51 protein-coding genes and 1 pseudogene (1 of these 52 running past the window's edge) are annotated in these 56783 nt (G+C 72.8%); 34 read left to right on the forward strand and 18 right to left on the reverse strand.

All coding sequences use genetic code 11. From position 1 onward, the window contains the following. Positions 1 to 156 precede the first annotated feature (156 nt). Positions 157 to 966 carry an IclR family transcriptional regulator gene (locus ACGF1Z_RS33310; protein WP_393009998.1) on the reverse strand — a complete coding sequence of 270 codons (810 nt, stop codon included), beginning with the start codon at positions 964 to 966 and terminating at the stop codon, positions 157 to 159. Positions 967 to 1312: 346 nt separating this feature from the next. On the opposite strand from ACGF1Z_RS33310, the gene allB reads away from it, so the two are divergent. Further along, the gene (allB, locus tag ACGF1Z_RS33315; protein WP_393009999.1) at positions 1313 to 2647 is read left to right on the forward strand and encodes an allantoinase AllB; all 1335 of its coding nucleotides are present in this window, start codon (positions 1313 to 1315) and stop codon (positions 2645 to 2647) included. 3 nt (positions 2648 to 2650) lie between these two features. Continuing rightward, positions 2651 to 3766 (forward strand): allantoicase, encoded by a 1116-nt coding sequence (gene alc / locus ACGF1Z_RS33320; RefSeq protein WP_393010001.1) that lies wholly within the window; start codon positions 2651 to 2653, stop codon positions 3764 to 3766. A 391-nt stretch (positions 3767 to 4157) separates the two neighbouring features. Here the strand turns inward: alc and ACGF1Z_RS33325 are convergent, their stop codons facing one another. Then, positions 4158 to 4898, reverse strand: coding sequence for an SDR family oxidoreductase (locus ACGF1Z_RS33325; protein WP_393010003.1), 741 nt, complete (start codon positions 4896 to 4898; stop codon positions 4158 to 4160). A gap of 263 nt (positions 4899 to 5161) precedes the next feature. Here ACGF1Z_RS33325 and ACGF1Z_RS33330 point away from each other — a divergent pair, with 263 nt between their 5' ends. Beyond that, on the forward strand, positions 5162 to 6094 hold the full coding sequence (locus ACGF1Z_RS33330) for a DMT family transporter (protein ID WP_393010004.1): 933 nt from the start codon (positions 5162 to 5164) through the stop codon (positions 6092 to 6094). Positions 6095 to 6284: 190 nt separating this feature from the next. Here the strand turns inward: ACGF1Z_RS33330 and ACGF1Z_RS33335 are convergent, their stop codons facing one another. Further along, on the reverse strand, positions 6285 to 6503 hold the full coding sequence (locus tag ACGF1Z_RS33335; protein WP_393010006.1) for a hypothetical protein: 219 nt from the start codon (positions 6501 to 6503) through the stop codon (positions 6285 to 6287). Between the two features lie 155 nt (positions 6504 to 6658). Between ACGF1Z_RS33335 and ACGF1Z_RS33340 the strand changes: the two genes are divergently transcribed. The 3 genes from ACGF1Z_RS33340 to ACGF1Z_RS33350 are packed head-to-tail and all read left to right on the forward strand — an operon-like array spanning position 6659 to position 9786. Next, positions 6659 to 7888 (forward strand): sensor histidine kinase, encoded by a 1230-nt coding sequence (locus ACGF1Z_RS33340; RefSeq protein WP_393010008.1) that lies wholly within the window; start codon positions 6659 to 6661, stop codon positions 7886 to 7888. Next, positions 7885 to 8595: a response regulator gene (locus ACGF1Z_RS33345; protein ID WP_393010010.1), complete on the forward strand. Its 711-nt coding sequence runs from the start codon at positions 7885 to 7887 to the stop codon at positions 8593 to 8595. The genes ACGF1Z_RS33340 and ACGF1Z_RS33345 overlap by 4 nt, the downstream gene beginning before the upstream one ends. A 9-nt stretch (positions 8596 to 8604) precedes the next feature. Then, positions 8605 to 9786, forward strand: coding sequence for a cytochrome P450 (locus tag ACGF1Z_RS33350; RefSeq protein WP_393010012.1), 1182 nt, complete (start codon positions 8605 to 8607; stop codon positions 9784 to 9786). Positions 9787 to 9826: 40 nt separating this feature from the next. Here ACGF1Z_RS33350 and ACGF1Z_RS33355 read toward each other — a convergent pair whose 3' ends face one another. Next, positions 9827 to 10831, reverse strand: a complete 1005-nt coding sequence (locus ACGF1Z_RS33355) for a Gfo/Idh/MocA family oxidoreductase (RefSeq protein ID WP_393010014.1) — start codon at positions 10829 to 10831, stop codon at positions 9827 to 9829. A gap of 101 nt (positions 10832 to 10932) precedes the next feature. Here ACGF1Z_RS33355 and ACGF1Z_RS33360 point away from each other — a divergent pair, with 101 nt between their 5' ends. The 10 genes from ACGF1Z_RS33360 to ACGF1Z_RS33405 all read left to right on the forward strand — a co-directional run bounded on the left by ACGF1Z_RS33360 (position 10933) and on the right by ACGF1Z_RS33405 (position 19980). After that, on the forward strand, positions 10933 to 11700 hold the full coding sequence (locus ACGF1Z_RS33360; RefSeq protein ID WP_393010016.1) for a GntR family transcriptional regulator: 768 nt from the start codon (positions 10933 to 10935) through the stop codon (positions 11698 to 11700). A gap of 88 nt (positions 11701 to 11788) precedes the next feature. After that, complete coding sequence (locus ACGF1Z_RS33365; RefSeq protein ID WP_393010018.1) at positions 11789 to 12808, forward strand: sugar ABC transporter substrate-binding protein; 1020 nt, start codon at positions 11789 to 11791, stop codon at positions 12806 to 12808. Continuing rightward, positions 12805 to 13860 carry an ABC transporter permease gene (locus ACGF1Z_RS33370; protein WP_393010020.1) on the forward strand — a complete coding sequence of 352 codons (1056 nt, stop codon included), beginning with the start codon at positions 12805 to 12807 and terminating at the stop codon, positions 13858 to 13860. Before ACGF1Z_RS33365 ends, ACGF1Z_RS33370 begins: the two co-directional genes overlap by 4 nt. Next, complete coding sequence (locus ACGF1Z_RS33375; RefSeq protein ID WP_393010022.1) at positions 13857 to 14660, forward strand: ATP-binding cassette domain-containing protein; 804 nt, start codon at positions 13857 to 13859, stop codon at positions 14658 to 14660. The genes ACGF1Z_RS33370 and ACGF1Z_RS33375 overlap by 4 nt, the downstream gene beginning before the upstream one ends. Positions 14661 to 14708: 48 nt before the next feature. Next, on the forward strand, positions 14709 to 15917 hold the full coding sequence (locus ACGF1Z_RS33380) for an ROK family glucokinase (protein ID WP_393010024.1): 1209 nt from the start codon (positions 14709 to 14711) through the stop codon (positions 15915 to 15917). Continuing rightward, positions 15914 to 16510 (forward strand): hypothetical protein, encoded by a 597-nt coding sequence (locus tag ACGF1Z_RS33385; protein ID WP_393010026.1) that lies wholly within the window; start codon positions 15914 to 15916, stop codon positions 16508 to 16510. Before ACGF1Z_RS33380 ends, ACGF1Z_RS33385 begins: the two co-directional genes overlap by 4 nt. A gap of 186 nt (positions 16511 to 16696) precedes the next feature. Then, positions 16697 to 17962 carry an alpha/beta fold hydrolase gene (locus ACGF1Z_RS33390; protein ID WP_393010028.1) on the forward strand — a complete coding sequence of 422 codons (1266 nt, stop codon included), beginning with the start codon at positions 16697 to 16699 and terminating at the stop codon, positions 17960 to 17962. A 9-nt stretch (positions 17963 to 17971) separates the two neighbouring features. Then, positions 17972 to 18604 (forward strand): MBL fold metallo-hydrolase, encoded by a 633-nt coding sequence (locus tag ACGF1Z_RS33395; protein ID WP_393010030.1) that lies wholly within the window; start codon positions 17972 to 17974, stop codon positions 18602 to 18604. 81 nt (positions 18605 to 18685) lie between these two features. Further along, entirely contained in the window at positions 18686 to 19465 is a 780-nt protein-coding gene (locus tag ACGF1Z_RS33400; RefSeq protein WP_393010032.1) for an exodeoxyribonuclease III, read from the forward strand. A gap of 77 nt (positions 19466 to 19542) precedes the next feature. Next, complete coding sequence (locus ACGF1Z_RS33405; protein ID WP_393010034.1) at positions 19543 to 19980, forward strand: DUF6278 family protein; 438 nt, start codon at positions 19543 to 19545, stop codon at positions 19978 to 19980. 783 nt (positions 19981 to 20763) lie between these two features. On the opposite strand, the gene ACGF1Z_RS33410 is transcribed toward ACGF1Z_RS33405, so the two are convergent. The 3 genes from ACGF1Z_RS33410 to ACGF1Z_RS33420 form a co-directional block, all read right to left on the reverse strand. Then, positions 20764 to 22329 (reverse strand): alpha/beta fold hydrolase, encoded by a 1566-nt coding sequence (locus ACGF1Z_RS33410; protein ID WP_393010036.1) that lies wholly within the window; start codon positions 22327 to 22329, stop codon positions 20764 to 20766. Positions 22330 to 22454: 125 nt separating this feature from the next. After that, positions 22455 to 23627, reverse strand: coding sequence for an Ig-like domain-containing protein (locus tag ACGF1Z_RS33415; RefSeq protein ID WP_393010038.1), 1173 nt, complete (start codon positions 23625 to 23627; stop codon positions 22455 to 22457). A gap of 110 nt (positions 23628 to 23737) precedes the next feature. Further along, a complete protein-coding gene (locus ACGF1Z_RS33420; protein WP_393010040.1) occupies positions 23738 to 24970 on the reverse strand; it encodes a hypothetical protein in 1233 nt (410 codons plus the stop codon). A gap of 121 nt (positions 24971 to 25091) precedes the next feature. Here ACGF1Z_RS33420 and ACGF1Z_RS33425 point away from each other — a divergent pair, with 121 nt between their 5' ends. Next, complete coding sequence (locus tag ACGF1Z_RS33425) at positions 25092 to 26378, forward strand: cytochrome P450 (protein WP_393010042.1); 1287 nt, start codon at positions 25092 to 25094, stop codon at positions 26376 to 26378. Here ACGF1Z_RS33425 and ACGF1Z_RS33430 read toward each other — a convergent pair. Next, the gene (locus ACGF1Z_RS33430) at positions 26341 to 27087 is read right to left on the reverse strand and encodes a hypothetical protein (protein ID WP_393010044.1); all 747 of its coding nucleotides are present in this window, start codon (positions 27085 to 27087) and stop codon (positions 26341 to 26343) included. The two genes, ACGF1Z_RS33425 and ACGF1Z_RS33430, sit on opposite strands and share 38 nt — an antisense overlap. Before the next feature lie 117 nt (positions 27088 to 27204). Here ACGF1Z_RS33430 and ggt point away from each other — a divergent pair, with 117 nt between their 5' ends. Continuing rightward, positions 27205 to 29013 (forward strand): gamma-glutamyltransferase, encoded by a 1809-nt coding sequence (ggt, locus tag ACGF1Z_RS33435; protein WP_393010117.1) that lies wholly within the window; start codon positions 27205 to 27207, stop codon positions 29011 to 29013. Positions 29014 to 29091: 78 nt separating this feature from the next. Here ggt and map read toward each other — a convergent pair whose 3' ends face one another. Then, a complete protein-coding gene (gene map, locus ACGF1Z_RS33440) occupies positions 29092 to 29859 on the reverse strand; it encodes a type I methionyl aminopeptidase (protein WP_393010046.1) in 768 nt (255 codons plus the stop codon). 33 nt (positions 29860 to 29892) lie between these two features. Here map and ACGF1Z_RS33445 point away from each other — a divergent pair, with 33 nt between their 5' ends. The 11 genes and pseudogenes from ACGF1Z_RS33445 to ACGF1Z_RS33495 all read left to right on the forward strand — a co-directional run bounded on the left by ACGF1Z_RS33445 (position 29893) and on the right by ACGF1Z_RS33495 (position 41222). Continuing rightward, complete coding sequence (locus ACGF1Z_RS33445; RefSeq protein ID WP_393010048.1) at positions 29893 to 30165, forward strand: helix-turn-helix domain-containing protein; 273 nt, start codon at positions 29893 to 29895, stop codon at positions 30163 to 30165. Positions 30166 to 30309: 144 nt separating this feature from the next. Further along, complete coding sequence (locus tag ACGF1Z_RS33450; protein ID WP_393010050.1) at positions 30310 to 30699, forward strand: PPOX class F420-dependent oxidoreductase; 390 nt, start codon at positions 30310 to 30312, stop codon at positions 30697 to 30699. A 70-nt stretch (positions 30700 to 30769) separates the two neighbouring features. Continuing rightward, positions 30770 to 32053, forward strand: a complete 1284-nt coding sequence (locus tag ACGF1Z_RS33455) for a UL36 very large tegument protein (protein ID WP_393010052.1) — start codon at positions 30770 to 30772, stop codon at positions 32051 to 32053. Positions 32054 to 32580: 527 nt separating this feature from the next. Next, positions 32581 to 33423, forward strand: a complete 843-nt coding sequence (locus ACGF1Z_RS33460) for a nitrilase-related carbon-nitrogen hydrolase (RefSeq protein WP_393010054.1) — start codon at positions 32581 to 32583, stop codon at positions 33421 to 33423. Beyond that, positions 33420 to 34700, forward strand: a complete 1281-nt coding sequence (locus tag ACGF1Z_RS33465; RefSeq protein ID WP_393010056.1) for an aspartate aminotransferase family protein — start codon at positions 33420 to 33422, stop codon at positions 34698 to 34700. The genes ACGF1Z_RS33460 and ACGF1Z_RS33465 overlap by 4 nt, the downstream gene beginning before the upstream one ends. Positions 34701 to 34918: 218 nt before the next feature. After that, positions 34919 to 35395: pseudogene (locus tag ACGF1Z_RS33470) on the forward strand (amidohydrolase family protein); the annotation flags it as partial. Between the two features lie 145 nt (positions 35396 to 35540). Continuing rightward, complete coding sequence (hydA, locus tag ACGF1Z_RS33475) at positions 35541 to 36932, forward strand: dihydropyrimidinase (RefSeq protein WP_393010058.1); 1392 nt, start codon at positions 35541 to 35543, stop codon at positions 36930 to 36932. 45 nt (positions 36933 to 36977) lie between these two features. Next, positions 36978 to 37991, forward strand: coding sequence for a TIGR03842 family LLM class F420-dependent oxidoreductase (locus tag ACGF1Z_RS33480; RefSeq protein WP_393010060.1), 1014 nt, complete (start codon positions 36978 to 36980; stop codon positions 37989 to 37991). Between the two features lie 476 nt (positions 37992 to 38467). Continuing rightward, positions 38468 to 39304 (forward strand): alpha/beta fold hydrolase, encoded by an 837-nt coding sequence (locus tag ACGF1Z_RS33485; protein ID WP_393010062.1) that lies wholly within the window; start codon positions 38468 to 38470, stop codon positions 39302 to 39304. Positions 39305 to 39525: 221 nt separating this feature from the next. Further along, entirely contained in the window at positions 39526 to 40611 is a 1086-nt protein-coding gene (locus tag ACGF1Z_RS33490; protein WP_393010064.1) for an LLM class flavin-dependent oxidoreductase, read from the forward strand. Continuing rightward, positions 40608 to 41222: an FMN reductase gene (locus ACGF1Z_RS33495; protein ID WP_393010066.1), complete on the forward strand. Its 615-nt coding sequence runs from the start codon at positions 40608 to 40610 to the stop codon at positions 41220 to 41222. The genes ACGF1Z_RS33490 and ACGF1Z_RS33495 overlap by 4 nt, the downstream gene beginning before the upstream one ends. A 166-nt stretch (positions 41223 to 41388) precedes the next feature. On the opposite strand, the gene ACGF1Z_RS33500 is transcribed toward ACGF1Z_RS33495, so the two are convergent. Together ACGF1Z_RS33500 and ACGF1Z_RS33505 are read right to left on the reverse strand one after the other, a co-directional pair. Further along, entirely contained in the window at positions 41389 to 41790 is a 402-nt protein-coding gene (locus ACGF1Z_RS33500) for an SsgA family sporulation/cell division regulator (RefSeq protein WP_393010068.1), read from the reverse strand. 471 nt (positions 41791 to 42261) lie between these two features. Continuing rightward, positions 42262 to 42687: an SsgA family sporulation/cell division regulator gene (locus ACGF1Z_RS33505; RefSeq protein ID WP_393010070.1), complete on the reverse strand. Its 426-nt coding sequence runs from the start codon at positions 42685 to 42687 to the stop codon at positions 42262 to 42264. Between the two features lie 288 nt (positions 42688 to 42975). On the opposite strand from ACGF1Z_RS33505, the gene ACGF1Z_RS33510 reads away from it, so the two are divergent. From ACGF1Z_RS33510 to ACGF1Z_RS33530, 5 genes are all read left to right on the forward strand, one after another. Then, positions 42976 to 44028, forward strand: coding sequence for a helix-turn-helix domain-containing protein (locus ACGF1Z_RS33510; RefSeq protein WP_393010072.1), 1053 nt, complete (start codon positions 42976 to 42978; stop codon positions 44026 to 44028). Positions 44029 to 44152: 124 nt separating this feature from the next. After that, positions 44153 to 47005, forward strand: coding sequence for an AAA family ATPase (locus tag ACGF1Z_RS33515; RefSeq protein WP_393010074.1), 2853 nt, complete (start codon positions 44153 to 44155; stop codon positions 47003 to 47005). Between the two features lie 43 nt (positions 47006 to 47048). Beyond that, on the forward strand, positions 47049 to 48299 hold the full coding sequence (locus ACGF1Z_RS33520; RefSeq protein WP_393010076.1) for an extracellular solute-binding protein: 1251 nt from the start codon (positions 47049 to 47051) through the stop codon (positions 48297 to 48299). Then, complete coding sequence (locus ACGF1Z_RS33525; protein WP_393010077.1) at positions 48271 to 49215, forward strand: carbohydrate ABC transporter permease; 945 nt, start codon at positions 48271 to 48273, stop codon at positions 49213 to 49215. The genes ACGF1Z_RS33520 and ACGF1Z_RS33525 overlap by 29 nt, the downstream gene beginning before the upstream one ends. Positions 49216 to 49228: 13 nt before the next feature. After that, positions 49229 to 50050 (forward strand): carbohydrate ABC transporter permease, encoded by an 822-nt coding sequence (locus ACGF1Z_RS33530; protein WP_393010079.1) that lies wholly within the window; start codon positions 49229 to 49231, stop codon positions 50048 to 50050. A 19-nt stretch (positions 50051 to 50069) separates the two neighbouring features. Here the strand turns inward: ACGF1Z_RS33530 and ACGF1Z_RS33535 are convergent, their stop codons facing one another. The 7 genes from ACGF1Z_RS33535 to ACGF1Z_RS33565 all read right to left on the reverse strand — a co-directional run. Continuing rightward, complete coding sequence (locus ACGF1Z_RS33535; RefSeq protein ID WP_393010081.1) at positions 50070 to 50384, reverse strand: GNAT family N-acetyltransferase; 315 nt, start codon at positions 50382 to 50384, stop codon at positions 50070 to 50072. Between the two features lie 23 nt (positions 50385 to 50407). Further along, positions 50408 to 51049, reverse strand: coding sequence for a GPR1/FUN34/YaaH family transporter (locus ACGF1Z_RS33540; RefSeq protein WP_393010119.1), 642 nt, complete (start codon positions 51047 to 51049; stop codon positions 50408 to 50410). A 138-nt stretch (positions 51050 to 51187) separates the two neighbouring features. Continuing rightward, the gene (locus ACGF1Z_RS33545) at positions 51188 to 53056 is read right to left on the reverse strand and encodes an amidohydrolase (RefSeq protein WP_393010121.1); all 1869 of its coding nucleotides are present in this window, start codon (positions 53054 to 53056) and stop codon (positions 51188 to 51190) included. A gap of 17 nt (positions 53057 to 53073) precedes the next feature. Beyond that, positions 53074 to 54027: an alpha/beta hydrolase gene (locus ACGF1Z_RS33550; RefSeq protein ID WP_393010083.1), complete on the reverse strand. Its 954-nt coding sequence runs from the start codon at positions 54025 to 54027 to the stop codon at positions 53074 to 53076. A 43-nt stretch (positions 54028 to 54070) separates the two neighbouring features. Further along, the gene (locus ACGF1Z_RS33555; protein ID WP_393010085.1) at positions 54071 to 54892 is read right to left on the reverse strand and encodes an alpha/beta fold hydrolase; all 822 of its coding nucleotides are present in this window, start codon (positions 54890 to 54892) and stop codon (positions 54071 to 54073) included. Between the two features lie 29 nt (positions 54893 to 54921). Then, positions 54922 to 55752 (reverse strand): alpha/beta fold hydrolase, encoded by an 831-nt coding sequence (locus tag ACGF1Z_RS33560; protein WP_393010087.1) that lies wholly within the window; start codon positions 55750 to 55752, stop codon positions 54922 to 54924. A gap of 46 nt (positions 55753 to 55798) precedes the next feature. Further along, on the reverse strand, positions 55799 to 56783 hold the 3' portion of the coding sequence (locus ACGF1Z_RS33565; protein WP_393010089.1) for a dihydrolipoyl dehydrogenase family protein. It continues 449 nt past the right edge of the window; 985 of the gene's 1434 nt are visible here — the last part of the coding sequence; its start codon lies beyond the right edge, outside the window; it ends in the stop codon at positions 55799 to 55801.

Raw genomic sequence — 56783 nt, forward strand, 5'->3', positions numbered from 1 at the left:
CCGGCGGGGGGGGGGGGGGGGGGGGGGGGGGGGGGGGGGGGGGGGCCGCCCCCCCGGGGGCCGCGGGGGGGGGGGGGGCGCGGCGGGGGGGGCCACGGGGGGGGGGGGGGGGGGGCGCCCCCCCCCCCCCCCCCCCGACGCAGGTCGGTGGGGGTCTCAGCCCTGGCCGTTGCCCGCCGTGTTCGCGAGGGCCGCCGAGAGCTCCTCCGCGACCTGGTGGAGGATCGGGACGATCCGCTCGGTCGCCGCCTCGGTCACCCGTCCCGCCGGGCCGGAGATCGAGATCGCCGCGGCGGTGGGGGAGTTGGGGACGGGGACCGCGAGGCAGCGGACTCCTATCTCCTGCTCGTTGTCGTCGACGGCGTAACCCGTCTCGCGCACCGTCTCCAGCGCGTCCAGGAAGCCCTCGGGCGTGGTGATGGTCTTCTCGGTGGCGGCGGGCATGCCCGTACGGGCGAGCAGCGCGCGCACCTCCTCGGCCGGGGTGTCGGCGAGCAGGGCCTTGCCCACACCCGTGGAGTGCGGCAGCACCCGGCGGCCCACCTCGGTGAACATGCGCATCGAGTGCTTGGACGGCACCTGGGCGACGTAGACGATCTCGTCGCCGTCGAGCAGCGCCATGTTGGCCGTCTCGCCGGTCTCCTCGACGAGGCGGGCCAGGTAGGGCCGGGCCCAGGTGCCGAGCAGGCGGGAGGCGGACTCGCCGAGGCGGATCAGACGGGGGCCGAGCGCGTACCGGCGGTTGGGCTGCTGGCGGACGTAGCCGCAGGCCACCAGCGTGCGCATCAGGCGGTGGATGGTGGGCAGCGGCAGGCCGCTGCTGGCGGAGAGCTCGCTCAGCCCGACTTCGCCGCCCGCGTCGGCCATCCGCTCCAGGAGGTCGAAGGCACGCTCGAGGGACTGGACGCCACCGCTCGCGGCGGCGGGCTTGGCGGCGTCGGTGGTGCTGGCGCTGGACGTCGGCACGGCAACGGTCCTTTCGGGGCAGGCGGGCAATGCTGCAGCCTACCGGGCTGTGGGGCCGGGCACACGGCCACGGCCCCGGCGTCCGCGCCGGTCAGGGGGTGTTTGTCCGATGTCGGCGGCGGCCCGGAGCGGTCCTGGTCGGCCCCGCATGTGCGGAGCTACGTTCTACTGTACGAAATTCTCATTCCACTTCATGGAAACATCCAAGTAGCCCTCGCGCACGCGGGGTGCGTCGGGCGATCCTGAGGACGTGCCCTTGACGACATGTCGTCGCGGCCGCAGACTCCTTCAACAGTTCGTTGAATTTTTGATTCGCAGACGAAGTTCTGGAAGAGAAGGGGTACGGGTGGACGTCAACCTGGTCCTGCGCTCGACGCGCGTCATCACCCCCGAGGGCACCCGCGCGGCGTCCATCGCCGTCTCCGGCGGGACGATCGCGGCCGTGCTGCCGTACGACGCCGAGGTACCGGCCGGTGCCCGGCTGGAGGACGTCGGGGACGACGTCGTCCTGCCCGGACTCGTCGACACCCACGTGCACGTGAACGACCCCGGCCGCACCGAGTGGGAGGGCTTCTGGACCGCCACCCGCGCCGCGGCCGCCGGGGGCATCACGACCCTCCTCGACATGCCGCTCAACTCGCTGCCGCCCACCACGACGGTCGAGAACCTGCGCGTCAAGCAGGACGTCGCCCGCGCCAAGGCGCACATCGACACCGGCTTCTGGGGCGGCGCGCTCCCCGACAACGTCAAGGACCTGCGTCCGCTGCACGACGCCGGCGTCTTCGGCTTCAAGTGCTTCCTCTCGCCCTCCGGCGTCGACGAGTTCCCGCAGCTCGACCAGGACCAGCTGGCCGCCTCGCTCGCCGAGATCGCCGGCTTCGACGGTCTGATGATCGTCCACGCAGAGGACCCGCACGAGCTCGACGCCGCCCCGCAGCAGCCGGGCGCGAAGTACGCCGACTTCCTCGCCTCCCGGCCGCGGGTCGCGGAGAACACCGCGATCGAGAACCTGATCAACCAGGCCCGCCGGCTGAGCGCCCGCGTGCACGTCCTGCACCTGTCGTCCTCGGACGCGCTGCCGCTGATCGCCGCGGCCAAGGCGGAGGGCGTGAAGGTCACCGTCGAGACCTGTCCGCACTTCCTCACCCTCACCGCCGAGGAGGTACCGGACGGCGCGACCGAGTTCAAGTGCTGCCCGCCGATCCGTGAGGCCGCGAACCAGGACCTGCTCTGGCAGGGCCTCGCCGACGGCACCATCGACTGCATCGTGTCGGACCACTCGCCGTCCACCGCCGACCTCAAGACCCCGGACTTCGCGTCCGCCTGGGGCGGCATCTCCTCCCTCCAGCTCGGCCTGCCCGCCATCTGGACCGAGGCGCGCCGCCGCGGCCACGACCTCACGGACCTCGCCCGCTGGATGTCCGCGGGCCCCGCCCGCCTCGCGGGGCTCGACCGGAAGGGCGCCATCGAGGCCGGCCGCGACGCCGACTTCGCCGTCCTCGACCCCGACGCCACCTTCACCGTCGACCCGGCGGAACTCCAGCACCGCAACCGGGTCACCGCCTACGCGGGCCGGACCCTGTACGGCGTCGTCACCTCCACCTGGCTGCGCGGAGAGCGCATCGCCGACCGCGGCACCCTCGGCGAGCCCTCCGGCCGTCTCCTCGAAAGGAACAACTGACCCGTGACCGGAATACCCTCCTTCACCGGCGACGCCAGCCCCTTCGGCGGCGGTGACCCGTACGCCGACTACCGCACCGCGGACTTCCCCTTCACCCAGTACGCGGACCTCGCCGACCGGCGTCTGGGCGCGGGCGTCATCGCCGCCAACGACGAGTTCTTCGCCGAGCGCGAGAACCTCCTGAAGCCCGAGCCCGCCGAGTTCGACCCCGAGCACTTCGGCCACAAGGGCAAGATCATGGACGGCTGGGAGACCCGCCGCCGGCGCGGCGTCTCCGCCGCGGTGCCGCACCCCACCGAGGACGACCACGACTGGGCGCTCGTACGCCTCGGCGCCCCCGGTGTGATCCGCGGCATCGTCGTCGACACGGCCCACTTCCGCGGCAACTACCCGCAGGCCGTCTCCGTCGAGGCCACCTCCGTCGCCGGCTCGCCCTCGCCCGAGGAGCTGCTCGCCGACGACGTGAAGTGGACGACGCTCGTCCCGCGCACCGCCATCGGCGGGCACGCGGCGAACGGCTTCGCCGTCGACGTCGAGCAGCGCTTCACCCACCTCCGGGTCAACCAGCACCCCGACGGCGGCATCGCCCGCCTGCGCGTCCACGGCGAGGTCGCCCCGGACCCGCGGTGGCTCGGCGTGCTCGGCACCTTCGACCTCGCCGCCCTGGAGAACGGCGGCCAGGTCGAGGACGCCTCCGACCGCTTCTACTCGCCGGCCACCAACACCATCCAGCCCGGCCGCTCGCGCAAGATGGACGACGGCTGGGAGACCCGCCGCCGCCGCGACAAGGGCAACGACTGGATCCGCTACAGCCTCGCCGCCGAGTCCGAGATCCGCGCCGTCGAGATCGACACCGCGTACCTGAAGGGCAACAGCGCCGGCTGGGCCGCCCTCTCCGTGGCCGCCGAGGGCTCCGAGGACTGGACCGAGATCCTGCCCCGGACCCGCCTCCAGCCCGACACCAACCACCGCTTCGTCCTCGACGCGCCGGCGGTCGGCTCCCGGGTCCGGATCGACATCTACCCCGACGGCGGCATCTCCCGCCTCCGTCTCTTCGGCTCGCTCACCGAGGCGGGCACGGCGCGGCTGACCGCCCGCCACCAGGAGCTGGGCGGCTGACGCCACCCCTCACCGTCCGGGCGGGCACGACACCCCACCCGGCGACTCACGAGGGCGCACCGACCCGACAGCACCGGTGCGCCCTCGTCCTCTTCGCCTGCCACGGCCCTCGCCCCCTCCGTGGACGCGGCCTGGCCGCCGGCCGGGCCGGCCCGCCCCGACGCCGCCCGGGTCCCTCCGGCCCGGGCCCGCGCCGTCGCCGAGACCCTGAACCGTCGTCCACGGTGGGCCAGGGGCCGTCCTCTCGGATCAGGCCGGGCTCGCGGTGTCCGGCACCCGCCTGTGCCGCGTCGTCGGCGGGCGCCCTGGCTCCGCCCCGGCTCCCGCCTCCGCCCTGCGGCCGCACGCACCGGACACCGCCCCCGGTCCGGCCTGGTCCGGAAGACACGCCTCAGGCGGCGTGGCCGCCGTCCACCGCGAACTCGGCGCCCGTGACGTAGGCCGCGCCCGGGCCGGCCAGGAAGGCGACCATCGCGGCGACCTCGTCGGCGGTGCCGAACCGGCCGAGCGCCGTCATCTGCGCCTGGCCGTCCGCGTACGGGCCGTCGGCCGGGTTCATGTCGGTGTCCGTCGGACCCGGGTGGACGATGTTCGCGGTGATGCCGCGGCCGCCGAGCTCCCGGGCGAGGGCCTTGGTCAGGCCGATCAGCGCGGCCTTGCTCGTCGCGTACAGCGTGCCGCCCGGGCCCGGCACCCGCTGGGTCATGCAGCTGCCGATGGTGATGATCCGGCCGCCCGCCCCCATCCGCGCGGCCGCCGCCTGCGTGGCCAGGAAGGCCGAGCGGACGTTCACCGCGAGGACCCGGTCCACCTCGGCCAGGGGGAGGGAGTCCAGCGGACCGAGGACCCCGACGCCGACGTTGTTGACCAGCACGTCGAGCCGGCCGAGGGCGTCGGCCGCCCAGTCCACGGCGCCGGCCGCGTCGCCCGCCTGCCCGGCGTCGGCCCGCAGGGCGAGCGCCTTGCCGCCGGCCGCCTCGATCCGCGCGGCGACCTCACGGGCCCGCTCCTCCCCCTGGACGTAGGTGAAGGCCAGGTCCGCGCCCTCCTGGGCGAGCCGGACGGCCGTCGCCGCGCCCACGCCCCGGCTGCCGCCGGTGACCAGAACCGCCTTGCCGCTCATGGTGGACATCTCGTGACTCCTCGCGTCTCGGTTGTCGTTGCGAGTTCAATCAAACGCGTGGGGCGGCACGGCTGCTGGCGGGAATCGGACGCCGAGCCGATCACCGCCGCGGGCCCGGGCGGGTCCCGCCGGACGGCGCGGCGCGGCGGCGTCCGGGTCGCTCGCCACGGGGAAAGGTGTAGCCGCCACGGGAGGCCGTCGATAGGGTGATCCCCCCGTGTGAGAGCCGCCGAAGTCTCCACCCCGCCGCATGAGTCGGAGACCGCTCGCCGATGACGTCCGCTGCCGTACCCGTCCCCCTCGGCGCCCCGCGCCGCGCCTGGCTCACCGACCTGCCCGTCCTGGTCGTCGCGGTGGTCTGGGGCGCCAGCTACCTCGCCGCCAAGGGCATCACCACCGCCCACACCGTGCTCGCCGTCCTGGTGCTGCGGTTCGCCCTCGTCCTGCCGGTCCTCGTCGCCGCCGGATGGCGCCGGCTGCGCGCGCTGGACGCCGCGCAGTGGCGCGGGGCCGGGCTGCTCGGCCTGATCCTCGCCGGGATCTTCCTCCTGGAGACCTACGGCGTCGTCCAGACCTCCGCCACCAACGCGGGCCTGATCATCAGCCTGACGATGATCTTCACCCCGCTCGCGGAGGCCGCCGTCACCCGCGTCCGCCCCTCCCGTGCCTTCCTGGCCGCCGCCGCGCTCTCCGTGACGGGCGTGGTCCTGCTGACCCAGGGCGGCGGCTTCACCGCGCCGTCGTCCGGCGATCTGCTGATGCTGCTCGCGGCGCTCGCGCGGACCGTGCACGTCCTCGCGATGTCACGGATCAAGGCCGTCCGGAGCGCCGACTCGCTCTCCCTGACCACCGTCCAGCTCGGCTCCGCCGTCGCCGTCTTCGCCGTACTGGCCGCGGCCCCCGGCACCGGGGCCCCGCCCTGGGCCGTGGCGCTGGACTTCGGGCCGCGCGAGTGGGCCGGGCTCCTCTTCCTCTCCGTCTTCTGCACGCTCTTCGCCTTCTTCGTGCAGATGTGGGCCGTCCGCCGCAGCTCCGCGTCGCGGGTCAGCCTGCTGCTCGGCACCGAACCCCTCTGGGCGGCCGCCGCGGGCATCGCCCTGGCCGGCGACCGTCCCGGCGTCCTCGGCCTCGCGGGCGCGGCGCTCGTCCTGGCGGGCACCGGCTGGGGCCGCACGGCCGCGGACCGCGATGCGCGGGCCGCCTGAGCGTGTCCTGAACGCCAGGGCTTCGCCCGCCGGCCCGCCGGCGGGCGAACGCGGGGGTCGCCGCTTTCGACGGGCGCGATCGCCCCCGTCCCCGTCGCCGTCCGCTCCGCGCCGCCGTCCGATCACCCCCGTCCCCATCGCCGCCCGCTCGCGCCGACGCCCGCCCGCCGTCCGCGGCCCCTCGCCGCGGTCAGCTGCGCACCCGGTCCGACGCCACCATGAGCACCAGCCCGAGCGCCGCGATCACGATGTTCGCGAACAGCTCGCGGCCCTGGAGGAACGACACGTTCTCGGTCAGGAAGCGGGTCACCCCCATGAGCCCGAACCAGCCGTGGGTCAGCTCGCGGATCACTCCGCAGACGCCGAAGACCGTCACCAGGAAGCCCGTGACCTCAAGGAATCTCTTCATGGCCCGAGCATGATCCACCGGCCGCCCGGCCCGCGTCGGCCGCGGGTATCCCTCCGCCGCCGTCCGGTGCGACCAAAGTCGCATCCCGCGCGACTTTGGTATCGGGCGGCCGCTCCGGCGCCACGCCACCGCCCCCGTCTGCGTACATTTCCCGTATGACACGCACGGCCCGCCCGGAGCGGCACACCTGGCTGCTCCCCTCGCACCTCGCCGAGGCCGCCCGGGCCGGCCACGACCGGCCGGAGGGGCGGCCTCGGCGCACCGTCCGCGACTGGGTGGTCGACACCGTCGTGTTCCTGCTGGCCGCGTTCGTCGGCCTGGTCGCCGCCGAGACCAGCGCCAAGTACAACAGCGAGGCCGTGGCCCTCGTCGACCAGATCCTCGGCGGCCTCGCCGTCTGCTCCCTCTGGCTGCGCCGCCGCCGGCCCGCCGGGCTCGCCGTGGTCCTCTCCGTCATCAGCGTCGTCGCCCCCGCCGCGGGCGGCGCCCTCCTCGCCGCCCTCTTCAGCGTCGCCGTACGCCGCCCCTTCCGCGAGGTCGCCTGGATCGGCCTGCTCGCGATCGCCGCGTCCACCGTCCAGGTCTTCGTCCGCCCCGACCCCGAGACCGGCGTCCTCCTCGGCATCTCCGTCGGGGTCGTCCTGATCCTCCTCGTCACGACCTGGGGCATGCTCGTCCGTTCCCGCCGTCAGCTCGTCGAGGCGCTGCGCGAACGCGCCCTGCGCGCCGAGTCCGAGGCGGAGCTGCGCGCCGAACAGGCCCAGCGGCTCGCCCGCGAGGCCATCGCCCGGGAGATGCACGACGTCCTGGCCCACCGGCTCACCCTGCTCAGCGTGCACGCCGGCGCCCTGGAGTTCCGGCCCGACGCCCCGCCCGAGCAGATCGCCCGTGCCGCCGGTGTCATCCGCGACAGTGCCCACGAGGCGCTCCAGGACCTGCGCGAGATCATCGGCGTGCTGCGCTCCCCGGGCGAGGGCGCCGAGGACCGTCCCCAGCCCACCCTCGCGACCCTCGACACCCTGGTCGAGGAGGTCCGTGAGGCCGGCATGGAGGTCGTCCTCGACTCCACCGTCGCCGACCCGGACTCCGTCCCCGCCGCCACGGGCCGCACGGTCTACCGGATCGCCCAGGAAGCCCTCACCAACGCGCGCAAGCACGCCCCCGGCGCCGAGGTCACCGTCACGCTGCGCGGCCGGCGCGGCGAGGGGCTGACCGTCGACGTCCGCAATCCCGCCCCCGCCGGGCCCGTCCCGCCCGTGCCCGGATCCGGGCAGGGCCTCATCGGGCTCACCGAACGCGCCACGCTCGCCGGTGGCCGGATGGAGCACGGTCCCGCCCCCGACGGGGGCTTCGCCCTCCACGCCTGGCTACCGTGGCCCGCATGACCATCCGGCTGATCGTCGTCGACGACGACCCCCTGGTCCGCGCGGGCCTCTCCTTCATGCTCGGCGGTGCCGAGGACATCGAGATCGTCGGCGAGGGCGCCGACGGCGGCGAGGTCCCCGAACTCGTCGACCGACTCGCCCCCGACGTGGTCCTCATGGACATCCGCATGCCGACGGTCGACGGCCTCACCGCCACCGAGCGGCTGCGCGCCCGGCCCGGCGCCCCCGAGGTCGTCGTCCTCACCACCTTCCACGTCGACGAACAGGTCCTGCGCGCCCTGCGGGCCGGGGCCGCCGGCTTCGTCCTCAAGGACACCCCGCCCGCCGAGATCGTCGCCGCCGTGCGCCGGGTCGCCGCCGGCGACCCCGTGCTCTCCCCGGCCGTCACCCGTCAGCTCATGACCCACGTCGCCGGACAGGAGGACCGCGCCGGCCGGTCCGCGGCCCCGCGGCAGCAGCCCCGGCGCGCCGCCGCGGACGCCCGGCTGGCCCGACTCGCCGAAAGGGAGAGGGAGGTGGCCCTCGCCGTCGGCCAGGGCCGGTCCAACGCCGAGATCGCCGCCGCTCTCTATCTGAGCGTCCCGACCGTCAAGACCCACGTCTCGCGGATTCTGGCCAAACTGGGCCTCAACAACCGTGTCCAGATCGCGCTCCTCGTCCACGACGCGGGCCTGCTCGACCTCCCCGAGGGCGAGAACGGCACGTAGCCTGGGCCGATGTCCGTCATCGATCTGGGGGAGTACGGCGCGGACTTCACCGCCGACCCGTACCCGTATTACGCGAAACTCCGCGAGGCCGGTCCGGTGCACGAGGTCGTGACGCCGGACGGCATGCCGGCCTGGCTGGTCGTCGGCTACGAGGAGGCCCGCGCGGCCCTCGCCGACCAGCGGCTCTCCAAGTCCTTCTCCGCCTTCGACCTGCCCCTGCCCGAAGGGGAGATCATCGGGCCCCACCTGCTCATCGTCGACCCGCCCGACCACACCCGGCTGCGCAAACTCGTCACGGGCGAGTTCACCGGGCGCCGGGTGGAGGCGCTCCGCCCGCGCGTACAGCAGCTCACCGACGAACTCCTCGACGCCATGGCCCCGGCCGGCCGTGCCGATCTCGTCGACTCCTTCGCCTTCCCCCTGCCCATCACCGTCATCTGCGAACTGCTCGGCGTCCCGTCCGCCGACCGCGACCGCTTCCGGGTCTGGTCCAACGAGCTCGTCGCGCCGACCGGCCCCGAGGAGGTACAGGAGGCCACCGTGGTGGCCTTCGGCGCCTACCTCGACGAACTCATCGAGGACAAGCGGGCGTACGGCCCCGCGGACGACCTGCTCTCCGCCCTCATCGCGACCCGCGCCGAGGACGGCGACCGGCTCTCGCTGCCCGAACTGCGGGCCCTCGTCTACCTGCTGCTCATCGCGGGCCACGAGACGACCGTCAACCTGATCGCCAACACGGTCCGCGCCCTGCTCGATCACCCCGAGCAACTCGACGCCCTGCGAGCCGACTTCGGGCTGATCGACGCCGCGATCGAGGAGGGCCTGCGCTATGACGGGCCGGTCGAGAACGCCACGCTCCGCTTCGCCCGGGAGGCCTTCCCCCTCGGCGGCACCGAGATCCCCGAGGGCGGGGTCGTGCTCGTCGCCCTGGCCTCCGGAGCCCGCGACCCGGGCCGCTTCCCCGAACCCGACCGCTTCGACATCCGGCGCGACCCGCGCGGCCACCTCGCCTTCGGCCACGGCATCCACTACTGCCTGGGCGCGCCGCTGGCCCGGCTGGAGGGCAAGACGGCCATCGAGTCGCTTCTCCGCCGCTTCCCGCGGCTGGAACTCGACCCCGAGGCGGGCCCGCGGGAGTGGCTCCCGGGCATGCTGATCCGGGGCACGAGGCGGCTGCCGGTCGTCTGGTGACACCGCGCCCCGCGGTCCGGGCCTCTCGGGGGAGCCGGCCTCAGATCGCGGGGACCTCGGTGAGCCGCACCGGGCGCCGCTCGCGGCGTGACCACTCGCAGGCCTCGGCGATCCGCAGCGCCTCCAGCGCCTCGCCGCCGTCGCACGCGTTCTCCCGCTCGCCGCGCACCAGGCCGAGGAAGGCGTCCAGCTCCGCCTCGTACGCCGGTGCGAAGCGCTCCAGGAAGCCGGGCCACGGCTTCCCGGGCGGCGGCGGGCCGAGCGGTTCGACCGACTCCAGCGGGGTGCGCTCGTCCAGGCCGACGGCGAGCTGCGCGAGCTCCCCGGCCAGCTCCATCCGCACGTCGTACCCGGCGCCGTTGCAGCGGGTGGCGGTCACGGTGACGAGCGTGCCGTCGTCGAGGGTCAGCAGGGCGGCGGCCGTGTCCACGTCGCCGGCCTCCCGGAACATCGCGGGCCCCGCGTCCGAGCCCGTCGCGTACACCTCGACGACCTCCCGCCCGGTCACCCACCGCACGATGTCGAAGTCGTGCACCATGCAGTCCCGGAAGAGGCCGCCCGACAGCGGCAGGTATCCGGCGGGCGGCGGCGCCGGGTCGGAGCTCGCCGCCCGTACGGTGTGCAGCCGTCCGAGCCGGCCCTCCGCGACGGCCTCACGAGCGGCCCGGTACCCGGCGTCGAACCGGCGCATGAACCCCAGCTGCAGCTCGGTCCCGGCCTCCGTCACCGCGCCCAGCGCGCCGCGGGTCCCCGCCAGGTCGAGCGCGATCGGCTTCTCGCAGAACGCCGGCAGCCCGGCCGCCGCGGCCCGCCCGATCAGCTCCGCGTGGGCGGCCGTCGCCGAGGCGATCACCACCGCGTCCAGGGCGTGCCCGAACAGCGCATCGACCGTCGGTGCCGCCTCCGCGCCCAGCGCGCCGGCCACCCGGGCGGCCCGCGGCCCGTCCGCGTCCGCGAGGACCAGGGCCCCGACCTCCGGGTGCCGGGCGAGTGCTCCCGCGTGGAAGGCGCCGATCCGTCCCGTCCCGACCAGTCCGATCCGCATGGCCCCAAGGTGGATCGGAACGGGTCGGCTGTCAAGGAAATGTCAGGACAACAGGACGTCCCCGCTTCCCGTCTCCCGGCCCCGCCGCTACCCTCCCCAGCGTGCCCGCGCAGGCCCCGCCCCCGCAGCCGCCGGTCCCCGAGCTGTCCGTGGACCGCGGCAGCCCCGTGCCGCTGTACTTCCAGCTGGCCCGGCAGCTGGAGGCGGCCATCGAGGGCGGCGCGCTGCCGCCCGGCAGCCTGCTCGGCAACGAGATCGGCCTCGCCGCCCGGCTCGGCCTCTCCCGTCCCACCGTGCGCCAGGCCATCCGGTCGCTCGTCGACCAGGGCCTGCTCGTCCGGCGCCGGGGCGTGGGCACCCAGGTGGTGCACAGCAGGGTCCGGCGGCCCCTGGAGCTCAGCAGCCTCCACGACGACCTGGAGGCGTCGGGGCAGCGGCCGGCCACCCGGCTGCTCGTCGACCGGATCGAACCGGCCGCCGCCGGGGTCGCCGCCGCCCTCGGGCTCCCCGAAGACACCGAGGTGCGCTACCTGGAGCGGCTGCGCTCCGCGCACGGCGAGCCCCTCGCCTACCTGCGCAACCACCTGCCCGCCGGTCTGCTCGACGCGGACGCCGGGCGCCTGGAGGCCACCGGCCTCTACCGACTGCTGCGCGCCGCCGGCACCACCCTGCACAGCGCCCGCCAGACCGTCGGCGCCCGCGCCGCCACCCTCGGCGAGGCGGCCCTCCTCGGGGAGCCCGAGGGTGCCCCGCTGCTCGCCATGGAACGCACCACCTTCGACGCGCGGGGCCGGGCGGTGGAGTACGCCTCCCACCTCTACCGGGCCTCCCGCTACTCCTTCGAGTTCCAGCTGCTCGCCCGCGGGTAGGCCCCCACGGGCCCCGCTGAAGATCGGTGCCACCCCCATGACCGATACTGCAATGCACGCAGAAGGACACAAAGGAGGGCACGGTCTCGTGACCAGGGTTCCTACAGGAGGGGTACGCGCGGCCGTCGGCGCCGTGCTCGCGGTGGCGCTGACCGCCGCGCTCGCGGGATGCAGCAGCACCGGCGGCAAGCGCGCGGAGGACGCCCGCAAGGCGGCCGCGGCCCAGGGGCGGGCGGCGGTCGACACCCCCCGCTGGACCTTCGCCATGATCACCCACTCGGGCGACGGCGACACCTTCTGGGACATCGTCCAGAACGGCGCCAAGCAGGCCGCCGTCAAGGACAACATCAACTTCCTCTACGCCCACAGCGACGAGGCGCAGCAGCAGGCCCAGCTCATCGACTCGTACGTGGCGAAGAAGGTCGACGGCATCATCGTCACCCTCGCCAAGCCCGACGCGATGAGGACGGCCGTCGAGAAGGCCGTGAAGGCCGGCATCCCCGTGATCACGGTGAACTCCGGTGCCGACCGGTCCAAGGCCTTCGGGGCCCTCACCCACATCGGCCAGGACGAGACCGTCGCCGGCGAGGCCGTCGGGGACGAGCTCGACCGGCGGGGCCGCAAGAAGGTCCTCTGCGTCCTGCACGAGCAGGGCAACGTCGGCCACGAGCAGCGCTGCGCCGGCGCGAAGAAGACCTTCGGCGGGGAGCTGCAGAACCTGTACGTCGACGGCACCAACATGCCCGACGTCCAGGCCTCCATCCTCGCCAAGCTCCAGTCCGACCCGTCCGTCGACGCCGTCGTGACCCTCGGGGCGCCCTTCGCGGACGCCGCCGTCCAGGCGAAGAAGAGCGCCGGGAGCAAGGCCGAGGTCGACACCTTCGACCTCAACGCCAAGGTCGCCGGCGCCCTGGAGGCCGGCACCCTCGGCTTCGCCGTCGACCAGCAGCCCTACCTCCAGGGCTACGAGGCCGTCGACCTGCTCTGGCTGTACAAGTACAACGCCGACGTCCTCGGCGGCGGCAGGCCGGTCCTCACCGGCCCGCAGATCATCACCAGGGACCAGGCCGCCGCACTGAAGGACTACACGGAGCGGGGTACCCGATGAGTGCCGCCTCCCCACCGTCCGACGGACTCGACCACGTCGACGAACGCCTGCTGCGCACGTCGCCGCTGAAGAAGCTGCTGGCCCGGCCCGAGCTCGGCTCGATCGTCGGCGCGGTCGCCGTCTTCCTCTTCTTCTCGGTGGTCGCCGACAGCTTCCTGCGCGCCTCCAGCCTCGGCACGGTGCTCTACGCGGCCTCCACCATCGGCATCATGGCCGTGCCGGTCGCGCTGCTGATGATCGGCGGCGAGTTCGACCTGTCGGCCGGCGTCATGGTCACCAGCTCCGCGCTGATCTCCGCGATGTTCAGCTACCAGATGACCGCGAACGTGTGGGTGGGCGTCGGCGTCTCGCTGCTCGCCACCCTCGCCATCGGCGCGTTCAACGGCTTCATGCTGACCCGCACGAAGCTGCCCAGCTTCATCATCACGCTCGGCACCTTCCTGATGCTGACCGGCCTGAACCTGGGCTTCACCAAGCTGATCAGCGGCACCGTCTCGACCAAGTCGATCGCCGACATGGAGGGCTTCCCCTCCGCCCGCAAGCTCTTCGCCTCCACGTGGACCGTCGGCGGCGTCGAGCTCAAGGTCACCATCCTGTGGTGGTTCGCCCTGGTCGCCCTCGCCACCTGGATCCTGCTGCGCACCCGCTTCGGCAACTGGATCTTCGCGGTCGGCGGCGGCGCGGACGCCGCCCGCGCGGTCGGCGTCCCGGTCTACAAGACCAAGATCGGCCTCTACATGGGCGTGGCCCTCTGCGCCTGGATCTCCGGCCAGCACCTGCTCTTCTCCTTCGACGTCGTCCAGTCCGGCGAGGGCGTCGGCAACGAGCTGATCTACATCATCGCGGCCGTCATCGGCGGCTGCCTGATCACCGGCGGCTACGGATCCGCCATCGGCTCCGCCGTGGGCGCCTTCATCTTCGGCATGACCGGCAAGGGCATCGTCTACGCCGAGTGGAACCCCGACTGGTTCAAGTTCTTCCTCGGCGCGATGCTGCTGCTCGCCACACTCCTGAACGCCTGGATCCGCAAGCGCGTGGAGGCCGCCAAGTGACCACCGCGACGAAGACCGCGACCCCGCTCGTCGAGCTCGACGACGTCAGCAAGTACTACGGGAACATCCGGGCCCTCGAAGGGGTCTCCCTGCGGGTGGACGCGGGGGAGATCACCTGCGTGCTGGGCGACAACGGCGCCGGCAAGTCCACCCTCATCAAGATCGTCGCCGGTCTGCACCGGCACGACGCCGGCACCTTCCGCATCGAGGGCGAGGAGGTGACCCTGGCCAATCCGCGCGAGGCCCTCGACCGCGGCATCGCCACCGTCTATCAGGACCTCGCCGTCGTCCCCCTGATGCCGGTGTGGCGGAACTTCTTCCTCGGCTCCGAGCCCACCCGGGGCAAGGGCCCCTTCAAGCGGCTCGACGCCGGTCTGATGCGCGAGACGACCCGGACGGCCCTGCTGCGCATGGGCATCGACCTGCGCGACGTCGACCAGCCCATCGGCACCCTGTCCGGCGGTGAGCGCCAGTGCGTGGCCATCGCCCGCGCCGTCCACTTCGGCGCCAGAGTCCTCGTCCTCGACGAGCCGACCGCCGCGCTCGGAGTGAAGCAGTCGGGTGTGGTCCTGAAATACGTGGCTGCCGCACGTGACCAGGGCCTCGGAGTGGTCCTCATCACCCACAACCCGCACCACGCCTACCTCGTCGGTGATCGTTTCGTGCTGCTCAAACGCGGTGTCATGGCGGGCAGCCACACCAGAGGATCCATCAGCCTGGACGAGTTGACCCGCCAGATGGCCGGCGGCAGCGAGCTGGAGGACCTGAGGCACGAGCTGGAACGACAGCCCGGCCCGTAGGCGCATTCGTCACGCGCCCCGCACGCCGCACCTGGCAGAATCGACACGATGAGTACCTACCGAGACCTCTCGCTCGCCCGAGCTCTCCGCGCCGGGGCAACCCCCGGCGGCTCGGCTCGCGGCACGGTCCTGCGGACCGTCGGCACCCGGGAGCGGCGCTCGCACCTGACGGCGCCCCGCGTGCCGACCGTGGGCATCGACATCGGCGGTACGAAGGTGATGGCCGGCGTCGTCGACGCGGACGGCAACATCCTGGAGAAGGTCCGTACCGAGACGCCCGACAAGTCCAAGAGCCCCAAGGTCGTCGAGGACACCATCGTCGAGCTGGTCCTGGACCTGTCCGACCGGCACGACGTGCACGCCGTCGGCATCGGCGCGGCGGGCTGGGTCGACGCCGACCGCGCAAGGGTGCTCTTCGCCCCCCACCTCGCCTGGCGCAACGAACCGCTGCGCGACGCCCTCCAGGAGCGGCTCGCCGTCCCGGTCATGGTGGACAACGACGCCAACACCGCCGCCTGGGCCGAGTGGCGCTTCGGCGCCGGACGCGGCGAGGACCACCTCGTCATGATCACCCTCGGCACCGGCATCGGCGGCGCCATCCTGGAGGACGGCCAGGTCAAGCGCGGCAAGTACGGGGTCGCCGGCGAGTTCGGCCACATGCAGGTCGTCCCCGGCGGGCACCGCTGCCCCTGCGGCAACCGCGGCTGCTGGGAGCAGTACAGCTCCGGCAACGCCCTCGTCCGCGAGGCCCGCGAGCTCGCCGCCGCCGACTCCCCGGTCGCCCACGCGATCATCGAGCGGGTCAAGGGGAACGTCCCGGAGATCACCGGCCCGCTCATCACCGAGCTCGCCCGCGAGGGCGACGCCATGTGCGTCGAGCTGCTCCAGGACATCGGCCAGTGGCTCGGCGTCGGCCTCGCCAACCTCGCCGCCGCACTCGACCCCTCCTGCTTCGTCATCGGCGGCGGCGTCTCCGCCGCCGACGACCTGCTCATCGGTCCTGCCCGGGAGGCCTTCCGCCGCCACCTCACCGGCCGCGGCTACCGCCCCGAGGCCCGCATCGCCCGCGCCCAGCTCGGCCCCGAAGCCGGCATGGTCGGCGCCGCCGACCTCTCCCGGCTGGTCGCCCGGCGCTTCCGCCGGGCCAACCGGCGCCGCGTCGAACGCTACGAGCGGTACGGGCGCTACGCCCAGGCGCTGCGCGGCGGCGCGGCCGACCGCAGCTCCCGCACCACCCCCCAGGAACCGACGTCATGACCGTCCCCACGCTGCCCCACCCCACCGGCTCCCCGGACCACCCCCGGCCCCCCGAGGGCAAGCTCCCCGAGGACCGCCGGCACATGCTGCGCCGGCGCTTCCTCACCCTGCTCACCATCGTGCTGCTCGTCGGCGTCCCCGCCGGCTATCTGGTGATCTCCGCGGGACAGAGCCGGGACAGCGGCATCGACAAGGAGCGCGAGTCCTCGGCCAGCGGCCTCCAGGACAACTGGCCCTCCCAGATGAAGCGCCGGGTCTTCGAGATCCCGATCCCCTCGGACGCGTGGAGCGTCTCCTACTACGAGACCAGCAACTGGAAGACCAGCCGGCTCTACGTCCAGTTCACGACCACGGCGGCCGGCCTGGACGGCTACCTCCACGACAGCGGCACCAGCCGGGCCGCCCTCACGCCCGGCGACCTGACCGTCGGCAGCCGCGACGCCGAGATCGTCGGCTGGGACTTCCGCCCGGACCGCAGCTGGTCCGGCACCAGCGTCGGCCGCGAGAAGCCGCGCCCCACCAGCGACATCACGGTCGACCTGACCGACCCGGCCTTCCCCCGCGTCTACGTGGTCTCCACGACGTCTCCCTGAGGCCGTCCCGCCGCCCGGGCCACGACGAGCGGCTGCAGGAGAGCGCCACGGAAGCCGCCGCACGGCCGTACGCCCGTCCGCGCGCTTCCCCGGCCTCCGCGGGCCGCGACCGCGGACGGTGAAGAACTCGTACGGACGCGTACCCCGGCTCCAGGGAGCCCCGGGGGAGATGAGAGGGTCTTGCGGGTGAGTGAGACAACGACGAACACCCTGCAATACCGCGTCGACGGGCGAGAAGACGCTCCGGTTCTCGTCCTCGGCCCCTCGCTCGGCACCACCTGGCACATGTGGGACCGCCAGATACCCGAGCTCATCCGCACCTGGCGGGTCGTCCGCTTCGACCTGCCGGGCCACGGCGGTGCCCCCGCCCACCCCGCCTCCTCCGTCGCCGAACTCGGCGACCGGCTGCTCGCCACCCTCGACGAGCTCGGCATCCAGCGCTTCGGCTACGCGGGCTGCGCCTTCGGCGGAGCCATCGGCCTCGACCTCGCGCTGCGCGCCCCCCACCGGGTCGCCTCGCTCGCCCTGGTGGCCACCTCGCCCCGCTTCGGCAGCGCCGACGAGTTCCGCCGACGCGGCGTCATCGTGCGCACCAACGGCCTCGAACCCATCGCCCGCACCTCGCCGGAGCAGTGGTTCACCCCCACCTTCGCCGCCGCCCAGCCCGCCATCGTCGACTGGGCCGTGCAGATGGTCCGCACCACCGACCCCGGTTGCTACATCGCCGCCTGCGAGGCCCTCGCCGTCTTCGACGTCCGCGAGGCGCTCGACCGGATCGGCGTGCCCGCCCTCGTCCTGGTCGGCTCCGAGGACGCGATCACCGGCCCCGCCGAGGCCCGCACCCTCGTCGCCGGCATCGCCGACGCCCGGCTGGCCGTGGTGCCCAGCGCCTCCCACCTCGCGCCCGTCGAGCAGCCCGCCGCCGTCACCGAGCTGCTCACCGGCCACTTCGCCCCCTTCGCCCAGGAGCCCTCGGGCACCCTGACGGTGCCGCCGGTGCCGCCCGTCTCGGCGCCCGTCGTCCCGGTCGCCGAGATCGCCCCGGCGGCTCCCGCGGACGAGGAGGAGGGGCCGCGCCCCGACCCGTACCGCAGCGGGCTGAAGCTGCGCCGGGAGGTCCTCGGCGACGCCCATGTCGACGAGGCCCTCGCCGACGAGTTCGGCGCCGACCTCCAGGGCCTCGTCACCCGCTTCGCCTGGGGCGAGGTGTGGGGCCGCGACGGCCTCGACCGGCGCACCCGCAGCGCCGTCACGCTGTCCGCGCTGATCGCCGGCGGCCATCACGACGCCCTCGCCGACCACACCCGGGCCGCCCTGCGCAACGGCCTCACCCCGGACGAGCTCCGCGAGATCCTGCTCCAGACCGCCGTCTACTGCGGCTTCCCCGCCGCCGAGAGCGCCCTGCGCGTGGTCAGCCGCGTGATCAAGGAGGACACCACTCCCCAGGCGTAGGCTGCGCCCGTGAAGCTGACGAAGAACACCCACGCCTGCGTCCGCCTGGAGAAGGACGGCCGGACGCTCGTCATCGACCCGGGGATGTTCACCGAGGAAGGTGCCACGCGCGGCGCGGACGTCCTCCTCGTCACCCACGAGCACCCCGACCACTTCGACGAGGGGCGGCTGCGGACGGCTCTGGAGGCCGACCCCGCCGTCGAGGTGTGGACGCTGCGGAGCGTCGCCGAGCAGCTGACGGCGGCGTTCCCCGGCCGGATCCACACCGTCGGGCACGGCGACAGCTTCACGGCGGCCGGTTTCGACGTCCAGGTGCACGGCGAACTGCACGCGGTGATCCACCCGGACATCCCGCGCATCACCAACATCGGCTTCCTGATCGACGGCGCGGTCTTCCACCCGGGTGACGCCCTGACCGTGCCCGACCGGCCGGTGGAGACGCTCTTCCTGCCGGTCATGGCCCCGTGGAACAAGATCTCCGAGGTCATCGACTACGTGCGCGAGGTCGGGCCGGAGCGGGCGTACGACATCCACGACGCCCTGCTGACCGACCTGGCCCGGCCCATCTACGACCGCCAGATCGGCGCCCTCGGCGGTACGGACCACCGGCGTCTCGCCCCGGGCGACTCGACCGAGCTCTGACGGCCCCGCGCCGGAGACCCGCCGGCTGTCACCGCCCGCCGTCGGGGCCCGCTGTCACACCCCGCCGTTAGGCTTGCGGTCATGCGCATCGCCACCTGGAACGTCAATTCGATCACCGCCCGGTTGCCCCGGCTCCTGGCCTGGCTGGAGAGCAGCGGCACCGACGTGCTGTGCATCCAGGAGACCAAGTGCACGGCCGAGCAGTTCCCCACCGAGCAGCTCCGTGAGCTGGGGTACGAGTCGGTGGTCAACGCCACCGGCCGGTGGAACGGGGTCGCCCTGCTCTCCCGGGTCGGCCTGGAGGACGTCGTCACGGGCCTGCCCGGCGGCCCGGACTACGAGGGCCTGGAGGAGCCGCGGGCCATCTCCGCCACCTGCGGACCGGTCCGCGTCTGGTCGGTGTACGTGCCGAACGGCCGTGAGGTGGCCCACGAGCACTACGCGTACAAGCTGCGCTGGCTCGAGGCCCTGAAGGCGGCCGTCGCCGACGACGCGGCGGGCGAGCGCCCCTTCGCCGTGCTCGGCGACTTCAACATCGCGCCGACCGACGAGGACGTCTGGGACATCACCGTCTTCGACGGCGCCACCCACGTCACGGAGCCGGAGCGGGCCGCGCTCGCCGGACTGCGCGAGGCGGGCCTCGGCGACGTGGTGCCGCGCCCGCTGAAGTACGCCCACCCCTACACCTACTGGGACTACCGCCAGCTCTGCTTCCCCAAGAACAAGGGCATGCGCATCGACCTGGTGTACGGCAACAAGCCCTTCTCCGACGCGGTCAAGGACAGCTACGTCGACCGCGAGGAGCGCAAGGGCAAGGGCGCCTCCGACCACGCCCCCGTCGTCGTCGACCTCGACGTCTGAGGCGCCTCCCGGGGGCCGGGACGACGATCTCCGCGCGCCGGGTGGTGCCGCTGAGGGCGGGATGCGACGCTGGTCGGATGAACATCCCCTTCCTGGACATCTGGCGCAAGCGGCATGAAGCCCAACGTTCCCCTCTGGTCTCGGCCTTCGACCGGGACCCGGAGGGGGCGGCGGAACTGCTCGCCGAGTGCGAGCTGCTGCGCGCCCGCGCCCAGGAGGCCGGGGTACGGCTCGACGACACCCCCCGCTCCCTCGCCGCGCTCGACCAGCTCCCGCCGCGCTGGCGGGACGACCCCGAGGAGCTGCCCTGGGTCGGCAACGACGCGGGCCTGTATCTGGGCACGGTCCTCGTGCGCACGGTGCCCAGGGCCCGCTGGAGGCTCCGGCCGGACGGCCAGCCGGTGGTCAGGCTCGGCTCGGGGCGGGAGATCGACGTGGTCGCCGCGGGCCTCGACTGGGCGGTGACCGGTGCGCCCGAGCTCTCCCAGATCTACGCGGAGTCGGCCGAGTTCTGAACCCCGTCCGGCCGTGGCCGGGCGGTACACGGACCCCTCTGCAGTAAATACGGCTTATGCCGCCTTCATGCGTGTCGGGAGCGAAGTCCCTTTTTCCGGTGGATAGTTTGCGCTGACCTCGACATCGGCCGAGACACGCAGGGGCAGGGCAGCACATGGCAGTGGTCGACGAACCGCTGAGCGCACTGCGAGGCGTCAACACGCACGACGGCGCGTCGCACGTCCTCCGGGACATCCACCTCACCGCCGGCGGCAGGGAGGTGGCCGTGGTCGTCGGACCCTCCGGACGCGGCGCCGGGTCGTCGGCCCGTGCGCGGGGGACCTGGCCTGCCCGGACGCGCACCGCGAGGCCTTCCCGGCCGACGGCCGGATCGGCGAGGGCCGTGCGCCCCCGGACCTCCTCACCGCCCCGCGCGGTGGGCCGCCCGGGGACCACCCGTCCGGCATCCTGACGTACCGACCGGGCCGGCGGCCGTGCAGCGAGGCCGTCGCATCCCCGGCACGCCCGTCCCGCCGTCCGCCGCGGCGACCCCCGCCGGCGGCCGCCGCACGGAGGACGGTCCGCTCGTCGGGGCTCGCCGACCGGGCCGACTCCCCGGCCACCGGGTGCGGCCGGGGTCCGCCCCGGACGGCCGGGCCGCCCGGCACCGGGCCGTCCGCCGCGGAACCGAGGCCGTGGAGCTCGCTCCCGCCGAACCGGTCACGCCGCCGCCGGGGCAGGAGTAGCCTCATGTGCCCCTGAGAACCCGGCACGGGACCTGCCCGCCCGGCAGCAGCCGGTGATCACTCCGCCCGCAGCGGTACCGACACGTAACTCGGGTCGGCCGCGGGGGAGGAGAAGGTCAGCTGCGCGCCGGTCGGGTTGTGCTCGATGTACAGCGGGTCGACGGTGTCGACGACCAGGGCGAGCCGGTGACCGGCCGGCACGTCGTACGCCGTGGAGAACAGGTCCAGATCGACGGAGAACGCCTTCCCCGGAGCCCTGCCGTGGAAGGTGTACGGGGCGTTGCTGATCAGCTTGCCGATGCCCAGCGGGCCGACGTCGTAGAGATACGCGACGAAGGTCCCGCTCTCCGCGGTCGGGGTCACGGTGGTGTGCAGCCGTGCCGTGCCGCGTACCCGCTGAGCGGTGCCGTACCGCTCCGACTGCCAGACGCCCGCGAAGGCGCGCGGGAGCAGCGGGATCGAGGCGGCGGGCGGCGCCTGGAAGAACTGGTCCAGGAGGTTGGACAGCATGACGACGCCGCCGTCGGCGCCCGAGTCGACGTTCGCCCAGAGGTGCTCGGTGCCGGTGAGCGCGAACTTGCGGTGGTTGGCGTTGACCGACTTCCAGTCCGGGTAGCCCTCGTAGCCGGCGTCGGAGCGGGGCTTGAGCTGGACCGGCTGTTCGCGGTCGACGCCGTTGTCGGCGCCCTTCAGGTAGTGGTCGAACCAGCGGTGGGCGTTCGTCCAGGTGTCGTTGGGCAGTCCCAGCAGACCGGTGGCCTCGGCGGTGGCGTGGTCGCCGGGCCGGAACTCCAGGCGCTTGGGTCCGCTCAGCTTCTCGTAGAAGCTCGCGAACTGGTTGGGCGGGAAGATGGTGTCGCCCCAGGCGTTGCCGAGCATGATCGCCGGGCGGTTGGCGTTGATCGCGTCGAGGTAGGTGACGGCGGAGCGCTCGCGCCCCCAGGCGATCATCTCGTCCTCCTTGTCCAGGTCGGAGGCGAGGAAGTCGCCGAGGACCTGCTGGAGTTCGGGCCCGGGGCGGCCGGTGAGGTAGCCCGCGCCGCCGAGCAGGGCGGCGGCCTGGAGGTGCTGGGTGCGGCCGCTGTAGATGGACTCGATGAGGTCGGCCCAGCCGCTGAGCGCCGCGACGGCCTTGACGCGCTTGTCGTGCGCGGCGGTGAGCAGGCTGATCCCGGCGCCGTACGAGACCCCGGCCATCCCGACCTTGGCGGGGTCGGCCGGGGTGTTCGCGAGGGCCCAGTCGATCACCCGGGACGCGTCGGCGATGTCCCTGGGGCCGGCGGTCTCGATCTCGCCGCCGGACTGCCAGAAGCCCCGGGAGTTGTAACTCACCACCACGTAGCCGGAGTCGGCGAGCTTCTTGGCCTGGGCGAGGTACTCGATCTGGGGTACGGCCCAGCTGGTGGGCAGCACGATGACGGGGAAGCGGGTGGTGCCGTCGGCGCCGGCCGGGGTGACGACGTTGGCCTTGAGGACGGTGCCGCCGTCCCCGGTGATGTCGACGAAACGGATCGGGCCGGACGTCCCGGACCCGGAGGCGGCGGCGTGGGCGGCCGGGGCGAGCCCGAGAGCCGTACCGGCGACGAGGGCGGCCGAGACGGCGTAGGACAGGGCTGAGCGCACGGGTCACTCCTCACTGGGTGTCACTGATGGGGGGCAGTGAAGTGACTCGACGGTAACCTCGGTGGCTTACCGGGGGTAACCGGTCGGTAAGTTACGCGAGGGTAACGATTGGCGGAACCTCGCCGTCAGCGCAGTGCGCTCTTCGCCCGCCAGTCGGCCCAGCTCAGGTTCCACTCCCCGTAGCCGTTGTTCAGCGCCTGGGTGCCCTTGGCGTCGGAACCGGTGATCTCGAACGGGTCGCCGACCTGCACCTGGTCGTACACCGACCGGGCGTTCGCGTCGCTCATCCCGATGCAGCCCGAGCTCCTGTTGGCGTTGCCGAAATAGGCCGCGTTCCACGGCGCCGCGTGGGCGTACATGCCCGACCAGGTCAGCCGCATCGAGTAGTCGACCATCTTGTCGTAGGCGTCGCCGAGCCCGACGGTCTCGGAACGCATGTTGATGGTGCCCTCCTTGGACATCAGGACGGTCCTGCCCCGCCAGGAGGCCTTCTCGCCGCCGGGCGTGCCGGCCGACATCGGCAGGTCGCGCACGACCGCGCCGTCCCGCAGCAGCCGGAGCCGGTGCGCGTCGAGGTCCACCTTCACGACCTGGTTCCTCCCCACGGTGAACGTGGTGCTGTAGTCGCGCACGAACCAGCCGCCGGCGCCCGAGTCGACCCCGTTCAGCTCGGCGTCGAGCCTGACCTTCGTACCGGACTTCCAGTACTCCTTCGGCCGCCAGTCAACCCGGTCCCGGCCCGACCAGTCCTGCATCCAGCCCCAGGAGCCCTCGGTGCGGTCCGAGGTGCTCACCTTCAGGCGCCTCTCCACCTCCGCCCTGTTCCTCACCGGGTGGTCGAACACGATCGACAGCGGCTGCGCGACGCCGACCGTGGTGTTCTTGCCGGGCGCCAGGGTCAGCTTGTTCACCTTGTCCGGCGCCGCCGTCGCGAAGCCCGTCCTCGCGGCGCCGCCATCGCTGTCCATGACGTCCACGGTGTACGCGGTCCCCGGCGCCGCCGGCCGCGCCGAGGTCCAGCTCTTCCCGTCGGCGGCGACCTTCCCGGCCAGCGTCCCGCCCTTGTCGTCCGTCACCGTCACCTGCCGGAGCCGCGGCCCCTCGGTGAGCGTGACGACCACCGGCGCGCCCGCCGTCGCCCGCTCGCCGGTCAGGTTCACCGCGATCCGCGTGCGCGGCGCGTCCTTCGCGGACCCCTTGCTGTCACCCGCGCCCCCCGCCCCTCCGTCGCACGCGCCGAGGGTGACGGCGAGTGCGGTGGTGACGAGCAGGGCGGCGGGCACGGATATGCGGCTCACGGAAACGACCTCCGGTGGTGATCTCTTACGGAGGGAGAGAGTCCCGGCGGCCGGAGTCGGTTCCGTACATGTGGACTATTTCCGTGATGTCGGATGTGAGATGGGCGACCTCAGGGACGGTCCAGGAGCGCCACGGCCTCCACGAGGTCGGTGTGCGCCTCGGTGTGGCGCTCGGCCATGACGAGGAACGTGGCACGGTCGGTGAGGGCCTCGGGGAGCGCGCGGGGATCCTCGGGCAGACGGCGGGCGAGTGCGACGCCCTGGTCGAAGAGGGGCCGCAGCGGCCCCTCGGCCTGCCGGGTCAGGCCCTCCTGACGGAGCGCCGCACGGCGGATCAGCCTGCGGTGCACCGCCAGCAGCTCCGGGAGACGCTCCTCCGCACGCAGCGCCTCCGCCTCCCGTTCCAGGGCGGGAAGGGACGCGAGGTACGCCTCCCGCACGTCGGGCGACCAGCCGTGGAGGTGGTAGGTGCCGAAGGACGGCGTCGGGGCCTCCGGGGTCGCCGCGGGCTCGGCCGCCCTTCCCGACAGCTGGAGCAGGACGACCCAGGGGGCGAAGGCGCTCCCCCAGACCCTGGTCTCACCCGTGCGCGCCAGCCCGGTGAGCACCGAGAGGGCCTCCTGCCGGGCCGCCCGGGCCGCCGCCTCCCGCCCGGCGGCGTCGAGCAGAGCGGAGAGACGGAGCAGCTCCAGGACGAGCGAGCCCCTCGCCATGTCCCCGGCCGCGGCCCCGCGGCGCGTCCCCGCCACGAGTTCCGCGAAGACCTCCGCGGCCTCCTCCCGCCGCCCGGCAGCCTCCAGTTCGGCCGACCACTCGGCCGTGCTCCAGAACCGGGACCCGGGGTCCACGGTCCGCGCCGCCCTCCCGCACAGCTCGGCCGCCTCCTCGTGGCGCCCCTCCTCGGCCAGCACGACCGCGAGCCGCCCGGGCGCCCCGGCCCCGGCCAACTCCTCGCACACGGCCCGGCCTTCCGCCCGGCGGCCGAGGGCGAACAGCCCCCGCTCGTACGCGCCCAGCGCCCGATGAAGCACCTCCGCGCGGTTCGGCTCCCCGGCGCCGATCCGCCGGGCGGCCGCCGCGGCCTCGGCGTGCAGCGCCGTCCGGGCCTCCGGGAGGTCCCGGAGCTCGTCCGTGTACCCCCACGAGACCAGCGCCCCCGCGAGCTTCGGAAGATAGGCCCGCGGGCTCACCTCCGCGAGCACGCGATACGCCCCGACCTCCTCGGTGAGGGTCCGCCGCCCCGAGCCCAGCAGCAGCACCCGCGCCCGCAGCACCGCGTCCTGGTCGTACGTCCCCGTGTTCCGGCTGTTCCCCATGTGCCCCCTGTTCTCCGTGTGATGCACGACGGAGATTCTGGGAGCCGGAGGACAGCCCGGACAAGGCTCGCGAACTGTGCGTTCCGTCCTACGAAAACCGCCTCTGACCTGTCATGATGGTGACGTCTTCACCCGAACGGGAGGGCCGGTGGGGAACACGGGCGACACACCCGACGTCTTCGACCCGCGGATCTACGCCGCAGGGATCCCGCACGACCGCTTCCGCACCCTGCGCGACCACCACCCGGTCGCCCGCCAGGAGGAGTACGAGGTCCTCGGCTGGCCCGCGGGACCCGGGTTCTGGGCGGTCACGCGGCACGCCGACGTCGTCCGGGTGCTCAAGGACCCGGCCGGTTTCTCCTCGTATCTCGGCGCCACCCAGATCCGCGACCCCGACCCCGCCGACGTGCCCTTCATCCGGCGCATGATGCTGAACCAGGACCCGGCCCCGGGGACGCCGGAGGGCTCCGGCCAGGGTGACCTGCCGCACCACGGCCGGCTGCGGCGCGTCGTGAGCCGCGCCTTCACGCCCGGCCGGATCGAGCGGTTCGCCGCGACCTCGCGCGCCAGGGCGCGCGAACTCCTCGCCGCGGCACGGGAGTCGGGCGGGCAGGAGGTCGACCTCGTGCGGGCCGTGACCGACGACTACGCCCTGCTCAACCTCACCGACCTGCTCGGGGTGCCCGCGAGCGACCGCGGTCTGCTGCACACCTGGACCGAGCGCGTCATCGCCTACCAGGACCCCGACGAGCCGCCCGTCCTCGACGCCGCGGGACGGCCGGTCAACCCCCGTTCACCCGCGATGCTCGCCGACATGTTCGGCTACGCGCGAGAGCTCGCCGCCCACAAGCGCGCGCACCCCGCCGACGACGTCATGACCGTCCTCGCCGCGTCCGAACTCCGCGACGCCGAACTGGAGATGTTCTTCTTCCTGCTGACCGTCGCGGGAAACGACACCGTCCGCAGCGCCGCGCCCGGCGGACTGCTCGCGCTCGCCGGGCACGCCGAGGAGCGGCGCCGGCTGTGGCGCGGCGAGGTCGCCATGGGCACGGCCGTGGACGAACTCCTGCGGGTCCACCCGCCCGTGCTCTCCTTCCGGCGCACCGCCGCCCGGGACACCGAGCTGGCCGGGGTGCCGATCGCCGCCGGCGACAAGGTCGTCGTCTTCCACGCCTCCGCCAACCACGACGAGCGGGTGTTCGCCGAACCGCACCGGATCGACCTCGCCCGCACCCCCAACCCCCACGTCTCCTTCGGCGACGGCCCCCACGTCTGCCTCGGCGCGCACTTCGCCCGGCTCCAACTCCGCCTGCTCTACGAGGAGACGCGGGCGGCCTGCGAGGACCTGGAGCCCGCCGGGCGGCCGCGGCGACTGGTCTCCAACTTCATCAACGGGATCAAGACGCTGCCGGTGCGGGTGAACTGGCGGGCGTGACGACGGGAGTCCGCGCCTGCCGGGTCACGTCCGCCACCAGCTCGACCACATCGGGGCCGTAGGCCTGGGAGTTGATCACCTTGAGGAGCAGCACGAAGGAGGCGTTGCGGTAACGGCGGGCCAGCCGCTCGTGGTGCCGGGCCAGATAGCGGGTCGCCGCCTGGTTGTTGATGGCCCGCTGCCCACAGAAGAGGAAGACCGGCCGGGCGCCCTCGCCGGCCGTGAGCCGCGCCAGCAGCACGTACTCGGAGACGCCCGGCTCCATGCGGTACACGTCGTCGCCGATCCGTATCTCGCCCCGCTCCTCGACCGGCTCCCGGGCCGTGTTCATCCGCAGCCCCGGCAGCAGACTGCCCAGGTGGGCGCCCATCCGGCGATTCGCGCCCGGCCCGCCCACACAGAACTCCGTGCGGTCGCCGAAGCCCTGCTGCGCCAGATCGTGCTGGACGATCTGGGCGTGTGCCCCGCAGTCCTTGACGAGCGCGGAGAGTTCGAGCAGGGCCGACACGTCGTAGCGGTGCACCGCGCTGTCGCTGCCGGCCTCCCGGTGGACCACCAGAAGGCACTCGGAGTGGTGCGGCAGCCCGAAGAAGGCCTGCTTCCTCCGGAGTCTGCGACGCCACAGATAGGTGCGGGTCAGCCAGCCGAGGGAGCCGCTGAGCCCGGTGGCGAGCACGCCCAGGACGACGTTGCGCACGTCTTCGTTCATGGGCGCGCATGCTACTGGGCATCGGCCGGCCGTTCGAGAGGCGGTCCTGACGGGAGGCGGGGGCAGCGGTTACGCTGCGCGGACGGTCGTCGACTGGAGGTACTGATGCAGTCTCGGTTGCGGCGTTCCGCCGTCCGTAACGGCTCGATCCTGACCGTCGCCGCGACGGTGCTCTCGGTGGGCGCCGCCGCGCCGCCGACCGCCGCGCCGGCCCGCCCGGCTCCCGCGAAGGTGCCCGTCGCCACCGGCTGGGGCGGCGCCGTCGCCAGCGTCGACGCGGACGCCTCCGCCGCCGGCGTCGAGGTGCTGCGCAAGGGCGGCAACGCCGTCGACGCCGCCGTCGCCGTGGCCGCCGCCCTCGGGGTCACCGAGCCGTACTCGGCCGGCATCGGCGGAGGCGGCTACTTCGTCTACTACGACGCGAAGACCCGCACGGTCCACACCGTCGACGGACGTGAGACCGCCCCCGGCTCCGCCGACGCGAACCTCTTCGTCGAGAACGGCAAGCCCATCCCCTTCGAGGAGGGCATGACCAGCGGACGCGGCGTCGGCACCCCCGGCACCCCCGCCACCTGGGAGACCGCGCTCGACGCCTGGGGCAGCAAGCCGCTCGGCACGCTCCTGCGGCCGGCCGAGCGCCTCGCCCGCGACGGCTTCACCGTCGACGCCACCTTCCGCGCGCAGACCGCCGGCAACGAGGCCCGCTTCCGCGACTTCCCGGCCTCCGCCGAACTCTTCCTGCCCGGAGGGCAGTTGCCCGTCGTCGGCGCCACCTTCAAGAACCCCGACCTGGCCCGGACGTACGAGCGGCTGGGCCGCGAGGGCGTCGGCGCGCTCTACAAGGGGCCGCTCGCCCGCGACATCGTCAACACCGTCCGGCACCCGCCGGTGCGAGAGGGCGCCACGCGGGTGGTCCGCTCCGGCGACCTCACCGAGGACGACCTCGCCGGCTACGACACGATCCGGCGGCGGCCCACGAAGGTCTCGTACCGCGGCCTCGACGTCTACTCCATGGCCCCGTCCTCCTCCGGCGGCACCAGCGTCGGCGAGGCCCTCAACATCCTGGAGGGCACCGACCTCGCCCGCGCCTCCCAGGCCCGCTATCTGCACCGCTTCATCGAGGCCGGCCGGATCGCCTTCGCGGACCGGGGCCGCTGGGTCGGGGACCCGGCCTTCGAGGACGTGCCCACCCGCGAGCTGCTCTCGCAGCGGTACGCCGACTCCCGGGCCTGTCTGATCCGTGACGACGCCGCCCTGACCAGCCCTCTCGCACCGGGCGACCCGCGCGACCCGAAGGCCTGCGCGAGCGGCGGCACCGCGGCCCCGACCACGTACGAGGGCGAGAACACCACCCATCTCACCGTCGCCGACAAGTGGGGCAACGTCGTCGCCTACACCCTCACGATCGAGTCCACCGGCGGCAGCGGCATCACCGTCCCCGGGCGCGGCTTCCTCCTCAACAACGAGCTGACCGACTTCTCCTTCGCCCCGGCGAGTCCGGCCGTGCACGACCCCAACCTGCCCGGCCCCGGCAAGCGCCCGCGGTCCTCGATCTCCCCGACGATCGTCCTCGACAAGGCCGGCCGGCCGGTGCTCGTGCTCGGCTCCCCGGGCGGTGCCACCATCATCACCACCGTCCTGCAGACCCTCACCGGGGTCGTGGACCGCGGCCTGCCGCTGGTCGACGCGATCGCCGCGCCCCGCGCGAGCCAGCGCAACCAGGCGACCACGGAGCTGGAACCGGCCCTGTGGAACAGTCCGTTGCGGGCGGAGCTGGAGGCGATCGGGCACGGTTTCCGGCAGAACCCGGAGATCGGTGCCGCCACCGGCGTCCAGCGCCTGCCCGACGGGCGCTGGCTCGCCGCCGCCGAGACCGTGCGAAGGGGCGGCGGCTCGGCGATGGTGGTGCGACCGGACGCGGGGTAGGGGCCGGGGCGCGGACCGGGTGCGGCCGGCGGCCGGGGCGGTGCCCTCCGCCCCGGCGGCCTTACCCGGGCACGCGCCCTAAAGGGCCGTCAGGATGCGTGGGCCGGCGTCCGTGATCGCCACCGTGTGCTCGGTGTGGGCCGCGCGCGACCCGTCGAGCGTCCGGATCGTCCAGCCGTCCCGCGCCGTGTAGTGGGCGTCGTCACCGCCGCCGATCAGCATCGGCTCGATCGCGACCACCATGCCGTGCCGCAGCGGCATGCCCCGGCCCGGGCGTCCCTCGTTGGGGACGTCCGGGCCCTCGTGCATCGTGCGGCCCACGCCGTGCCCGCCGAGCCCGTCCGGGATGCCGTAGCCGGCCCGCCGGCAGACCCGCCCGACGGCGTGCGCGATGTCCCCGACGCGGTTGCCCACCACGGCCGCCGCGATCCCGGCCTCCAGGGCCTCGTAGGCCGTGTCGATCAGCCGGGTGTCCTCGGGGCGGGCCCGGCCGACCGTGAAGCTCACGGCCGAGTCGCCGACCCAGCCGCCGAGCACCGCCCCGCAGTCCGCGCTCAGCAGGTCGCCGTCCGCGAGCCGGGTGCCGTCCGGGACGCCGTGCACGATCGCGTCGTTCACCGACAGGCAGACCACCGCGGGAAACGGCACCGGCGCCCAGTCCGGGTGGTAGTCCAGGAACGGCGAGCCGGCGCCCGCCGCCGTGAGCACCTCACGCGCCGTCCGGTCGAGTTCGGCCAGCGTCACACCGGGCGCCGCCTTCTCCCGAACGGCCGCCAGGGCCTGGGCCACCACCCGGCCCGCCTCGCGCATGAGCAACAGGTTCTCGTCCGTCTTGATCTCCACCATGCCAATTACTATACCGGTATTAGAATGGGTTTCATGGTGCGCACCCCCCTGACCCCCGAAGAGCGCGAGCGCGGCGAACGGCTCGGCGGCCTCCTGCGCGAGGCCCGCGGCGACCGCTCGATGGCCGAGATCGCGGCCGCGGCCGGCCTGTCCGCGGAGACCCTTCGCAAGATCGAGACCGGCCGGGCCCCGACCCCCGCCTTCTTCACCGTCGCCGCCCTCGCCGGCGTGCTCGGGCTGTCGATGGACGAGCTGGTGACGCGCTGCCTCCTCGTCCCGGCGACGGTGCCGCCGGAGGCCGCCTGAGGGCCGGCAGAGACCGGTCCAGGGGCCTCCGGGACGGCCGGGGCCGGGCCGGAGGTCCGGGCCCGGAGGTCGCCCGTCGCCGGTCCCGTGGCGCGGGGCCCTCGGGCGCGCGGGCGGTCCGACCGCTGCGTAAGCTCGGCGCTCGTGATCCCCGAAGAGCTGCGGCACGGCCGCTACGTCAGCCTGACCACCTTCCGGACGAACGGCACCGGCGTCGCGACGCCGGTCTGGTACGCGGTCGAGGGCGAGGAGCTGTACGCCTGGACCCGCACCGACTCCTGGAAGGTGAAGCGGCTGCGCCACGACCCCAGGGTCGTGGCGGCGGTCTGCGACATGCGCGGGAACGTCGCGGCGGACGCCCTGCGGGTGGCGGGCACGGCCCGACTGGTCACCGGCGACGAGCTGCGCCGGGTCCGCCGCCTCCTCTCCCGCAAGTACACCTGGCAGTTCTGGGTCGTCGACTGGCCCGCCATGCTCTTCCGTCTCGGAAAGCGCCCCCACACCGGCATCGTCGTGAGCTTCACGGCACCCTGACCGAAAACCCTGTGTAGCCGTTCCGTAACACGCCTGCGGTCCAATGCCGGTCGGACCGAAAGGCAGTGGCATGAGGGTGCACCAACTCCCGGCGGAAGTGGCGGCGTTCACGGCCTGGCTGGGCGGCCTGGCCGGCCGCCTCGACCCGGACGAAGGCTGGTACGGAGTCTTCGTCACCCGCGACCCGCAGGGCATGCGGGCCTGCCTCGACGGCACGGACATCCTGCCGTGGGACGTCGTGGAGTCCCTCCTCCACGACCTGGCCGAACCACCCGACGGCCCCGTGGCCGCCCGGGGCCGGGCCCTGTACGAGGCCGCCTCCGCGGCCCACGACCGCACCCCCGGCGGCGCGGCGGCCCTGGCGGAACGCCGCGAACTGATGCGGCACGAGGCCCGTCACGCGGAGGCGCGGATCCGGGAACTGGGCGCGTCGCCGCGGTTCGCCGACGAACGGGCCTGGGCCCAGGACGACCTGGCCCGGGCCCGCGCCCGGGAGGCGGAGCTGGCGGCCCGCCTGGCCCGCCTCGCGGCCGCCGCCGGATCGCCGGCGCCCCGCCCCGCCGATGCCGCGGCGCCGCCCGGGCCGCCGCCCCGGCGCCGCCCGCGAGGGGCGCGCTACGCCTGGCTGGAGGCACCGGAAACCCTCCCGGCCCCCGAACCGCCCCCGGCCCCGGGAGGCACTCCCGTACCGGCGGCCGCCCCGCGCGGCGCCCGCTTCGCCCCGCCCCCGCCGGCCGCCCCCGCCGCACCCCCCAGAGGCGCCCGCTTCCCGGCAACCGCCACCACCCCCGCCCCGGCTCGGCCCACCCAGCCCGCCGCCGCCCCAGGGCAGGCCGCCCGGGCCGCCGGCAACGCCGTGTACGCACTGCGCAGGCTGCGCGCCCAGGGCCGCAGCGGCGAAGCCCACGCCCTGCTCTGCGAAGCGCTCGCCGGTCCGCCCGCGTGGCTGCCGGCCCTCGCCGCCGAGCTGCACGCCGCCGGACTCGGCGCCGACTGGGCCACCCTGCTGTGGGAGGCGGCCTCCCTGCCGCCGGCCCGGCTCGCCGCCGTCGCGGGCGCCCTGGCCGACGCGGGCCGCCCGTACGATTGCGACCAACTGCTCCGCCAGGGCGTCGCCCGCCCCATCGGGGAACTCGCCGGGGCCTGCGCGGCCCTGCACGCCGAGGGCCACCACGCCGAGGTCCGGGCCCTGCTCACCGCCTTCCTCCGGGCCCGCACCCCCGAGGAGGCGGCCCGCCTCGCCGGCACCGACCCGGACGCCCTCACGCCGCCCCTGCTCGCCGCCGCCCGCGCCGTCTCCCCGGCCCGTGAACGCGACCTGGTCCACGCCCTCCGGGTCTCCGGACTGGGCTGAGACCACCGTCCGTCGGCCATGAGGTTCCCGTCGGGGTCCGTGAGGTTCCGCGCCGGGTCCGTGAGGGTCCGTGAGGTTCCGCGCCGGGTCCGTCGGGGGCCGTGAGGTTCCGTGCCGGATCGAGAGGTTCCGTGGCGGCCGGGTGGCCCCGCTCGCCGCCGGTCCGCCGTCGCGAGGCCGCCGTTCCGGAGGGGAGAAGTGTGTTCTCGTCCTCACACGGGAGGGGCACGCGAACCGGCCGCTCGCCGACCGGGCCGGGCCGATGTCGTCCCAGGTCGTGGCGGGGCCGGCGAAGCAACGGCGGGGGTGTCGCGGCGGCGGTCGGATTCGGCCTCCGAAGCGGGACCGGTACGTCCCGGACGTGTCGGTACGTGTCCGACGTGGACCACTCGGGTATGAAACATGATCGACTCAGCTGCTTCACGGCAGTGGTCTTGCTCCGGGGTGTGACGGGGCTTACGTTCTCCTCCTACGCATCGCGTCTACGTGCGTAGAGGCTCTCTGACGCCGTGCCGAAGGAGCAGCTCATGACCGACGTCGTACGCGCCGCGCTCGTCCAGGCGACCTGGACCGGCGACACCGAATCCATGATCGCCAAGCATGAGGAGCACGCCCGCGAGGCGGCCCGGCTGGGGGCCAAGGTCATCGGGTTCCAGGAGGTGTTCAACGCCCCCTACTTCTGCCAGGTGCAGGAGCCCGAGCACTACCGCTGGGCCGAGCCCGTGCCCGACGGGCCGACCGTGCGCCGCATGCAGGAGCTCGCCCGGGAGACCGGGATGGTGATCGTCGTGCCCGTCTTCGAGGTCGAAGGGGCGGGCTTCTACTACAACACCGCCGCCGTCATCGACGCCGACGGGTCCTACCTCGGCAAGTACCGCAAGCACCACATCCCGCAGGTCAAGGGCTTCTGGGAGAAGTACTACTTCCGCCCGGGCAACGCCGGCTGGCCCGTCTTCGACACTGCCGTCGGCAAGGTCGGCGTCTACATCTGCTACGACCGCCACTTCCCCGAGGGCTGGCGCCAACTCGGTCTCAACGGCGCGCAGCTGGTCTACAACCCCTCCGCCACGCACCGGGGCCTCTCCTCCCACCTGTGGCAGCTGGAGCAGCCCGCCGCCGCCGTCGCCAACGAGTACTTCGTGGCCGCCATCAACCGCGTCGGCGTCGAGGAGTACGGCGACAACGACTTCTACGGCACCAGCTACTTCGTTGACCCGCGGGGCCGCTTCGTCGGCGACGTCGCCTCCGACAAGGAGGAGGAGCTCGTCGTCCGCGACCTGGACTTCGGTCTCATCGAGCAGGTCCGCCGGCAGTGGGCCTTCTACCGCGACCGCCGCCCCGACGCCTACGACGGGCTGGTGCAGCCGTGAGCAGCCTTCACGACCGTCATCGCGCCGTCGTCCCCGACTGGGTCGCCCTCTACTACAGGGACCCCATCGAGCTCACCCACGGCGAGGGCCGCCACGTCTGGGACTCCGAGGGCAACCGCTACCTCGACTTCTTCGGCGGCATCCTCACCACCATGACCGCGCACGCCCTCCCCGAGGTCACCAAGGCGGTCGCCGAGCAGGCCGGGCGCATCATCCACTCGTCCACGCTCTACCTCAACCGGCCGATGATCGAGCTCGCCGAGCGGATCGCCGCCCTCTCCGGCATCCCGGACGCCCGCGTCTTCTTCACCACCTCCGGCACCGAGGCCAACGACACCGCGCTCCTCCTCGCCACCGCCTACCGCCGCTCCAGCCAGATCCTGGCGATGCGCAACAGCTACCACGGGCGCTCCTTCTCCACCGTCGGCATCACCGGCAACCGCGCCTGGTCGCCCACCGGCCTCTCCCCGCTCCAGACCCTGTACGTCCACGGCGGCGTCCGCACCCGCGGCCCCTACGCCCAGTACAGCGACGAGCGCTTCGTCGACGCCTGCGTCGCCGACCTGGAGGACCTGCTCGGCCACACCCGCGACGTCGCCGCCCTCATCGCCGAACCCATCCAGGGCGTCGGCGGCTTCACCTCCCCGCCCGACGGCCTCTACGCCGCCTTCCGCCGCGTCCTCGACCGGCACGGCATCCTGTGGATCGCCGACGAAGTGCAGACCGGCTGGGGCCGCACCGGCGAGCACTTCTGGGGCTGGCAGGCGCACGGCCAGGCCGGACCCCCGGACATGCTCACCTTCGCCAAGGGCATCGGCAACGGCATGTCCATCGGCGGCGTCGTCGCCCGCGCCGAGATCATGAACTGCCTCGACGCCAACTCCATCTCCACCTTCGGCGGCTCTCCCGTCACCATGGCCGCCGGGCTCGCCAACCTGTCCTACCTGCTGGAACACGACCTCCAGGGCAACGCCCGCCGGGTCGGCGGGCTCCTCATCGAACGGCTCCGCGGCATCACCGCCGGCATCGACGCCGTACGCGAGGTCCGCGGCCGCGGGCTCATGATCGGTGTCGAGATCACCGAGCCCGGCACGGACCGCGCCGACCCCGACACCGCGGCCGCCGTGCTGGAGGCCACCCGCGCGAACGGCCTGCTCATCGGCAAGGGCGGCGGACACAACACCAGTGCCCTGCGCATCGCGCCCCCCATGTCGCTCACCGTCGCCGAGGCCGAGGAAGGCGCCGCGATCCTCGAACAGGCCCTCCGGTCCCTCTAGGGTCTGTCTTTCGGATCATGCCGGGCTCGCGGCGTCTGGCACGCGCACCTGCGGCGTTGTCGTCGGTCGCCATGGCTCCCTCGTCCGCCTTGCAGCTGCACGCACCAGACGCCGCTCCCTGATCCGGCCTGATTCGAAAGACAGACCCTAGTTCGCACCCCCCGGTTCGCGAACCCGTCAGCAGTCCGCGATCCCCCTAGTTCTCAGGGAGAGGTCCCGTGAGCACCCGCACCCTCATCCGTGGCGGTCTGGTCGTCACCGCCGCCGACGAGATCCACGCCGACGTCCTCATCGAGGACGGGCGGATCGCCGCCCTCGCCGCCCACGGCTCCGACATCGCCGCCGGCTGGACCGCCGGACGCGTCATCGACGCCACCGACCGCTACGTCATCCCCGGCGGCGTCGACGCCCACACCCACATGGAGCTGCCCTTCGGCGGCACCTCCGCCTCCGACACCTTCGAGACCGGCACCCGTGCCGCCGCCTGGGGCGGCACCACCACCATCGTCGACTTCGCCGTGCAGACCGTCGGGCACTCGCTCCGCGAGGGCCTCGACACCTGGTACGCCAAGGCCGACGGCAACTGCGCCGTCGACTACGGCTTCCACATGATCCTCTCCGACGTCAACGAGCAGACGCTGAAGGAGATGGACCGGCTCGTCCAGGAGGGCGTCTCCTCGTTCAAGGGTTTCGTTCGGTCGCGTGACCAGGGGTTTTCTATCGGAGTAGGCCGTGTGCCGTGCGAGGTGGCGGCGTGAGGGGGCCGGCGGGCCGTGGCGTGGTCTCGGCCCGTGCCGGTGGTGGTCTGGTCGGTGGTCGGTGTGAAGGGATGGCTGGGGAATGACTCGGACTCTGATTACCGGCGGTCTTGTGATCACGGCCGCGGACGAGGTGCATGCGGACGTGTTGATCGAGCATGGCCGGGTGGTGGCGTGGGCGGCGCCGGGGACGCAGGAGTGGACGGCGGACCGGGTGATCGACGCGTCACAGAAGTACGTGATCCCGGGCGGGGTCGACGCGCACACACATATGGAGCTGCCGTTCGGCGGCACGTTCGCGTCGGACACATTCGAGACGGGGACGCGTGCGGCGGCGTGGGGCGGAACGACGACGATCGTCGATTTCGCGGTGCAGGCGAAGGGGGAGCGGCTGCAGGCCGGCCTGGATGCCTGGCACATGAAGGCGGACGGGAAATGCGCGATCGACTACGCGTTCCACATGATCATGTCGGACGTGAACGAGTCGACGCTGAAGGAGATGCCGAAGCTCATCGAGCATGGGATTTCCTCGTTCAAATTGTTTATGGCCTATCCGGGTGTCTTTTATTCGGATGACGGCCAGATTCTGCGGGCGATGCAAGTCGCCGGCGATTCCGGCGGGTTGATCATGATGCACGCCGAGAACGGCATCGCGATCGACGTCCTGGTCGAGCAGGCGCTCGCCCGGGGCGAGACGGATCCGCGCTATCACGGGGAGGTCCGCAAGGCCTTGCTGGAGGCGGAGGCTACCCACCGGGCGATCCAGCTCGCGCGGGTGGCCGGCTCCCCGTTGTACGTGGTGCACGTCTCCGCGCAGGAGGCGGTGGCCGAGCTGGCGGCGGCCAGGGACATGGGGTTGCCGGTCTTCGGGGAGACCTGCCCGCAGTACCTGTTCCTGTCGACGGACAACCTGGCGGAGCCGGACTTCGAGGGCGCCAAGTACGTGTGCAGTACGCCCCTTCGTCCGAAGGAGCACCAGGCGGCGCTGTGGCGGGGGCTGCGGACGAACGACCTCCAGGTCGTCTCCACCGATCACTGCCCCTTCTGCTTCGTCGGCCAGAAGGAGCTGGGCCGGGGCGACTTCTCGAAGATCCCCAACGGCCTGCCCGGGGTGGAGAACCGCATGGACCTGCTCCACCAGGCGGTGGTGGACGGGCACATCTCGCGCCGCCGCTGGATCGAGATCGCCTGTGCGACCCCGGCCCGGATGTTCGGCATCTATCCGCAGAAGGGCACCATCGCCCCGGGCGCGGACGCGGACGTCGTGATTTACGACCCGAACGTCCGTCAGACCCTTTCGGCGGAGACACATCACATGAACGTCGACTACTCGGCGTACGAGGGGAAGGCGATCACCGGGCAGGTCGAGACGGTCCTGTCCCGGGGCGAGGTCGTCATCGACCAGCGGAAATACACGGGTCACGCCGGGCACGGGGTGTTCGTGCCGCGCGGTCTTTGTCAGTACCTGGGCTGAGCAGCCCGGATCTTCGTCGCACCGATTCGAACTGGAGGTCCCCGCGTGGACTTCGGACTCGTCCTGCAGACCGACCCGCCCGCCTCGCAGGTCGTCGGCCTGATGCGCCGGGCGGAGCGCAACGGCTTCCGTTACGGCTGGACCTTCGACTCCGCCGTGCTGTGGCAGGAGCCCTTCGTCATCTACAGCCAGATCCTCGCCAACACCACCAAGCTCCACGTGGGCACGATGGTGACCAACCCGGGGACGCGTACGTGGGAGGTGACGGCGTCCACCTTCGCCACCCTCAACGACATGTACGGCAACCGCACGGTGTGCGGCATCGGTCGCGGCGACTCCGCGATGCGCGTCGCGGGCCGCAAGCCGAACACCCTCGCCCGGTTGGGCGAGGCCATCGAGGTCATCCGTGACCTCGCGGAGGGGCGCGAGGCGACCGTCGACGGCAGTCCGATCCACATCCCATGGATCAAGAACGGCAAGCTGCCGGTGTGGATGGCCGCGTACGGGCCGAAGGCCCTCGCCCTGGCCGGGCAGAAGGCGGACGGGTTCATCCTCCAGCTCGCCGACCCGTTCCTGACCGAGTGGATGGTCAAGGCCGTCCGGCAGGCCGCCACGGACGCGGGCCGGGACCCCGACGCCCTCACGATCTGCGTCGCCGCGCCCGCCTACGTCACGGCCGACGACTCCCCGGAGGCCCTCGCTCACGCTCGCGACCAGTGCCGTTGGTTCGGCGGGATGGTCGGCAACCACGTGGCCGACCTGGTCGCCAAGTACGGCGAGCACTCCTCGATGGTGCCGGAGGAGTTGACCGCGTACATCAAGGACCGGCAGGGGTACGACTACTCCCACCACGGCCGCGCCGACAACCCCGACACCACCTTCGTCCCCGACGAGATCGTCGACCGCTTCTGCCTCCTCGGCCCCGCCGAGGCCCACATCGAGAAGCTCCGCCACCTCAAGGAGCTGGGAGTCGACCAGTTCGCCGTCTACGACATGCACGACGACCGCGAGGGCACCATCGACGCCTACGGCACTCACATCATCCCGTTGTTCCGCTGACGAAGTCGCTCGGTCCAGCTTGCGATGCAGCCGGATGACGGCCGTCCACCTGTTCTCGATGGCGTATTGCGTGGAGTCCGGCGGGACGACTCGTGAGCACGCTCGGCGGGCTGGGGCGGCTATGCAACGCCATAGGGCCATTCCGATGGATTCGACGGAACAGACCGTGTGCCGTGTGAGGGGGCGAGCCGGGGCATGGTCCCGGCCCGTGCCGGTGGCGACGTGTCAGGTCCGGTCCTGCTTCTGGAGGAGAGGAACTCCATGGTCCGGCCCTGCGCGGATGCGGGGGTCACCTCCGCCGGCAAGTCGACCACCTGGCCTGATGAGGGCGTCGCTGAGGGGCCGGTACCCCCGTCGAGTCGGCAGGCGTTGCACCGGTGGGCAAGAGGCGGTGCGCTGTGGGGCGCGTGGTGGCCGCGTGTCCGATTTAGCGTGACCGGGATCCCTGACGGACATCCGAAACGAGGTTTCCCGACATGCCGTTCATCACCGTGGGCCACGAGAACTCCACCACCATCGACCTCTACTACGAGGACCACGGCACCGGGCAGCCGGTCGTCCTCATCCACGGCTTCCCGCTCGACGGGCACTCGTGGGAGCGGCAGAGCGCCGCCCTGCTGGACGCCGGATACCGGGTCATCACCTACGACCGCCGCGGGTTCGGCCGGTCGAGCCAGCCGACCACCGGGTTCGACTACGACACCTTCGCGGCCGACCTGAACATCGTCATGGAGACCCTCGACCTGCGGGACGCCGTTCTCGTCGGCTTCTCCATGGGCACGGGCGAGGTCGCCCGCTACGTCTCCACGTACGGCTCCGCCCGGGTCGCCAAGGTCGCTTTCCTGGCCTCGCTGGAGCCCTGCCTGCTCAAGACCGAGGACAACCCGGACGGTGTGGCCCCGAAGGAGTTCTTCGACGGTGTCGTCGCCGCGGTCAAGGCCGACCGCTATGCCTACTACACCAGCTTCTACCAGGACTTCTACAACCTGGACGAGAACCTCGGCACGCGGATCAGCGAGGAGGCCGTCCGCAACAGCTGGAACGTCGCCGCCGGTGGTGGGTTCTTCGCGGCTGCCGCCGCGCCGTCGACCTGGTACACCGACTTCCGAGCCGACATCCCCGCCGTCGACGTGCCGACGCTGATCCTGCACGGCACGGGTGACCGGATCCTGCCCGTCGAGGGCACGGCGCGCCCCTTCCACAAGGCGCTCCCGTCCGCCGACTACGTCGAGATCGAGGGCGCTCCGCACGGCTTGCTGTGGACGCACGCGGAAGAGGTCAACGAGGCTCTCCTGGCCTTCCTGCGGAAGTAATCGCAGTCGGCCCGTCCCCTTCTCAGACGAGGGGGCGGGTCGGATACGCCCCCTGCCCGTCCGGTCGTCCGGGCGGGCAGTCCTCTTTCCGCGGGCGGTCCCGACCGGCGGCCGGGCCGGGCACTGAGGGGCAAGACCCTTTGCGCGTAGGAGCACGGCGGTCTCCTGGCAGGCGCCTAGATTTCGGGGAGCTGTGAAGAAACATGAGGAATGAGGCGTATATGCAGTTCGGAGTCTTCTCTGTGGGGGACGTGACCCCCGATCCGGTCAACGGTCGTACCCCTTCGGAGCACGAGCGCATCAAGAACACCGTCGCCATCGCGCTCAAGGCCGAGGAGGTCGGGCTCGATGTCTTCGCGACCGGCGAGCACCACAATCCGCCATTCGTGCCGTCCTCGCCCACCACGATGCTCGGCTACATCGCCGCCCGTACCGAGAAGCTGATCCTCTCCACCGCCACGACGCTCATCACCACCAACGACCCGGTGAAGATCGCCGAGGACTACGCGATGCTCCAGCACGTGGCCGACGGCCGCGTGGACCTGATGATGGGCCGCGGCAACACGGGCCCGGTCTACCCGTGGTTCGGCCAGGACATCCGGGAGGGCATCAACCTCGCCAGGGAGAACTACGCGCTGCTGCGCCGGCTGTGGCGCGAGGACGTCGTGGACTGGGAGGGGAGGTTCCGCACCCCGTTGCAGGGGTTCACCTCGACGCCACGTCCGCTGGACGGGGTTCCGCCGTTCGTGTGGCACGGCTCCATCCGGTCCCCAGAGATCGCGGAGCAGGCCGCCTTCTACGGCGACGGCTTCTTCCACAACAACATCTTCTGGCCGGCCGAACACACCCGGCGGATGGTCCAGCTGTACCGGCGGCGATACGCCTTCCACGGCCACGGCCGTCCGGAGGACGCGATCGTCGGCCTCGGCGGGCAGGTCTTCATGCGGAAGAACTCCCAGGACGCCGTACGGGAGTTCCGGCCCTACTTCGACAACGCGCCGGTCTACGGCCACGGCCCCTCCCTGGAGGAGTTCACCGAGCAGACCCCGCTGACGGTCGGCTCCCCGCAGCAGGTGATCGAGCGGACCCTGTCCTTCAGGGAGACCGTCGGCGACTACCAGCGGCAGCTGTTCCTGATGGATCACGCCGGTCTGCCGCTGAAGACCGTCCTGGAGCAGCTCGACATCCTCGGCGAGGAAGTGGTGCCCGTGCTGCGCAAGGAGTTCGCCGTCGGCCGTCCGGCCGACGTGCCGGACGCCCCCACCCACGCGTCGCTGCGGGCCGCCCGGGACGGGGGTGCGGCATGAAGCTGGTCGCCGTGTCCGCGGGGCTGAGCACCCCGTCCTCCACTCGTTTGCTCGCCGACCGTCTCGCCGAGTCCGTCCGTGAGGACCTCAACGTCCGGGGACACGAGACGGAGGTGGAAGTCATCGAGCTCCGCGAGCTCGCCCTCGCCGTGGCCAACAACTTCGTCACCGGATTTCCCGCGCCGCAACTGGCCGCCGCCATCGACGCGGTGACGGCAGCGGACGGGCTGATCACCGTGACGCCGGTGTTCACCGCCTCCTACAGCGGCTTGTTCAAGTCCTTCTTCGATCTGATCGACCCGGCCGCTCTGACCGGCACGCCGGTCCTCGTCGCGGCGACGGGAGGAACGGCCCGCCACTCCCTGGTCCTGGAGCACGCCCTGCGCCCGCTCTTCGCCTACCTGAGGGCGGCCGTCGTGCCCACCGCTGTCTACGCGGCCTCGGAGGACTGGGGGTCCGGCGGTGACGAGTACACCGACGGCCTGCCCGGCCGCATACGGAGGGCGGGCGCCGAACTCGCCGTGCTGATGGCCGCCCGGCCGGCGGCGGAGACGCCCGAGGACGACGTCACCGCACTGGAACGCCGGCTCTCCGATCTCCGGTTCGACTGACGCCTCAGCGACGCGCGTACCCGTCTTGCTCTTCGGCGGGCACCGCGCGCCGTGCCCCACGAAAGTCCCGCTCCCCGGGCGCCGTCCTGGCGCGGCGTCGCTGACGGAGCGGGACCACAGTCGATCCATCGCCACGACAGGCAGGATCCACCGGCCGACGGGAGGATCAGCGGTCGTCGAGGAGCCTTTCCAGGAGGGTGTCCCAGTCGATCCGTGCGCTCTCCTCGCCGGGTGGGACGGCCTCCCACGTGCGCTTCAGCCACTCGCGCAGGGGTTGGACGGGGACGTCCAGCAGAACCGTGCCGGTGTCGGTGCCGAGAAGGAGCCGTACGCCGGGCCTGTTGTTGCAGCGGCACGGCGGCCAGACGCGTACGGTGCCTTCTCCGGACGGCCGGTGCATGCCTGACTGGAGGAGGTCCCGGGCGAAGGACCACCGTGCGGTGCCCGGATCCGCGGGCCCGGACATATCCAAGACCACGGTGAAGGGCTGTCGGTGGTCGTAGGAGAAACGCAGTGCGACGGGCTCCGTCTCGGTTCGGCTGATCACCGAGCCGGCCGTGACGGTCACAGCCAAAGCGCCTTCCGATTCTTGTGCGCCATCTTCCGGGAGTGGGTGCGGATTCATCGCGGAACTGCCTTTCGACATGGGGTGGGTGGGAATCGATGACGGATGCCCGGGGAGGCGGACGCGCTCCTGGGAAGCGAGAACGCATCCGGCCGGAGCGCCGGAATGAACGGGGCTGCTCGTGCCTCGTCACGTGGTCGCCGCACGGCGTTCGGCCTCGGTAGAGCCGCCCCGGACGCCGCATCGCTGCCGGGAGCGCAGGGCGAAGGAACACACGGAGCGCTCACCGGACAGCGGTCGCAGATCGCCCGTGCCGTGTCCTCGCGCCGGCGGCGGGCTCGGCCGCGTTCGCCAGTGGGGAGAAGGAGACCGAGCCGGCCATGCCGCGGCTCGCTGCCTCGGCCTGCCATGCCCACATCCGCAGAAGCGGTCTGGCCCGACTCTTCCTCGAATCCATTTCCCTGGTCGGAGCTGTCAGTGGGAATTCCCCGTGAGTGCGAGAATGGCCCGGTCGACGTCCAGGTGATCGCCCTCCGTCCCGACGGGAATCAGAGCGAACGTTCGCTGAAGAAAGAGGGCAACGTTCGCGGCATCCAGATCGATCAGCGCGGTTCCGGTCGAATTGCCGAGGGCGATGCGCAGGGAGCGGGACCGGCGGTGCTCACCGGGAGCCACGAGGACGTCGCCGGTCCCTGCGGGACGTAGGGTCCCTTCGGCGAGCAGGTCACGGGCGAAGACCCATGTGACGGGTGGTCCCACGGATGACATGAGGGAAAGGCGGACGGCATAAGGGTCAGAGACCTCGTAGCGGAGCTCCGAGGGAAGGGGTAGCCGCGGCCCATTCGGAGTGCTGACGTATGCCGTCGTTGTGCATGTGATCGAGCTGAGTCTCTGTTGCATGATGGCCCCCAAAATTAGTCACGGACGCGTCATTCCATCCGTGAACCTAGGGCCGCAGATGCCGGGGAGTATGTCGGGGCGTGCATGGGACATTGCCCAGGAAAGCACTTCTGTCTACGTACGCTGGAGAATGAGTCGACTGCCTGGACCTTGGGCGGCGCTCTTGCGGGCCCTGCGGCCGGGTGTCCGACCGGGGCCTCGTCGGCTGATCTAGCGGATTCACGCGATGTGCTCGGTGCGGCTGGTTGGGAGGCTGGTTCCCAAGAACAGCCCTGGAGGACAGAACCCATGTCGTCACCCGCTCCGATGCCGGACCCCGCGCCCCTCGACAACATCCGCTTCACCACGGACGGGGTGCCCGCCGCGCGGCGCCGGACGTACTGGCGGGAAGCCCTCGCGACGACCTTCGGCGCCGTGGACATCGGCGTGCCGGACGAGGTCCGGTCCGGCACGATCCGAATGGCGGCGCTGGGTCGCGTGCAGGCCGTCACGGTGGAGAGCGAGCCCCAGACGGCACGGCGCACCCGGAGCCTCATCGCGTGCAGTGACAACGAGGACTTCGTGGTCGTGAAGCTGCTGACCCGGGGTGGCGCGCGGGTCGAGCAGGACGCCCGGGACAGCGCCGTGCACCCGGGGCAGCTCTTCGTGTACGACATGGCGCGCCCCATCAGGATGGCCCTCCCCGAGCCCTTCGAGACCAAGTCCCTGGTGCTGCCGCGGTCCGTGTTGGGCCTCGGCGAGTCGGACCTGTGCCGGATCACGGCCTCGCCGCTCGGGTCCGACACGGCACTCGGCGGGCTGCTCGTCCCCTTCCTGTCGCGGTTGGTGGACACCGCCGACGTCTGCCCGGAGCCCGTCGGTGAACTGGTCACCCGCAACGTGGTGGACCTCCTGACCGTGCTCGCCGACGAACAGCGGGGGGCGGGCGCCACGGACTCGCCCCAGGGCGTCCGGGTGCTGATGACGCGGATACGCGCCCACATCAACGCCAACCTGGCGGACCCCGACATGACTCCGGCGACCGTGGCCCGCGCTCATCACATATCCGTCCGCTATCTGCACAAGCTCTTCGAGGGCGAGGGCATCACCGTCAGCCGCTGGATCCAGCGGCGCCGGCTCGAGGAATGCCGGCGCGCGCTGGCCCGCCGGAACGCGGCCGGAGTCACCGTCGCGGGCGTCGCCCATCGCTGGGGGTTCACCAGTGCCTCGCACTTCAGCCGGGTGTTCCGCGAGGCGTACGGGTTGACGCCGGCCGACTGGCGGGACTCCAACGTCTCGGCACGGACGGTCCCGGCCGATCGAACGGAGCGGGCGGAGGCCCTGCCCGATCGAGCCGCATGACCGCGCCCTCACCCTCCATATGTGCGATGCGCTGCGGTTTCTTGCCATAGTGACCCCCTTGGGAACGCTCCGGCGCCGGTGACGGCTGCCGCGGGCGGTCCGTGGTGGACCAGGGGAGGACAAGGTGGCGGGGTCGGGCGGGCCGCTGTCCCGGAGCGGACTTCGCGGCCGGGAGGCCGAACTCGCGGAGCTGCGTACGCTCGTCGCTTCGGTCGCCCGCACCGGCAGCGCCCGGCTCGCCCTCCTGCGCGGCGAGCCGGGCATCGGAAAGAGCACGCTGCTCGCGGAGGCCGTCGCCCTGGCCGAGGAGTTCGGGCACTCCACCGGCGTCGGCCGGGCCGACGAACTGCACCATCTCGTGCCGCTCTCCTCCCTGGCGGGGTGTCTCCGGGGCAGCGAGCGGCCCATGCTGTCCGGTGACGCCCTCGCCGACCTCGCCCGCCACCACGACCAGCGGATCCGGCTCGTGGAGCGACTCGCCGAAGCGGTCGAGACCCGGGCCGCCGAGGCCCCCGTCCTCCTCGCCCTCGACGATGTCCAGTGGGTCGATCCGCTGAGCCGGTTCGTGCTGCGACAACTGCCCGGCCGACTGCGGACGTCCCCGGTTCTGTGGCTGTTGACCGGTCGGACGGGGCCCGAGGGCGCGGGTGAGGAGATTCTCGCCGCCGGGCGCGACCGGCTGCCGGTGACCACGCTCGCCCTGGGGCCGCTGTCCTCCACGGCCATCAGCCAGCTCGCCGGTGACACGCTCGGGCCCGACTTCGACGGGCGGACGCTCAGCCTCGTCGAAGGCACCGCCGGAAACCCCTTTCTCGCGGTGGAGCTGCTCCGCGGGCTGCAGGCACCTGGAAGGGGGAGCACGGCCGTCGAGGGAGCTGCAGATCGGGGCGCCTTCCTCCCGGGGCCGGCGCCCGTGCCGCCCCGGCTCGTGGCCGGGGCACGGGGAAGAATCGGTTCCCTGGACCCGGACGTGTCGCGTTTCCTGCAGATGGGCGCCGTACTGGGGCGCCGTTTCGCCTTCGACGACGCGGCCGCGCTCTGCGGGCTTCCCCCGGCCGCTCTGCTCACCGCGCTCGACGGTGCGGTGCGGGCCGGGCTGCTCGACGACGACGGCGTACTGCTGTCCTTCCGGCACGACCTGCTGCGGCAGGCCGTTTACGCCGACATACCGCCGTCGGCGCGCAACGCCCTGCACCGGGCCGCCGCCCGCCTGCTCGTCGCCGCCGGCCACCGGCCGATCGACGCGGTGTCGCACATCCTGCTCGGCGCTAAACCCGGTGACCGCGAAGCCGTCGTCCTTCTGCGCCGGGCGGCCGACGATGTCCTGCCCGTGACACCGGGGCTGGCTGCCGACCTCATGACGCGGGCACTGGAGCTCGTACGCCCCTCTGACGCGGTACGGTTCGAGGTGGGGGAACAGGCGATCGTCTGCCTCGCCCGGGCGGGGCGGAACCGGGAGGCCCTGGCGGTCTGCGACCGGCTCCTCGCCGAGCAGCCTCCGCTGGCGGTGTTCGGACGTCTGCAGGCCGCTCTCGGCGGGGCGTTGTGGAGCATGGACCTGGCAGAGGAACTGTGTCGTCGGGCCGAGGCGGCTCTGTCCGTCGGCGGGGTGCCACCGGCGGTGGGCGCCCGGCTGTCGGCGCTGCGCGCACTCGCTCTGTCACGGGGCCGGGACCTGGACGTGGCACTGTCCGCCGGCGAGGAAGCGCTCAGCGCGGCGATCGCGGCGGGGGACCGCTCGGCCCATGTCCAGGCGCTGTCCGCGCTCGGTGAGATCGCTCAGAACGCGGGCGACGGGTTCGCCGCGGTGGCGCGTTTCACCGCACTGAGCTCGGTCGACCGGGCTTTCCTGCCCGAGGAGGTCGTAGCCCACCAGCACATGGACCGTTTCGACCGGGCCGAGGAGTTGCTGCGGCGTGCCGCGGACGACGGGGGCGTGCACCGGCAGGCCATGTTCCTGTGGGCGCAGGCTCAGCAGCACCTGGGGCTGGGCCGGCTCGACGACGCGGAGGCGGACCTCGTGACGATGGAACGCCTGGAGGACGATCTGCGGACGCCGGTTCAGCAGGTGAACGCCCGGGTGATCCGCGCCAGGATCGCTCTGCTGCGTGGCGATCGTGCGGGAGCCGGGGAGCATCTGGCAGCGGCGCGGGAGCGCATGGCGGTGAAGCCGAACCCGGGGAACCGGGCCGCGGTGTGCTTCCTCGAGTCCGTCGTCTCCGCCCACGACGGGGACGCCGCGCAGGCGATGGAGGCACTCCGCCGGCTGCAGCGGATCGGACCGTTCACGCGCTGGCGGCTGCTGCGCCCGTGGGTGGGCATCGCGGTCGGCACCGCTGTGGGGGCCGGGGACCGTGAGCTGGCGGAGGACCTGGCCGCGCAGGCGGCCGCGCATGCCGCGCGCAATCCCGAGGTGCCCACGGCGGCGGGGGTCGCGGCTCTGGCGGCCGGACTCGCGTCCGACGACCTCGCCCTTCTCGACCGGGCCGTGTCGCTGCTCGCCACCGGCCCCCGCCCTCTGGTCCTGGCCTCCGCCCGGGCCGGACTCGGACGGGCGCTGCTGGCGGCGGGACGGACGGGGGAGGCCCAGGGCGTCCTGTCGGACGCCCGGGACGGCTTCGCCGCCTCGGGCGCTCAGGCGGCCGCGGTCGGGATGGGACGGCTCCTGGCCGACGTCGGCGCGAGCGGCGTACGGGACGGCGGTCCCGGCCGGAGGAGCCCCGCTCCCGCGGGCCGTCGGCCGGTCCAGGGCTGGGAGTCGCTCACCGCCTCGGAGCTGAAGGTGGCCCGGCTGATCGCCGCGGGACACACCAACCGCTCGGCCGCCGAGACGCTCGTCATCTCTCCGCACACCGTCAACACCCACCTCACGGCCGTCTTTCGCAAGCTGTCCATCAGGTCCCGCGTACAGCTGGCTCACGTGGCCCTGACCAGGGAAGAGGCGCAGCGTGAGGCTCCGGCGGGCCGTCTACGCTGACCGGACACGTTTTCGAGCGCAGCACCGCAGGAAGGCCACCACCGTGAAAGCACCAGCAGGACCCCCGAAGCGACCTTTCGCCGCACTCGCGGCGGCCGTCGCCCTGGTCCTGGTCACCGCCGGCTGCGGCACCGGCGCACCGGCCGATTCCGGCAACGGCCGGGTGACGTCCCTCACCGCGCTCGACTACTACACGGACACCGCCGAGCACGCCCACTGGGGCGAACTGCTCACCTCCTGCGGCAGGAAGGCCGGGGTGAGCGTCGAACACCGCAGCGTCCCCGCGCCGTCGCTCGTCCCCACGGCCCTGCGACAGGCCCAGGCCGGGACCCTGCCCGACCTGCTGATGCTCGACAACCCCGACCTCCAGCAGTTCGCGCGGTCCGGCGTGCTCACGCCGCTTCGCGAGCACGGCGTCCGAGGCGACGGCTTCGGCGCGGGCATCCTGTCGGCCGGCACGTACCAGGGCGAGGCGTACGGACTGGCCCCCACCGCGAACACCCTGGCGCTCTTCTACGACAAGGCCGCGCTCGCCGAAGCCGGCGTACCGGTTCCGCGTACCTGGGAGGAGCTGCGGAAGGCCGCCGCGGCGACCACCCGGCCCGGCCGCTACGGCCTGGCGGTCGACGCCGACGCGTCCTTCGAGGCTACTTTCCAGTTCCTGCCTTTCCTGTGGTCCAACGGCGGCGACGAGCGCCATCTCGACACTCCGCAGGCCGCCGAGGCCCTCCGCCTGTGGACCGGTCTCGTACGCGACGGCGCCATGTCGCGGTCGGTGCTCGGCTGGAACCAGGCGGACGTCCACGAGCAGTTCCTCGGTGGCAAGGCGGCCATGATGGTCAACGGCCCGTGGCGGATCCCCGCGCTCGAAGCGGCGAAGGACCTGGACTGGGGAGTCGTCCCGTTGCCCGTGCCCCGGGCCGGCGACACCCTGGTCACCCCCCTGGGCGGTGAGGTGTGGACCGTGCCGCGCACCGGCTCCGAGGCTCGCCGGAAGAAGGCGGCCGAGGTCCTCGCCTGCCTGAACGAGCCCGCGAGCATGCTGGCCCTGGCCCGGTGGCACCACACGGTCCCGTCGCGCCGTGATGTAGCTGCCCGGTACGCCGAGCAGGTCCCCGCGATGGCCGCCTTCGTCCGGAGCACCGAGGGCGCCCGGGCCCGTACCCGCGAACTGGGACCCGACTGGCCGCGGACGGCCGCCGCGATCCACACCGCCGTACAGGCCGCGGTGTCGGGGCAGCAGACACCCGAGGAGGCACTGCGGCGTGCGCAACGTGCGGCGACGGGCTCCTGATCCCCGGAGCCGGTGCAGCGCGACGGCCCGGGTGCGGCGGCGGGAGGCGGCGGTCCGCGCGGCGTTCCTCGCCCCGGCCGTCGCGTTCCTGCTGCTGTTCCTGGGGCGTCCGCTCGCCGACAACCTGACGGTGAGTCTGCGCGCCGCCACCGTCTCCTCCCTCCTCACAGGCGAAGCACCGTTCACCGGCCTGGAGAACCATCTCCTGCTGCTGCGCTCGGAGGAGTTCCGACGGGCGCTCACCACCACGGCCCTGTACACCGCGGGCTCCCTCGCCGCGCAGTTCGCCATCGGCCTGGGCCTCGCCCTGTTCTTCCACCGCTGCTTTCCGCTCGGCCGGACGATCCGCGCGTTGCTGCTGCTGCCGTGGCTCATGCCGCTGGTGGTGACCGGAACAGTGTGGCGGTGGATGCTGGAGACCGACGGAGGCGCCGTGAACGAGGTGCTGCGCGCACTCCACCTCGTCCACGCTGGTGTCCCCTGGATCACCGGCACCGACGAGGCGTTGGCGTCGGCGGTCCTCGTCAACACCTGGGTCGGCGTCCCCTTCACCACGGCCCTCCTGTACGGCGGTCTGCAGAGCGTCCCGCGTCAGGTCCACGAGGCGGCGCTCCTGGACGGGGCCGGTGCCGTGGCTCTCTTCCGGTACGTCACCTGGCCCCTGCTGCGGCCCACCGCGGGTGTCGTCCTCGTCCTCGGCGCCGTCTACACGCTCAGGTCACCGGACGTCGTGGTCGCGCTGACCGGCGGCGGACCCGCCGGCGCCACCCGTACGCTGGCCGTCCTGGCGTACGAGCAGTCCTTCCAGGAGTTCGACTTCGGGCGCGCCGCCGCCACCGGCAACGTGCTCGTCCTGATCGCCTTCGTTCTCGCTCTGCTGCATCTGCGCGCCGACCGCCGCGCCCGGACCCCCTGAGAGAGGAGAAACCGTGCTTCCCCTCCGACCACGACGGAGCCGGGGCCTGACGTCCACCCTCCTCGCGATCGTCCTGCTGGCGCTGATGCTGGCGCCGGTCCAGTGGATGGTGAGCACGTCCCTGCAGCCCGCGAACGGCCCGCGGCAGGGCGCCTGGTTCCCGACGGATCCCGATGCCGGCGGATACGCGACGGCGCTGCGGGAACAGGGCGGTCATCTCGGCACCAGCCTGATCGTGGCCCTCGGCGCGGCACTCCTGAGTCTCGCGCTGGCCGCTCCGGCGGCCCACGCGCTGGCCCTGCGGCCGCTCAGGGGCGCCGGCCCGGTCCTCTTCGGAGTGCTGCTGCTCCAGGCGGTGCCCGGCATCACCGTGGCGAACGCCCTGCACAGCGCCTACGCCGACGCCGGGCTCCTCGACTCCCACCTGGGTCTGGTGCTCGCCGACTCCACCGCCGGAGTGCCGTTCGCGATCCTCGTGCTGAGGTCCGCCATGCGGTCGATACCCCCCGAGATCGTCGAGGCGGCTCGTCTCGACGGCTCCGGGGCACTGCGCCTGTTCCGCTCCGTGGTGCTGCCGCTCAGCAGGAACGCGCTGGTCACGGCCGGTGTCTTCGCCTTCCTCTTCGCCTGGGGCGACACCCTGTTCGCCCTGGCCCTGACGACCTCCGACACCGTCCGTCCGGTCACCCTCGGCGTCTACGACTACCTCGGCGCCCACAGCACCCGGTGGGACGCGACCATGGCCACCGCCGTGCTCGCGTCCCTCCCGGCGGCCGTGCTGGTCGTCGTGGCCCAGCGCCACATCGCCGACAGCACCGCAGCGACCGTCCGGTGACACCTCGCCGGGCACCGGATCAGAGGCCGAACTCCTCCCTGCGATCCCCGGGCACAAGATCCGTGTACTCCGGGTGCTTCCCGAGCCAGCCCCGGATGAAGGGGCAATACGGCAGGACGCGCAGGCCCCGTGCACGGGCGTCGTCCAGGGCGCCGCGCGCCAGCCGGCCGCCCAGCCCCTGACCGGCGAAGCGCGGATCGGTCTCGGTGTGGACGAAGGAGATCTCTCCCGGCGCGAGGACGTAGTCGGCGAAGCCGCCGGTCTCCTCACCGTCCTGACCGACGAGGATCTCGTACCGGGACCGGTCGGGGCGGTCCACTACGCGTGGTTCCACTTCTGCTCCTTCGTCACTGGTGTTCACAGGGTCCGCCGCACGCCGGCCTGGCGTTCCAGGTTGCGCAGCTGCACGGCGAGGTCGCCCTCGACGGCGTGGTGGGCCGGTCCGCTGCGTCCGATGGGCAGGACCTCCTCGCTGCGCATGTCCTCCAGCATCAGGGCGAAGGCGGCGTACGTCGCCACGAGCGCGACGAGGAGACCGAGGGCGCCCGCCACCTGGCCGAGCCAGGAGATGCCGGTCAGCCCGGCCAGACCCGTGGCCGCCCAGCGCGGCAGGGAGACCACGAGCACGGCCCACAGGGCCCGCTTGGGTCCGGTCACCGCCACCATCAGCGCTCCGAAGCACAGGAACGCCAGATTGAACACGCCGAGCACGCGGTGCCCGCCGGCCGCGTCCGTGCCGATGACGAGCGCGTACGCCAGCCAGCTGCCGGCGAACGTGCCCATGAGCGTCGCCGCGATGACGTCCCTGGCGCCGAAGGCCAGCACGCTCACGAGGAACTGCAGGGCGAAGGCGGGCACCACGCACAGGGCGACGGCCGTGCGGTCCTCGGCGTCGAACACCCCCAGCTGGAGGCATGCGGTCATCACGGAGGCGATGGCCACGGTGAAGAAGCCCAGCGGCATGGGCGAGGCGATGGGGCGGAGGGTGATCCGGGTCATCGACCGCAGGTCGGGCTCGAAACGGCGCCCGGCAGTGCCGGGAACGGAACCCGCCCCGGTGTCCGTGTCCGTGTCTGCGTCGGCCTGGGCTCCTGTCCCTGTATTGGCCTTGGAATTCATACGGGTTCCTCGTTCGGTTCAGTGGGTGAGGCAGGGGTCCACGAAGGACGGCGGCGTCTCGGGCCCGGAGCCCCGCGCCGCCCGCCAGCGGCGATGCGCCTCGGACTCGGCCACGGCCTGCGCCATCAGTTCGGCCTGGCGCGCGCCGCCCGACCCGTAGCCGCCGAAGCGGGCGACCGGGGACCAGTCCGGGGCGACCGGAGGCAGCGCCTCGTCGAGGCCCTCGTACTCGGCGGTCGCGTACACGATGCGTCCGCCGACGACGGTGAAAACCGACTCGATGTCGGGGATCGCGGCGTCGGGCACGGCGAAGTAGTCGTCCGAGAGGACCGCGAGGTCGCCGTAGAAGCCCTCCCGCAGCACGCCCTTGACGTCCTCCTCGCCGGTGAGCCGTGCCCCGCCGCGGGTGTAGAGGGCGAGCGCCGTCTCCCTGCCGAGCAGTTCCGGGCCCGGACGGAGGGGGGTGCCGCCGACCGTGCGTCCGGTCACCAGCCAGTGGAGCGAGACCCACGGGTTGTACGAGGAGACGCGGGTCGCGTCCGTGCCGGCGGCGACGGTGAGTCCCCGGTCGAGCATGGCCCGTACGGGCGGCGTCCGGCCCGCCTCGACGGGGCCGTACCGGGAAAGGAAGGCGCTGCCCTGGAAGGACATGCGGTTCTGCACGGACACCGCGCCGCCGAGTGCGGCGATCCGGTCCAGGCTGCCTGCCGAGACCGTCTCCGCGTGGTCGAACAGCCAGCGTCCGTCGCCGGGGAAGAGGCCCTCGGCGGCGAGCTTCTCGAAGACGGCCAGGTCGCGGCGGATGGTCTCGTCGTACGTGGCGTGCAGGCGGAAGCCCCAGCCGTTCTCGACGAGGATCCGGACCGCCTGCTCGAACTCCGCCTCGTAGCCCGCGGTGAGTTCGGGGCGGGGTTCCGAGAAGTTCTCGAAGTCGGCGGCGGCCCAGGTCAGGTTCTCGCCGGCGCCGTTGAGCCGCAACCACTCGTCGCCGTCCCCAGGCTTCACCGTCTCCGTCCACCGGCGCAGGTCGGCGAGCTCCTGGCCGGCCGTCTGCGGAAACAGGTGGTACGCGATGCGCAGCGAGAGCTCCCCCGACCGGGCCAGGTCGGCGACGGTGGCGTAGTCGTCGGGGAAGTTCTGGAAGCCGCCGGCGGCGTCGACCGCCGAGGTCAGCCCGAAACGGTTCAGCTCGCGCAGGAAGTGCCGGGTCGACGTGCGCTTGTCGGCCGCGTCGAGGGTGGGCGCCTTGGCCAGGGTGGAGTAGAGGAGCAGCGCGCCGGGCGCGGCGAGGAGCACGCCGTTCGGTTCACCGTCCCGGCCGCGGACGATCTGTCCGCCGCGCGGGTCGGGGGTGTCGCGGGTGTATCCGGCGGCGCGGAGGGCCGCCCGGTTCATCAGCGCCGACTGGTAGAGGTGCAGGACGAACACGGGGGTGTCGGGGGCGGCCGCGTTGAGCTCGGCGACGGTGGGCATCCGGCGCTCGGCGAACTGCTCGGCGGTCCAGCCGCCGACGACCCGGATCCACTGGCCCTTGGGGGTGCGCCCTGCCTGCTCGCGCAGCATCGCCAGGGCGTGGCGGAGGCTGCGCACGCCGTCCCAGCGCAGTTCGAGCACGTAGTTCAGCCCGCCCCGGATGACGTGCAGGTGCGAGTCGTTGAGACCGGGGACCACTCGGCGGCCGAGCGCGTCGACGACCCGGGTGCCGGGGCCGACGAGCGGCGCGAGTTCGTGGTCGTCGCCCAGGGCGGCCACCCGGCCGTCGCGGATCGCGACGGCGCGGGCGTGCGGGCGGTGGGGATCGCCGGTGAACACCTTGGCGTTGCGGACCAGGAGGTCGGCGTGCGCGGCCTCCCGCCGCGGGGCGGGCACGAGGCCCGCCACCGGCATGCTCGTCGACGGCCCGGTCACGCGAGGGCCTTGCGCAGGGTGGTGACCGCGAGACCGATGGCCAGCTCGGCGGCGTGCGTCTCTCGCAGCGCGTTCAGCATCACGAAGTCGTGGAGGGTGCCGAGCACGCGCAGGGCGGTGACCGGCACTCCGGCCGTGCGGAGACGGGCGGCGTACGCCTCGCCCTCGTCACGCAGGACATCGGCCTCCGCGGTGATCACCAGGGCCGGCGGCAGTCCGGCGAGCTGTTCGGTGGTGGCGCGCAGCGGGGACGCGGTGATCTGTGCCCGCTCGGCCTCGTCGGTCGTGTACTGGTCCCAGAACCACTTCATGGCGTCGCGGCGCAGGAAGTAGCCCTCGCCGAACCGGTGGTACGAGTCGGTGTCGAAGCTCGCGTCGGTGACCGGGTAGAAGAGGACCTGCTGGACGAACGTGACGTCGCCGCGCTGCTTGGCCATGAGGGTCAGGGCCGCGCTCATGTTGCCGCCGACCGAGTCGCCCGCGACGGCGATCCGCGTGCCGTCGAGGTCCTTGTGGTGTCCCTCGCGGGCGATCCACTGGGCGACGGTGTAGTTCTGCTCGATCGCGACCGGGTAGCGGGCCTCGGGCGAGAGGTCGTACTCGGGGAAGACCACGGCCGCCCCGGTGCCGACGGCGAGTTCGCGGACGAGCCGGTCGTGGGTGTGGGCGTTGCCGAAGACCCAGCCGGCGCCGTGGACGTAGAGGACGACGGGGAGCGGGCCGGTGGCGCCGCGCGGGCGGACGATCCGGGCGCGGACGTCGCCGGCCGGGCCGCCGTGGACGGTGATCCACTCCTCGTCGACGTCCGGAAGGGGGACGCCCTCGCTGCTCTGGACGTCGTCCACGGCCTTGCGGCCCTCGGCGACGGGGATCTGGTAGAGGTACGGCGGCTGGGCGGTGGCGTCGGCGAACGCCTGGGCGGCGGGTTCGAGGATGGGTGACTGCGACATGACGGATGCTCCTTGCTGAAGAGATCGAGGGGTCGGGGAAGGGTCAGCGGGTGCTGCGGGCGGCGTCGAGGATGACGCTGGCGACGACGCCCGGCCGGGACACGGGGACAGCGTGCGAGGCGGTCACCTCGGTGATGCGCGAGCCGGCGCGGCGGGCCATCCATCGCTCGGCGGCCGGCGGGATGTTCCGGTCCTCGGTGGCGACCAGCGCCCAGGACGGGACGGTCTTCCAGGCGGCCGACGCGGCCTTCTCCTCCAGGGCGGCGGTGGCGACCGGCCGCTGGGTGGCGGCCAGCACGGCGGCCTCCGTCACGGGCACGTCGGCGGCGAACTGGCGTGGGTACTTGGCCTGGTCGATGACGAGTTCGGTACCGGTGCCGCCACCGGGCAGCGGGTACGGCATCGGGTTCACCGTCTCGCCGAGGGTGGAGCCGGGGAACTTCGCGGCCAGTTCGGCGGCGCTCTCGCCCTTGTCCGGGGTGAACGCGGCGATGTAGACGAGGGCCTTCACCCGGAGGTCGCCCGTGGCCGCGGAGCTGATGACGGCGCCGCCGTAGGAGTGGCCGACGAGGACGAGGGGGCCGTCGATCCCGGCGAGGACCGCGCGCAGGGCGGCGGCGTCGGCGGCGAGGCCGCGTAGCGGGTTGGCGATGGCGACGACGGGATACCCGGCCCGCTGGAGCCGCTTGACTGTGCCGCTCCAGCTGGACGCGTCGGCGAACGCGCCGTGCACGAGCACGATGGTGGGCTTGGGCCCGGTGTACCCGCGGCCCTCGGCGGCGCCGCTCGCGGGAGCCGTGGCGGCGGTGAGGGAGGCGAGGGCCGCCGTCAGGGCGACGGCGGTGATGGTCTTCGGGACAAACATGAGATGTTCCTTGAGGGAGAGGCGGGGAATCAGCCGAGGAAGGCGAGCAGTTCGGCGTTGACCTCGGCGGCGTGGGTCCACAGCAGGCCGTGCGGGGCGCCGGGCACGATCGTCAGCCGGGCCCCGTCGATCAGGCCTGACAGCGGGACGGCGGTGGCCTCGACGGGCAGCGTGCGGTCAGCGTCACCATGGATGATCAGCGTGGGCACGTCGATGCGTGACAGGTCGGCCCGGAAGTCGGTGCGCCACGCCCGGACGCAGTCGAGGGTGCCCTTGGCGGAGGCGCCGGCGGCGCCGTTCCAGCTCGCCCGCACGACCTGATCGCTGATGCGCTCGCCGCCCAGGACGTCGACGTTGTAGAAGTCGGCGAGGAAGTCGGTCATGAAAGCGTGGCGGTCGGAGGCGACGGCCTCCTGGATGCCCTTGAGGACGCTGCCGTCGACGCCGCCAGGGTTGTCGTCGCCCTCGAGCAGGAAAGGCGGGACGACGCCGATCATGACGGCCTTCGAGATGCGCTCGGAGCCGTAGGAACCGAGGTAGCGCGTGACTTCGCCGCTGCCCATGGAGAAGCCGACGAGCACGGCGTCGCGCAGGTCGAGGGCGGTGAGTACGGCGTGGAGATCGGCGGCGAGGGTGTCGTAGTCGTAGCCGTACGCGGGCTGGTCCGAGCGGCCGAAACCGCGCCGGTCGTAGGTGACGACCCGGTGGCCCGCGGTGAGGAGGGCGGCGGTCTGCTTCTCCCACGAGGCGCCGTCGAGTGGCCATCCGTGGACGAGGACGACCGGCTGCCCGGTGCCGTGGTCCTCGTAGTAGAGCTCAACGGGGGCGGACTCGCGGTCGGCGACGTCGACGAAAGGCATGGCCGTACTCCTTCTGTGCGGGGGAGGAAAGGGGGGCGGGCCGGATCTAGAGGCCGTACGCCTCCAGGAGGCGCAGCCAGACCTCGCTGACCGTGGGGAACGCGGGAACCGCGTGCCACAGGCGGTCGAGCGGGACCTCCCCCACGACGGCGAGGGTGGCCGTGTGGATGAGTTCCGTGGCCATGGGGCCGGTGAGGGTGCAGCCGACGACGACCTGACGGGCCTCGTCGACGACGAGCGTGGCGAGGCCCCGGTAGCCGTCCGCGTGGAGCGCGGCTCCGGCCACCTCGTCGGTGCGGTACTGGACGACGCGGACCGGGAGCCCGGCCTCGCGTGCCGCGCGTTCGGTCAGTCCGACGCGGGCGATCTCGGGGCGGGTGAAGACGGCCTGCGGTACGGCGGTGCGGTCCGCGGCGGCGCTCCAGGGTTGGTGGGGACCGGCCGCCGGGCGGCGGCCGGCCGCCCTCTCGGCGATCGCCGCCGCGCAGGCGCGGGCCTGGTACTTGGCCATGTGGGTCAGCGGCGCCCGGCCGTTGACGTCGCCGACGGCGTAGAGCCAGTCGCCGTGTGGCAGAGGCACCCGGCAGGTGTCGTCGACCGGAAGCGTCTCTCCCGAGGGCAGGCCGACCGTGTCGAGGCCGAGGTCGTCGGTGCGCGGACGGTGGCCGACGGCGGCGAGGACCTCGTCGCAGACGAGGGAGGAGCCGTCGTCCGTGTCCACGATCGCTTCACCGGTCGCCGGGTCGCGTCGCACTCGGGTGGCCGAGACGCCGAAGCGGACGGTGACGCCGAGGGTGCTCAGCCCCCGTGTCACCTCTTCGCCCGCGCACGGTTCCCAGTCGGTGAGCAGGGCCCGGTCGCGTACGAGGAGGGTGACGGAGGCGCCGAGGGAGCTCCAGGCGGTGGCCGACTCGCACGCCACGATCCCGCCGCCGATGACGACGAGCCGGTCCGGCACCGCGTCGGCCGTGGTGGCCTCGCGGCTGGTCCACGCACCGATTTGGTCGATGCCGGGCACCGGCGGCAGGGCG

The organism is Streptomyces sp. NPDC048018, assembly GCF_043202995.1.
Lineage (GTDB): Bacteria > Actinomycetota > Actinomycetes > Streptomycetales > Streptomycetaceae > Streptomyces.

What these genes read in the sequence shown, in the direction of transcription:
- ACGF1Z_RS33350 (WP_393010012.1), top strand. Translation starts at nt 8,605, where the DNA reads ATGTCCGTCATCGATCTGGGGGAGTACGGCGCGGACTTCACCGCCGAC.
- ACGF1Z_RS33325 (WP_393010003.1), bottom strand. Translation starts at nt 4,898, where the DNA reads ATGTCCACCATGAGCGGCAAGGCGGTTCTGGTCACCGGCGGCAGCCGG.
- ACGF1Z_RS33490 (WP_393010064.1), top strand. Translation starts at nt 39,526, where the DNA reads ATGCAGTTCGGAGTCTTCTCTGTGGGGGACGTGACCCCCGATCCGGTC.
- ACGF1Z_RS33385 (WP_393010026.1), top strand. Translation starts at nt 15,914, where the DNA reads ATGACCGTCCCCACGCTGCCCCACCCCACCGGCTCCCCGGACCACCCC.
- ACGF1Z_RS33495 (WP_393010066.1), top strand. Translation starts at nt 40,608, where the DNA reads ATGAAGCTGGTCGCCGTGTCCGCGGGGCTGAGCACCCCGTCCTCCACT.
- ACGF1Z_RS33460 (WP_393010054.1), top strand. Translation starts at nt 32,581, where the DNA reads ATGACCGACGTCGTACGCGCCGCGCTCGTCCAGGCGACCTGGACCGGC.
- ACGF1Z_RS33445 (WP_393010048.1), top strand. Translation starts at nt 29,893, where the DNA reads ATGGTGCGCACCCCCCTGACCCCCGAAGAGCGCGAGCGCGGCGAACGG.
- map (WP_393010046.1), bottom strand. Translation starts at nt 29,859, where the DNA reads ATGGTGGAGATCAAGACGGACGAGAACCTGTTGCTCATGCGCGAGGCG.
- ACGF1Z_RS33550 (WP_393010083.1), bottom strand. Translation starts at nt 54,027, where the DNA reads ATGTCGCAGTCACCCATCCTCGAACCCGCCGCCCAGGCGTTCGCCGAC.
- ACGF1Z_RS33330 (WP_393010004.1), top strand. Translation starts at nt 5,162, where the DNA reads ATGACGTCCGCTGCCGTACCCGTCCCCCTCGGCGCCCCGCGCCGCGCC.
- ACGF1Z_RS33400 (WP_393010032.1), top strand. Translation starts at nt 18,686, where the DNA reads ATGCGCATCGCCACCTGGAACGTCAATTCGATCACCGCCCGGTTGCCC.
- ACGF1Z_RS33555 (WP_393010085.1), bottom strand. Translation starts at nt 54,892, where the DNA reads ATGTTTGTCCCGAAGACCATCACCGCCGTCGCCCTGACGGCGGCCCTC.
- ACGF1Z_RS33560 (WP_393010087.1), bottom strand. Translation starts at nt 55,752, where the DNA reads ATGCCTTTCGTCGACGTCGCCGACCGCGAGTCCGCCCCCGTTGAGCTC.
- ACGF1Z_RS33540 (WP_393010119.1), bottom strand. Translation starts at nt 51,049, where the DNA reads ATGACCCGGATCACCCTCCGCCCCATCGCCTCGCCCATGCCGCTGGGC.
- ACGF1Z_RS33340 (WP_393010008.1), top strand. Translation starts at nt 6,659, where the DNA reads ATGACACGCACGGCCCGCCCGGAGCGGCACACCTGGCTGCTCCCCTCG.
- ACGF1Z_RS33545 (WP_393010121.1), bottom strand. Translation starts at nt 53,056, where the DNA reads ATGCCGGTGGCGGGCCTCGTGCCCGCCCCGCGGCGGGAGGCCGCGCAC.
- ACGF1Z_RS33505 (WP_393010070.1), bottom strand. Translation starts at nt 42,687, where the DNA reads ATGCAACAGAGACTCAGCTCGATCACATGCACAACGACGGCATACGTC.
- hydA (WP_393010058.1), top strand. Translation starts at nt 35,541, where the DNA reads ATGACTCGGACTCTGATTACCGGCGGTCTTGTGATCACGGCCGCGGAC.
- ACGF1Z_RS33345 (WP_393010010.1), top strand. Translation starts at nt 7,885, where the DNA reads ATGACCATCCGGCTGATCGTCGTCGACGACGACCCCCTGGTCCGCGCG.
- ACGF1Z_RS33370 (WP_393010020.1), top strand. Translation starts at nt 12,805, where the DNA reads ATGAGTGCCGCCTCCCCACCGTCCGACGGACTCGACCACGTCGACGAA.
- ACGF1Z_RS33430 (WP_393010044.1), bottom strand. Translation starts at nt 27,087, where the DNA reads ATGAACGAAGACGTGCGCAACGTCGTCCTGGGCGTGCTCGCCACCGGG.
- ACGF1Z_RS33455 (WP_393010052.1), top strand. Translation starts at nt 30,770, where the DNA reads ATGAGGGTGCACCAACTCCCGGCGGAAGTGGCGGCGTTCACGGCCTGG.
- ACGF1Z_RS33485 (WP_393010062.1), top strand. Translation starts at nt 38,468, where the DNA reads ATGCCGTTCATCACCGTGGGCCACGAGAACTCCACCACCATCGACCTC.
- ACGF1Z_RS33405 (WP_393010034.1), top strand. Translation starts at nt 19,543, where the DNA reads ATGAACATCCCCTTCCTGGACATCTGGCGCAAGCGGCATGAAGCCCAA.
- ACGF1Z_RS33335 (WP_393010006.1), bottom strand. Translation starts at nt 6,503, where the DNA reads ATGAAGAGATTCCTTGAGGTCACGGGCTTCCTGGTGACGGTCTTCGGC.
- ACGF1Z_RS33380 (WP_393010024.1), top strand. Translation starts at nt 14,709, where the DNA reads ATGAGTACCTACCGAGACCTCTCGCTCGCCCGAGCTCTCCGCGCCGGG.
- ACGF1Z_RS33355 (WP_393010014.1), bottom strand. Translation starts at nt 10,831, where the DNA reads ATGCGGATCGGACTGGTCGGGACGGGACGGATCGGCGCCTTCCACGCG.
- ACGF1Z_RS33510 (WP_393010072.1), top strand. Translation starts at nt 42,976, where the DNA reads ATGTCGTCACCCGCTCCGATGCCGGACCCCGCGCCCCTCGACAACATC.